Raw genomic sequence first — 52,848 nt, 5'->3', positions numbered from 1 at the left:
TTACGCTTTCACCGCTAAGGGATACGCTGGTGAAGAGTTAACTGATGGAGATGGCATAGTGGCGCGCTATAAATGTCGCGGAATGCGGATCAGGTGGGTGTAGACGAGCGTTGGCGATAAGGTTTGCCGACAACCTGGATGTCTTGAGTATTTAGATTAAGAGAGTATGATTGCATATCTATATTCCTTTCGATGTTCGAAGTCATTAAATTAGAAGTTAATTCATACGTTTTTTTAGAAATCTCCTTACGTAGTGGAGCCCACGGTCCATGCTCGATATTACCGACATAGACCGCGAGCTAATTTACGTTGCTTTGGAGTAGACTGTGTTCTCGGTGTTGCGCATGTTGGTGATACGGGTTATGCTTATGTTGTTAAGTGATAAAGTGATAGCACACTCTTGGTATGGGAGGCTATCGCTTTTTTGCGTTCAAATAGAAAATCAAGGATACGATGAAGGCTAATAATGCAAAAATGAAAATACCGAAGTTGAGCATCATATCAATTGCCTCATATGTAGTCATCCAATCACCTGCCTTTCATTTGGTATTTGTGTAGTTACACTTTCAAAAATTTAATTGGCGGCGGTAGCCGCGAGGTTTTAGTTTTAGTTTTTTACGCTTTCACCGCTAAGGGATACGCTGGTGAAGAGTTAACTGATGGAGATAGCATAGTGGCGCGCTATAAATGTCGCGGAATGCGGATCAGGTGGGTGGCGGACGAGCGTTGGCGATAAGGGTTTGCTATTTATGCGGTAGCAACGCTTGGGGAGGAGGCTATCGCTTTTTTTTGCTATAAAAAGAAAACATTGAAAAAAAGAGCCATCCGAAAGTTCGGATGGCTCCCTTTGTTTAGTTACTTCACGTGATGTAATAACCTTCCTCTGCCTGTGTGCGACTAATCTCTAATTTTTTTCCTTCATTAAAGATGTTTATAATCAACGCGTGCAAACCACTTTGTCACATGCCATTGATACTACTATGTATTTCTACCACTTTCTTTTTCCATTCGAATCCACACTCCCATATTCATTTATTATAATTGTCCGCCTTCAACTGATTTACTCGCGTCGATAAATCCACTGGTTTGGATCGGCGTCACTCGATTTAAGATTCTTCGTATAAATACGTATAATTCGTTGCACTTATGTTTAACAAACGATTATAAAAACCTTGTACGCATAGTGTTTTGAGGTATATACTTATACATATGACAACTGATTTATATGTAAATTTGTTGGTTTGTCGACAACGAGAGGTGAGGGCATGAGCGATTATCAGGGGAAGACCCAAACGGATATTACAGAGGGAAATATAACGGGAACCAAGCTAAATCAGAATAAAAGAGTCGTGAAAGAAACGAAATCGGAGAGGCATTCGATGCGTCTTCTCAAAGACGACAAGGCGTTTGTGGTCTATTGGGCGGAAATGTTTGATATGGATGTGACGGAGCTTATGATCACGTCGGTACGTCACTATGTCAGTTGGAAGAACAAGGATTTCGACCTACCAACGGCGGAAATGCAGCGTCTCAATCAATTGATCGATGCGATGGAAAGCATGGCATCAAGTAATGAGAAGTTGTCCAATACGGTAATAAACGGATTTGATGCGATGATGGGGATGATGCGTGGTGACAACTATCTGATTGAACCGGAGAATGGTGATCTCATTAATGAAAGGAGGTAGGTATCTCACATGTCACGTTTTAACTTTGATATAGGATCTGAGCTTGCATCGATGCGAGGCTCGGGTAATTCGACAGCAGCAAAAAAAACGGTAGAACAGCCAATTCATGTACCAACGTCAAACGAAGAACCCCAGATTAATACGATACAAGGAAACAGCGACATAGTAGTAACACCGCCATCAAGTCAACCTCCAGCGCAAGCAGACTCGGTTGCTAGTCAAATTGGTCTGTCTGAACGTGCGACAATGCCACTGGTTGTCGAACCTCAAGTAGAAGTGCAGAAGACTCACGATGAAATACTTAGTAGGGACTTGAGCTTAGCTCAGCAAACACAGGGTAATCCGATACAAGGGAACAGCAATGCTGTAGCAATACCACCGTCAAGTCAAGCTCTAGCGTCGGCAGACACACTTCATTCGATGGGTCTGTCTGAACGTGCGGCAACACCACTTGTAGTCGAACCTCAAGTAGAAGTGCAGAAGTCTCATGAAGAAATACATAGTAGGGACTGGAGCTCCACTCAGCAAATACAGGGTAATCCGATACAAGGGAACAGCGATGCTGTTGCAATACCGCTGTCGACTCGACCTCCAGCGCAGGCAGATACAGTTCAACCGATTAGTCTGTCTGAACGTGCGACAACGCCACTGGTTGTCGAACCTCAAGTAGAAGTACAGAAGTCTCAAGATGAAAAGCTCAGTGGAGCTGGTGTCTCAACTCATAAAACGCAGAGTAATCCGGTTAATTGGAAACAATTTAAAACGCTGCCTGGTGTATTTGAGCACGTTGGTGGAGATCGGCCCGTGGTGCTTAACCAACATATTAAAAGAGTGCAAATCTCGGGAGTACCGGAACCGCTACTTTCTATCATTCAAGAACGACTTAAAAAACGCCACTTGGGCGCAGTCATTGATTTTCCTTGGGGATCATATTCAATAGAAGCGACGAATAAGGTATTCACGACAAAAACATCACTAGTCCGTTATTTACTGTTTGACTCACTTCGTGATGAAGACGGAACCCATGTTCAGTATGCGAGACAATGGTTTTTGCTGCAATATCCGACTTCGCTATACGCGGACTTTAAACCAAAGAGAGATATGAATGCCAGCAGTGACGAACTGGATGTGTATGCGCTGTTGGCTGTTGCTCACACAGCGGATCCGGAGCATTCCGTCGTGAGCGATAGCCGGGTCGGTCTTGATCGGGAAGCGATGGAGCGACTTACGATGCTGAATGCGAACATCGATCGCGTACTAAGCAAAATGACAACGCAGGATCAAATGATACAGGAGTATGCAGAACACAATAATATGATACAAACCGTTATGCTGCTGGATCGGATGGGGTTGCTTAAGGGAGGAATACCGCGTGATATGGGCGAGTTTATTCGTTTGCTTGAACAAAACCGCGACTTGATTGGACAAACGAACGATGTCGTAGATAATCACATTGAAGCAGAACACGAACGCAAGAAAACGCTGATGCGGGATGAACGAATGCGTCAATATAACAAGAATCGTAGCTTTACTTGATATGAAGGGATGAAATATAGTGACGTATTTATTGCTAGCGGAAAAACCAAGTGCAGCTAAAAACTTTGCGAAGGCACTCGGCGGTATGAGTGGTACGTTTAACGGTAAGCCCTATAAAGTGCAAACACTGTACGGACACATGCTTGAATTCGTTGAGCCTCACGAAATGGTCAATGGGGATGATGCGAAAGAACGATTCAAACAATGGACACCCGAGACCATGCCTTGGGACGCTTCAGAGTTGACCTGGAAGAAACAGGCTCAGGTGACGACAAGTCCAACCGGCATACAGTCGTCAAAGGCGAAAGCAATCGCAGATGTAGCGATAGCGGCAAGAGGTGCAAGTGCGATCGTAATAGCAACAGATAAAGATCCTTCTGGCGAAGGTCAGCTTATCGGATGGGAAGTGATTCAGGCGATTGGCTGGAAAGGCCCCGTAAAAAGGCTTTATTTCATTGATGAATCCGAAAAAGAGCTTCAAAACGGCTTTATGAATATCCAAGACTTACCTTCGTACGATAAAGATGGTGAATACGTGAAGGCTGATGTACGGAGCAGGTGGGACTTTTTGAGCTTGCAGCTCACACGTCTTTCCACGCATGCAGCGAGAACTCAAGGTTACCGAGTAGTCGTCCGACAGGGTCGCTTGAAGTCCGTCATGACTAAACTTGTCGCTGATCAGCTTGACCTGGTGAAGGCATATAAGAAGAAGCCATTCTATGAAGTTAAATATAAAGATAACAAGGGAAATGTGTTTTCTCGATCATATGACGAAGATAGAGATCGATTCCGTTTCGAAAACAAAGCTGATGCGGAAGCTGACGCAAGGAAATACGGACAATCGAAGGTGGTGCAAGATAGCGTGACTCGAAAAGAAACCCCACCTGGCAAGTTACTTGACCTTGGGGGGCTGGCATCGATTCTCGGCGCACAGGGCTATAAACCGAAGGAAGTACTTGCGACGTACCAGAAGATGTACGAAGCGAAAATTGTCAGTTATCCGCGTACGGAAGATAAATTTATTTCCACAGAGCAATTTAAAGAAATGTTACCACTCGTCCCTAAGATTGCAGCCGTAGTTGGCGCGGACATGAAGCTTTTGACATACCGCGAACTGCGCAAAACACATGTCAAAGACGGTGGTGCGCACGGAGCCAACCGTCCCGGAAAGAATGTTCCTTCTTCACTTGATAGTGTTAAGGATTTCGGTCCTAGTGCCGCAGCAATTTATGAAACACTAGCAAAAAACTTCCTGGCTATGTTCGGTGAAAACTATGTCTACAATTCGATAAAGGGTCACATTGAAAAGTATCCATCATTCACAGCAACAGTTAGCGTTCCTATCTCTCTTGGATTCAAGGCGATCTTCGATGCAGACAAAGAAACGTCGGACGATGAGAAGAGTGACGATCCAATCAGCACCGGTCTGGGGCAGTCCGCAGATCGGTATGTCTTCGAAGGCGTGAATAAAAAGCCGGGGCAACCAACCCACAAATGGCTGGAAAAGCAACTCAGCCGTTACGAAGTAGGTACGGGGGCTACGCGCGTTAGCACGCTGTCGGAAGTGACGACGGGCAAGACGGCTCTTCTTACAGATACGCGAGGCAAACTTAACCTGACGACGATTGGCGAGATTGCGGCTGTTATGCTAGAAGGGTCACTGATTGGTAATCCTACGGTCACGGAAAAGTTATTCAACGCTATGAAGGATGCGGGCCAGTTCAAGATGAAGCCAGATGCTGTACTACATACTGCTACGGAACTAATCAAGCACGATAAAGAAGTCTTTTACCGGAATGCGGTGAAACTTCATAATAAAATCGGTGCGCCTGAGCCATTTGTCGAAAAAGAGAAAGTCGAGGGCGAATATGTTCCGACAGGCGAGAAATTGAGTTTCAATAGAGAATGGAACGGATACGCATTTTCTGATCAAGAAGTTCAAAAGCTCTTGCGGGGCGAAGTAATCACGATTGAAGGCAAGAACCCGACCTCGGGTAATCTTTATCGAGCCGAAGGTAAACTAGCAAAAGGAAAATTTAAAGGTATTACGTTTTGGGGATTCCAACGGCTTGAGGCAGATGCGTACACAGCACAAACAGCTCCGTTTCCGCCTGAATGGTCCGGGTATAAATTCACTGCAAACGATCAAGTTCGTTTGCGTGCTGGTGAGAAAATTAAAATCAAAGCGATCAGTAAATCGAAAACACCTTATGAAGTGGAGGTAACGTTTGAAATAGAAAAATTCAAAGGCGTAGCCTCCTGGAAAATCAAACCGCATTTTATGGAACGACCCAAAGCTGCGACGACTAAGAATACACGTAAATCACGACCTTAGCTCTTTCTATAGACTCATGTGTAGTAGGAACCAGTAGTATGATGAAATAATCAAGTCCTATGTGAGACTTTTGTCGAGCGCAGTCACTGTGTTCTAAGCAGATTACAGAAAACGACGTGCTCGATCATTCGGGTGATGTCGTTTTTTGTTTTGTATTTCATTTATGGGTCTCCTGGAAATGATCCATCATTCTGATGATAAGTCGAAATTTCTCCATACAAATAAGCAGACTGATGGCGTAATATCTTTGTTCGGTAGATGATAAACCGCTGTTGATAATTACATGAGCGTTCCAGCTTCATTTCTTGGTAGGCGTACCCTGTCGACATTTAGGCAAAGATATTTACGATGTTCAATTTTGGTTCGTGCAAGAATACTCACCATTTGATGAAGAACGAAGTTGCTATAATATCTCGACTCGGGCTCTGTTCTAACGCTTATGCAGTCAGAGGTCCCTCGATCATGATGGACTTCCTTCTATATAATGTGAAAGCGTGATGTTACACCGTTAGGTATTGACCATTTACGATAAGCGTAGATCGTTAGGATACTTGTCCGATTTTCATTAATTCAATTTCCGATCGTACCTTTAGGTCTTCATTGCTGAAGGTAGATTTAAACCAAGCGATCGGATTATCGATTTTGTTTTTTAATAAACGTTCCGTGAACTTCTCAAGTGCTCGATATATTGAATCAAAATGATATTTTTGTATACTGCTCTCAATGTAAGGATACAGTTCAGAGATCAAACGTGGTGGAAGATTAAATAATTTACAGCATGATAAAAATTCCTCTTGATGGAAACAGATCGTACCTGTTCCTTGAAACTTAATCATTTTCTCAACCACGTCTGCATATCGTGCATAATTTTTCAGTTCACTCATGCCTTCGCGCGTAGGTGGTGTATCTTCTTCTTCTTTTAGATCTGTTGAAGTATAAAGATCTAAAGAATCTTGATTAATAAAACCTGAATTATAGGGTGCATGTTGTGCATGGAGAAAATCGGTTTTAGCTGCATCTTGTGCATACCATGCATGTTGTGCATTTGTTGTTTCTAAGTTGGATTCATACGTTGCTGAAGATGATTGGACCTCTGTATATTGATTAGATGTTTGTTTAGCAGGACGGCCTGCGGTCGCTTTGAAACGAGCCTTTTTTTCAATGAGATTGCGATTAACCAAATCTTTAACCACATATTGGGCTTTTCGTTTAGACATTCCCCCAGCTGCAGCAATGGTGTCATAATCCGGAAAAACTTGTTCATGTTCGGCTTGATAGACTTTAATCACAATCATTATCATTTTTTCATAGGTTTTAAGATCCGTGTTATCAAGTACATCTTTTAGACCCTTGAGTAGTTGTTGTTCAGATGAAATAAAATTAGACATGAATAGTCCTCCTTAGAGTTCAATCATGCCAATCCCCTTGAATTTCAGGCTCTTTTTTCATATAATAAGGGAACCGGCAGGTTAATGTGCTTTTAAGCGACTTTAACACGCCCCCAGGATATCTGTTTTTTCCAGAAACAGTTACCTGCGGTTATTTTTTAATTGCTGTCTAGAGTTGCACCTCAAGATAGCGGATGGTTAACAGTTAATAGTTAACTGTGAATTGTTTTTTTCAACCGGCCGTAAGGCCTGCTCCCATAGGGGAGCTTTTTTTTTAGGCATATTGTAGAGACTTGTGGTATATCCTACTAATTTCGGTCATATTGTCATTGTATTTTTTGGTATTAAATGAGTCAAGCTATCGGGGTAGAAAGACATTTTCGATAATATCGGGGTTGAAAGGACGTTATATCGGGGTTGAAGGACCATTATATCGGGGTTGAAGGGACATAATATCGGGGTAGAAAGACAAGAGAGCCTTTCAAATATTTTTTTTGGTATCGGGGTAGAAAGACACCATTTCGAAAGAAAAAGTATCGGGGTAGAAAGACATCATATCGGGGTGGAAAGACATAGTATCGGGGTAGAAAGACATCGCAGTAGTCCTCAAAAGACATTTCGGTCAAACATATATTCAATATTCAAAGGTATGGTATTCTATATGCATACGAAAAAAAGAATATAAGAAAGGAGCTGTTATGCAATGCCTCCTCGGAGAATTAGTATAGAACAATGGGTTGGTAAAATAACAGCGCTAGATCTCCCTGCTGAAGATCCTAAAGTGCAGGATCTCATTACCAAGGCAGCGGACCAATTAAAGACGAAAACAAAAGAGGTTGCATTAAAACATATACAAAGTGAAGGAACCGGAGAACTTCAACTAGCCAAAAGACTAGTGCAGGAACAACTTACGGATGAAGAGAAAGACCAGATCAACAAGGAGATCTACAAACATCAAATAAAACAAAAGATTTGGGTAGAGTCCCAGGCAATCAGACGAGCTACCTACTATAATAAGCCTTCCCACCCCTACGGACATATTTTCTCGGAGAGTGCGATTAGTTCAATCTCAGCCTCAAGGAAGGTAGAACCTGGAACTCAACCGGTGGATACACTTGTTCGAGATAATAGGAGAACAAAGATTTATCATCCGGCTAAGAAAGAACTAACCCTCCAAGATGCAAAGGTGTTAATCGGGATTCATAAGCTATGGGAAGAAAGCGGGAAACAGAAAGAGTTTGAATTCACAATTTATTCGCTTGCTAAGGCTATGAATCGGGATACGGGTGGCAAAACGTATCAAGAGATCTGGCAGTCTCTTGAAGTACTCCAAGATAGTAAGTTCGAATTCACCTATTATCACGACAAAGGTTTAATTGATTCATTAGATCGGATCAATATATTACAGGCTATTGGTCGGCGTGATAAAAATGAAACACTAAGTATTATGTTCTCTGATGCAGTGTACCGTTCGCTACAGTCAGGTGCTATTGCTTACTTGAGTCTAGCCATATTAGAGGACTTAAAGACAGGTACAGCTCAGAATTTATATCTCTTTTTGCCAGCGCAAGTGGCTCAGGGGATCACACGATGGCCTTTAGATGAGATTGCACTCCTCATGGGATCAAAAGCAAACAGACGGGACAAGAAAAAACAGATCGTTGAGGAAGCATGTGAGAATATGATGGAGATCTCCCTTCTGGATGGTTATAAATTACATGAAGATGAGTCTGGATCAATTTTTCTAGAGATTCGACCTTCCAAACTATTACTCAGTTCAGGAAATAGTGTTAAAACTATAGAACAACTTACATTCTCGCTATAGAGAGTGTAAGTTGTTTTTTTTGTCTTTCAACTTCGATTAAATGAATCTTTGGATAAATTGAAGTTGAATTCAACATGAATTCCGAGTCTCGATATAAACATGTAGGATGCCGTACCGATTTCTAATCCAAAAGGGAGTTACTTTCGGCATTAAAATTGTTCAAAATCATTAATTAAAAGTAACTAATAATATTGATGACTCAACGTTTTTGGTATGATATAATAGATGTTATGATCGAGGATAATATTTGGTTTATGTCTTTGATACTTCCTTGATAATTACATAAAAAGGTGGGGTCTGCCTATGGCAAAAACTAGATTTAAGATTCCAACGACGTTAGACGCTACATACTTCGATATGGAGTTCAATCTCCAATCCAAAAATGGTGTGGGCATCAATAGGCCCGTTTCCGCAAAAATTATTCTATCGGTGTTGCTTTCGGGGTTCGGTTGGTTTTATCTGGTCGCTCAAACATTCGTAGGCAAAGGTGGCATCCCGGTGATCCTGGGCTTCACGATTACGTGGGCAATTTTGTCGGTTTTGTTGATCAAAGCGGATAAAACGAATCGAATGGGCATTGAATTGATTTTTTCTATGCTGAATTACTTGCCTAAAAGTGGCCGATATGTTCCAGTACGTATGAGTGATTCGGTGTATCGATTTCAAGCGTTACTTAACATCAAGGATGTTGATCCTGAAGATGGATTAATTCATTATTTGGACGGCCAAATTGGACACGCTTATCACATTGTCGGTTCTGCTTCTGCTTTGATGTTTGAACAGGACAAGCAAAGAGTTCTCAATAAAGTGGACAGTTTTTATCGGAAGCTGCCGGTTGGCGTCGAAGTGATTTACGACACCGTCAATGAAGGACATGTGGTTGATGAACAATTGGAAGCGGTAGCCGAGATGAAAGCAGAACTGAAGGTAAAATCAAAAGGCCTTCTTGCTTTGCTTGACGAACAGCATGACATTTTGAAATATGCGATTAACGACCAACAAGGTTTAACGTCGTTGCATCAGTATTTGATCGTTCGGGCTCCGAGCGAAGCAGCCTTATCGGAATTTGAGAATTTGTTAATTGGTGATGTAGAAAACGAGGGATTGATGTTTAGGCTCGCTAAGACCCTGAGTTACGAAGAAATGGAACGTTATATGGGTTCAGTCATTAAAGTTATACATTAATAGTTAGTGGAGTACCGGATGGAAGGGGAAAAAGCTCATATGAGCGATGCGCCAACACGAGGATTAAGTAGTGTCATGAGAAAAAAGAAAAGGCAGGAAGGCGAGCGTAAAAACAAAAATACAACTAAATCCATGATTCGTGATTTTCCGTTTTTCAAAGCAATTAAACCGAAAGCAAAATTTCTTTTTAAGTCGGATTACTTTCAAATCGATAACTCGTTTGCGTCGATATTGACGATTTTGCACCAGAATGGTGCAGATGAAGCTCTTAGCTATTTTTGGGGTGTTCATCTCATTCCACGTAATCTCGGATCAGACGTCAGCGTACGTCGATTTGAGCACGTAGGACGTATGAGTGAATCATGGATTGCTCAGCATCAAGGTCGAGCCGAAGGACTCCTCAATAACCAAGCCGGAGAGACCAAAAAGAACGGTTCAATGACGTCGAATCAGAAGCTCAATAAACGACAGCAGCAGCTTGTTGAAGTTGCAACTGATCTAATGAATGGGTCAAGTTACCTTCGAGTGGCATTTCGTCTTTTGGTCAAAGCTCCAACACTGGATAAGCTTGACGAAGCAATCAACAAAATCAATCGTCAATATAAAGACCGATTTGAGACGGTTTCTGCCGCTGCGTATACAGGTGAGCAAAAGCGAGAGTTATCGAACCTGTTTGGAAAAGTTGAAAATAAAATGGGTCGGAACTTTATGTTTACCTCAAGTGAGTTTGCCGGAAATTATAGTTTAGTCACACGGGGTATTGAAGACCCGAGGGGAGAATACGTCGGGCAGATGGAAGGAGACGTAAACAACTCAGCGGTCATTCTGGATGTTGATAAATATGATTCCCACGTGGTTATTGCTGGCAGGGGGGAAGCGAAGTCGCTTTCCGCTTGGGATTTTAAGGGGCAACGGGGCGTCGACGTCTGGGGAGCTAAACTTGGTATGAGCGCTCTTGTTCGAAATCGGCGTGTCGTCCATTTAGTGTTGAACGGTGCAAAGATTGCAGATATTGGAGTAGACCTTTCTGATATTACATCCAATGTAGATATGACTCGGGGGGATATCAACCCCTTTGAATTGTTCGGACAACCTGAAGATGAACTGAGTATATTTGCGGCACATCTTTTGAAATTGAATCTGATGGTGCAGATGCTTCAAAAAATGCCCGAAGGACAAGAGGCTCGGATTAAAGGTGAATTAAATGATGTTTTGAACCAATTTTACGTAGACAAGCGGATGTGGTCCAGAAATGCGACGGATAATCGAAAGAAGCTACGGTTAGTTGGAATTCCTCACGAAGAAGTGCCGAAGCTCCCTGAATTTGTGGCTTATTTGGAAACAGGTTATCAAGGCGAGGTCTACGCCGATAAATCTGATCCGGCTGTAAGAGAAGCCTATGGATTCCTTAGGACTGGATTTCGGGACATGCGCGAAACCAATGGCGATTTGTTCAATACAACGACTTCAACAATCATTGATCAGGCTGCAGTGTCTAACCGCGTGATTTACGATTTCAGTTCTCTGTTAAAGCGAGGACGTGGTGTGATGATGGCACAATTTGTAAATGCGCTAGGTTATGCGGTGGGAAATCTATCCTTGGGTGACGTTGTGGTTTTACATGGTGTCGATCACCTGGACAAAAATGTAAAGGAATACGTTAGTGAACAGTTCCGACAACTCAATGATAATGGTGTACGGGTTGTGTACATATATGGCTCAATCGATCGAATGATTGAAGATCGAGCATTTAACCAGTTTGATACCGCAGATTATACTCTTCTTGGAGGCATGACGAAATCCACGATCAATGATTATGAAGCTACATTGAAACACGAAGTACCGAGTGATCTTAAAGTACTGCTGGAGCACAAAGAGCGACATCGGTATTATTTGCGCCGGGGTTTCGATAACATTGTATTTGCGAATGACATCCAGATGGGATTCCAATAAAAAATCCTGATATATCGGATGTAATGCATGTTTATCTATTCAGGGTGAGATAGCTCCATACATAGATAATAGAAAAGGTGGCAAGGAGATTGGGGTATTTGCGATTGAGATTTTATGGGAGAAGGGCCGGACGCGTAGCCATTTTGGGCGTCATGGTCCTTTTGCTCGCTCTGTCGATTATCATACCGGTAAGCAATGTGTTTGCCGCAAATGATGGCGTATCAGATTTATCGTTGTATCAGCGAGGTAGTGAGTTAACACGCGAATTCGCAACGGCACTTGCACCGGGCTCTCAGGTCAAGCACATGTATATGCTTGAAGATAACAAGAACACCGACCTTTTACCAGCTGGGAATGCAGGTGGTTTACTCGGATACGCTGAGATTTTATCAGACGATACCGGGATAAAAGGCTGGCTAATGAGCGCGTTCACTACAGCATCGGCGACGATCACGTATGATCAGTTGATGAACGTCGTGGATAATGGCGGCGGTACGGTTTATCATGCAGGTCTGAACAATCCATTTTTTCAATATGCGGGTTATGGTGACGTACTGACAGAAATGGGTTTAATCACGACGGTTCGGCCAGGGATTGCTTCAATGGGTCGATTACTGGCATCAGGGATAATGCTTCTGGTATATCTACTAGCGAATGCCGCGCCGTTTTTGTTCCGCGCGGCACTCATGCTTTTGAGTGCACTGAATCCATTTAAGCTTTTCGAAACCGCAATCAATGGAACGGCGAGCGCGGATTTAGGCATTTTGTCAGGGGCTGCAGAATACGTCGGTTCGTTATACACCACGGTACAAGATTTTTCGATCTACGTATTGTTCCCTATAATTTTGGTTTGGACTACATTCAGCGTGTTGGTCTTTAACGTAAAAGGATCAGCTATGAAAAAGTTTAGCCGATATGGGCTCCGTGTATTTATGCTATTTGCTGGTTTACCGCTGATTGGAGCAAGTTATACGGGTGTGGTGGAAGATTTAAATAATAAAGTAGCTGTAGGTTCTGAATATGCGGATTATTTGGTTCTTTCCTCGTACGTAGATTTCGAAAACTGGGTTAAATATTCTAGGTTAGCCCCGCCGGAGGGGAGTGGAATTAAAAACCCGCGTTATGAGGAAGACGAACGGAGGACGTTGAGTAATAGGAAACTTATTTTGGATATCAACGGAACCCGAGCAGCAAATACAAGAGCCGAAGAGCTGAAAAATCGGTACTCGGGCACATCGAATATTAGTGAAATATTTAAAGAAGGTGGGGATCGTACGGATGTAGACGCACCTACATCAACTGTCCCTGGCCTGCCGCCCGGTGCTCCAGGTTCGCCCACTCCGGGCGAATTGAATCGGGGCTCATTTTCAAAAGTCTTCAGTATTCTGAGTCGACACATGACTTCCGCTCTCTATTCGGGTAGTGACTATGACGGTGAAGTTGCTGGACAGATTCAAAAAATGCGTGCATCGAATCCGTCAGAAGCGAATGATCAGGAAATTGCACATATGTATTCGCTCTCGGCCAGTGATAGTCGGACGTGGACTTCTAAGTATAACCCGTGGAGTGGCGATCCGGGTTGGGTTAAACCGATCCACTGGAATGGGGAAAATAACGAAGTCGGTAGCAGCGCGAAGGGGCTGTTCACGGAAGGTCCTGCTGAATACGAGCTGTACCAGTTTGGTATTTACAGTTCTAACATCTATAATGCGGGCAATTTGCGCTATAGTGCGGACAAAGGATATCACGTACCTGGGATGGATTCGATTGTGACACAAAAAGTAGCCCCGATTGGTAGAGAAAACGAAGGAGGCACGATTGGTGGTCTTTCGCCAATCGCGATGTATAATTTTTTGAATACGACATTTTCAAATACGGGATTGACCGTATATTCACCTGCTAAAACGTCGAGTGATTTGTCTCGTGACTCGTATGCAGCAGTTGCATTTGGCGGTTCAGGTATGTCGTCGTTTACGAGATGGATGGAAAACATTTCGGTGATGCTTAGCTTAGCGATTCTCTCAATTATGTACGGTATTGCTATGATCAGTGTCGCAATGAAAAGCATTCCACGTATTCTCTCCGGCGTATTCGGAACAGCGCTCGGATCGATAGCTTTTATCACAAAACTACTCATTTCTACCGCAGTGTTGATCGCTCAGATCATTGGTATGATTTTCTTCTATACGTTAAGCGAAAATCTAATTATGACGATCCTCCTCAATTTCAGCAGTCTAATTGATGCGGGAGGGGAATATTTCGGCAGTGGTCTGATTTTCGATTTTGTGGGTAGTTTCTTGACCATCGCGATTACGGTGGGTGTGACCATCTTTATGATCAAAAATAAAACAGTCTTTAACGAATTGATGGAAGAGGTTGTCTCCGGTGCAATCACTCGCATGATGGGCGCGCTTGATACAGGTACCGGCGGAAAAGGTCTCGATGTGGGAAATATGACGAACGGGCGTATCGGCAAGGATGGAGGTCTCACTAAGGGCGCCAAAGATGCGGATAGTGGCGGACTGTTAGGTGGAGCCGCTAGTCTATTGAGTGCAGCAAATGGAATCGGGTCCAGACGAGAACAGCTCGGCGAAGAGCTGGGCAAGGAGGCTGGTATCAACGGGCTACCATCCAGTGGGCTATTGCAAGATGAATTTGATGATGCTCGTAGTAAGCTTGATGATGATCAATTGCCGGATGCTACCGATAGTGGTCAAAAGATTGACGAGAACGGAGAGATTCTGCAGGATGCTCAAGGACATGCCCTTGACGGGGAAGGGAAGCCAATCAGTGGCATGTCTCCATTAGGCACGATTGGTGGCAGAGCGATGGTAGCTGATGACGGCACGCTTATGGATAGCCATGGCAACACGTACAGAGATGAAGCGGGCAATGCGTTCCATCAAAATGATCGAGGTCAACTTGTGGATCAAAACGGTGCCTTCGTTGCACTTGGTAAAGAGGGTGTTTTAGTTCCTATTGCTGATATCCCAGGTGGAAAAGGTAAGCCGGTATCAGCTGCCAAAGAAGCGAAAAAACTGGATAGTATGCGTTTCAACGCCGAGAAGTTCGCGGCTATGAAAGATCAGCAGGACGCCGCACATTTCGGGTTGGACAGAGCTGGGAATGTTGTGGGTTCAGATGGAAAATCTCTGAAACTTCGCACTGGTAAAGGTATGGTACCGGTTGCACTCAATGATAAAGGATTCGTAACGGATCGGAATGGAAAACGCGTAGATGCTGGCGCCATTGTTGGAGCTGTAGACAGCCGAGGGTTTGAAGAAGTTGTTGATCAGGAATCGGGACAAACACACCTACGGCATAAAGGTGATGAAGCGATTAAACCTACTGCTTCGGTGAGTGGAACGGCAACAAGCGGCGCTCAAAACCTGACGACACTTGCCAAACAATCCAATCGGGCAAATGAGATCGCTCAGCGAGCAAATGCTCGTGTGGAAGAACTCAAAACGAATGGGGCTTCACCGTATGCTGTAATGCAAGCGCAGCGTTTTGCCAATAAAGCAGGTAAGGACGCTAAAGTCGCACAAGGAGCATTTAATAAGGCGATGCAAAACAGTGGCAATATGTCGCCTGCAGCCGCTCAAGCGGCTTCACTTTCGCCTGTATCCCTTGTAACGAGTGATCATGTGACCAGCGCATCACGTCATTTGTCTGAACAGCAAGCCACGCTTCAAAAAGAAGCGGGTGTACTGAATGAACTACAAGCGCAAGGCGCTCCGGCGAAAGAAATCACACGTCAACGGAGGCGCATGGATGATCAGCGTCAAGTTGTTCAAAAGGCTTTGTCAGCGGAGCAAGATATGAAAACGGCTCATAGGGTTGGTCGTTCTTATGGTGAAGTAAGCGGAGCTAGAAACCGATTTGATAAAGCGTCGACATTCTTCATGAATGCCCAAGCGGCTCATGATCAAGCTGTTGCTATGAAGGCACCGCAAGAGTTGATCGCGAAGCATGAACAACGTGTTAACAAAGCTTCGAAGTACTTGTCGGATTCGCAGCGTAACCTTGATCGGGTCACTCAGGCGCCAAGTGGGTCTCCTGTACAGATCGACCAAGCAACAGCAAGATTCCAACAGTCCCAGTTGCAGTATAAGCAAGCGCAGGGCCAAGTGGACCAACTTGTGCAGGGCGGTGCACCAGTGAATACAGTTAAGGCGGCTCAGCGTCAAGCAGCACGAGAGAAGCGTAAAGCAGCGCAAGCTTACGCCGAAAAGTTAACAATGACAAGTCCATCCGGATGGAATAACGTTACACAAACGCCATCTGTTCAAGCCACGCCGAAAGTAACGGCAAACAAAAGCTTCACGGAGCTGGCAACAGCGGGGATCAATAACTATGGTGATTATAGCCGAGAGGTAACTAAGCATTCTGGGACAATCAAACAAAGTCAATCGAAGTTGAAACAAGCCGAGCAACGTTTGGCATCACTGCGTAGTGAGCATCGTTCACCGCTTCAAATTGAACATGCCAAGTCCGAGATACGTGGACTGCGGAGTCAGATAAAAGACTCACGCGAAAAGATGGGTCATTTGATGGGGCATGCACAGGGACTTCTGAAAACAGGAAATTTCCAACCAATGGTGGCAACTCGCCCGATTCGTAAGGATGGAGCATCCATCATTAATCAATTGGTTAATCTGAATCACACCCATGCTTTGCATGCTCGTCTAACTCACCAGGAAAAAACGGGTACGATTACACAAACTGGGCGTGAGCAGATTGAAGCCTTGGGTGAACGTATTTTGTATATGAGACGTGAATTGATTGGCTCGGGTATTCGTGAAGATGCACTACGAGATCGCACAAGCATCGTGGAGAGTACTAAGCAAATGCAGCAGTCGTGGGAAGCGTTTGTGCAAGGTAAAAGTATTGAATAATTTGGGTAACGAGTGTCGTTCTGAGTATGGAAGGCCGTGCGATTTGTTAACCTAAGTATGCACGTTGTTAACCAAATCGTATTGTCATCCAAAAAGGGCTATGTTATAATAATTTCGTTATTAAATAGCTGTGCGCTCAGTGATTTGTACATAATTACGCAAACTATTTATTCATATTTAATTAGTGAAAGAGGGGCAAATGAGTGATGCTTTTGAATGAGGTCGTTTTTTTGGCAGGTGATTGGGACCTGGGAAGTTTTCTAGGCAACTCCAAAACTACCCTAACAAAGTGGGCTGGTTTAGCGGCTGCTCTCATCGGTGTGGTGTGCGTTTTTATAGCAATTTGGCAAATTGCATCTGGGTTGATGTCTCATGGGAAAAAACAGACAAATTGGGCCATTTCTATTATTCTGTTGCTCGTAGGTGGCGTGTTGGGAGGGACTGAAGGTTTTAAATTTGTTACGGATATTGCCGGCGGTGGACAGAAAACGATCTCGGATTTGGGTGTTCCCGGTGGCGCCATTATGTTGTTTGAGTATTCGAAGTTTTACTTCTTCAAGTAATATTTCGATATTCGCGACCAAAAAGAAAGAGAGCGGATTATCTTCGCTCTCTTTTTTGGGTTAAACGAGCAAGAAATATGTTTTATATTATTCAATTTGCAAAATACTCAAATGGATATTTACATGATATATTAGTTAATAGTATTAACAAAATACTACACATGCAGCATTTTTAAAGTTATTTTTAATTTTTATTTCATCAGAAAGGGGCGACTACGGTTTGGCCAAAGTACGATTAAAAGGACTTAGAAACCGAGGGTCTGAGCAAGTTGAAGTGGAGAGTACAGATGAAGTCGGGTTCCTTGAACGTATAATCCGATTGCGTGACCGGCTTAAATTTGGGCCTCATCATCGGATGGAACGTTTTACGATTACACTTAGTGCAACGCTCGCATTTCTTCTGTTGTTCTCAGGCTTGTCATTAGCACAAGACCGATCAAATGTAGCGAAGCAGGCTTCGTCACAAGCGCGGTATACGGAAAGTTTCACATTCTCGTTATCTGGTCAAAGAATGTATGTAGATGGTGTGTTCGGTGATTCGAACCACACAGATGTCTTGGTGCTTCTGCGCTTAGAAGATCCAAAGGGAATGTCCGTAGATGCGAGCAATTATCAGCTTTTTATTACAGGGTATGACAAGAGTATGGAATCAGGACCCAAAACGACCTTCTCGTTGTTCGGGTCTACTGGTTATGGAGTGATTCGTTTCCAAAGTGAGGAGCCCATCCCGAAACAGATTTTGGATGTGACGATTCGGGCAAACGAACAATTAACGGCTCAAAGCGGAACAGGAACGAGTGGAAATAAGAACAACACTGATGAGTCATTCGCTAAATATGATCAGGGCCGTTTTTATGTAAATCCTGGTGCGGATAACACTACAACATTGGACTGGCTTGCTTCCGGGGAACAGAATCCGGCCAAGTTGTATACGGCTTTGGTAGCAGAATCTAAAGATGAGAAGATTCATGAAGAACTTAAAACGCAAATAAGCGAGATGGGAAATCTGTTGAATCGAGCAAAAGAGTATACGAACCGCTTAGTGTCAGCTGGTTATGAAGCTCCTAAGACACCGTGGTTTGTCGAAGGTGACTACATAGATGAAAATGGCGGATTGGTTGCCGCGAAGAATTTGACTGGGGCGCACCTTATTGACTATTCGACGAAGACGATTCGGGAGGGGTATATCAAACAGGTCATGGGTGGACTTTCCGAGTTCGATACGTATATGAAAAAGAAAACAGAGTCGACGAACATAGCAAGTAGCAGCAATAATGTGGTTCGTAAAGAGCAGGTCGAGCAAGTGAACAGCTTGAAAAACGAGGATGGATCGATACTTGATTTACGATTAGTATCGACGGGCAGCAGCCCTTCTGCTCAGGTAGCAGCGAAAGATTCAACGGAATCGCTTCTCCAAACGTGGCGTTCTTATCTCTCAATAAAACAAAAGGTTCAGCGAGATTTGATGCGTAGTTTATTAGTGCTCGATGCGGATGTGTTGTCCCAAGAACTCGGTTTCTCAGAGCAACAAAATAATAGAAGTGTAACTTATTACTAGACGTAACTATTGCTCAGATGCTTGCGAAATGATTGATTGTAAAACCTGTTGAGCGAAGTAGAATTATCGTCGCTTAGCAGGCTTTTATTTTTACAATGTTATAAAGTAATTAGTTTACTTTACCAAAGGTTAAATCCCAATATAAACGTTGGGGGTAGAGAGAGGAGTCATGCAGCATGGGAATGAGTGGGGGAACAGGGGGAATGAAACCACCAGGGGGAGGAGGCATGGGTAGCAATTCCCCATCTGGTGGCAGAGCAGCTCAGAAACCGCAACGAAACAAAGCTCAGGAACGGACGAACAGACCGGTTGAGAAGCCGAAGGCTGGCGGTGATGCAAGATCAAAACTTGCGAGTGGTGTTCGAAGCGGATCATCGTCACGAGGGACAGATGATATAGCTGATTCGAGAGCAGGTAATGCGAAGCCAAAAACAGAAGGTGGAGTTAGAAACGCATCGAGTAGATCTTCGGAGGCTTCGAATGCGGCTAATAGAAAAGAAAACGAAGGGAAATCCAATCCAGCATTTAAATCAGCAAACGGAGATCGTTCTGGGGCTGCCTCAGGCAAGCCAGGGGGGGATCGTAGCGCCAAGGAGCCCTCTCTATCGAATAAAGGTGGATCGGCTGGTGTCAATAGCGCGAACTTAGGCCGAGATAAAATGGATGAGACCGGAAACGGAAATAAAGGAAAACGGTCGAATTCGAATCCGAATTCTAAAGAGAAAGACCAGGGAGATGCTTCTAAAAACGGTAGTGGAGGGAATTCAAACAAGAAAGATGGTTTGATGGATAAAGCGAAAGGCCTGACTTCTAATGCCACTGGTGTTGATTATAGCGACAAGAGCATGAAAGATCAGCTCGAACACCAGGCGGCAGACGTAGCGATGGATTCGACACCTGGGCTCGCTCAAGCGAACAGTGCGCGAAAAAAATTAAAAGAGTTTAACAAACTTAAAAAACAGGCCGGTGGCGGAGACGACGGCATCACGGATAAAGCAGAGGAAGCGGCAGATAAAGCAGTAGATAAAGGGATCAAAGCAACGAAGATCATAGGCGCTACGGCGGCTGGTAGCAACGTTGCTGGTCAAGCTTTGATGGGCGTCATGATGATGAAAATGATGATGATGCTTAAAGGGTTCGCTATGGCTGCCATTAGTAAGGCAGTTGGAGTAATCGGTACGGTTTTTAATGCGATTAGTTCCTTTGTTTCAGGGGTTCTTGGCGTAGGTGCTGCCATTGGTAATGCTATCGCTGCCGGCGTGATGGCTGTTTCGATTAGCATAACGAGTGTACTCGGTTACGGGGTTATTGAAGAGTTGAACTTGAAAGACGATTCAATCGGAAGTTGCGTTCCGGCGAATACAAGTGTAAGAGACGGCTCCCAAAATTATATACTGGATGGGGAATTAGAAGTTGTTCGTGAGGCAAATGCTGTGAAGCTTTGGTCGGTATACGAGAGGCTTGGTGGTTCGAAAGAGCAGACAGCTGCGGTTCTTGGGAACTTACAGCACGAAAGTGGGCTCGATCCAACAGGAGTAGAGACGATTTATAATGAACCATTTCAGATCGGACCACGCAAACAGACAGCGATGGGTGTGGGGTTCCTCGTTAGCAAGATCGATGCTAAGTATGCATCCAAGTATCCAGCAATCAAATATGTGGGTATCGGACTTGCCCAGTGGACGAATGGACGGAATACACTACTGGTCAAATACGCACAGACAAACGGCGTGAACTGGTATGATTTCGATACGCAGATTAAGTTCATGCTCGAAGGTGATGATTCCCTTCGTCAGAAACAATTAATTAATTTCTTACATACAGCGCCAAGCAACGTTGAGAAAGAAACAGAGCGTTTTATGAACACGTGGATTGGCCTTAGCTCTCCAAACAAATCGCTATCGCAGCGCCTTAACAATTCGGCTAATTTCATGTATGTGCTTGATCGATCTACGACGGATACGGTGTATGCTGATAGTATTTTGAGTGACGTCAACGTAGGAAGGTCCGAAGGTAACAGCGCTGTAGCGGCCTATTACCAGGATGATGGTTGCGGTAATGCGATTAAGACACATTACGGTAACCAATCAATTGATGGTACGGGCGAGGTGCCAGCTGATCTGGTTTTGGTACCGTGGTCCCGACAAACGTTACCCGCATCGCTTCAACAGTATGCTAAAAATCCGGAAGATGCAGGACTCGCCTGGGGAAATGCCACAGGTTGGACGAACGGAATCATACCGGATCAGTGTGCTGCTCTTGCACACAGTTACTTTATTCGCTTGTATCCGGACTGGAATCAGAATGGAAAGCCCACAGTGCGGCCGTATGGTGACGGAAAGGACGTGGCGGATGGATGGGCTAAGCATTATGATCAAGCCGTATCAGGTATACCGGCTGCCGGGGCTGTGTTCAGTGATGCGACAACAAGCCAATACGGACACACAGGTATCGTCCAACACGTATTTGCCAATGGAGACATTCTTGTCAATGAACAAAACATTCGAGGTGTTAGTGGTCGAAACGCACCAGATCTAAGTTATTCCTGGAGTTGGCGTGTGATTAAAAAAGATCGATACGAAAAAGCACACTGGAAATTCTTCAAACCTGCAGATGCTGTACCACAATGGACTGAGCTTGAAATATACTGATTTCATTGATAAAACGTTGAGCACACAGTATAATAAAGGAATTGCTCAAGCGATATCTTCTTTTTTTATCATAGAGTATGAGAATTGTACACAAATGATGAAGCAATATTTTCGTATAACATAAAATGTGAGAAGTATAAGGCATAAAGTGTGTACATATTGCGTATAAAGTATGATTATCGTGTCGACAAAATTGAATATGATATAGGAAGGGGTTTGTGAATATGCAGAGTCGAGCCGGTAGCGTTTTAAAGACTTATGGGATACCGATCGTTTTGGGCTTGATTGCTTTGATTATTGTTCTCTTCATTTGGCAGCAAAACAAAAAAATCGATGTACTGGAATCTGACATTGCAGCTACAAAAGAGTTGTTACAAGGTGTCCAGTCTACAAAGGAAAAGGTAGAGGAGCCGTTTGATTCAAAAGAACATGAAGAAATTCTTCAATCACGAACAGTGTCCGCGAAAAAGATTGGAGCAGAAATTATTGCAGTGGAAGATGTCCTCACTTCGTTTTATAAATCTAATGAGGATTTACCCGAGGATCAAGCCGCATACGATAAAATGGTCAAAGAGCTTGATAAAGCGAAAGCTGATAATACACGTTTAACGAATGCATCTGAGAGTGATCACATTCAAACGTGGAAGTTGAATCCGGATTGGACTCTCAAGCTCGAAACAATTGTTACATACCAAGATACCGAGAACGTTCCCGTGTTATTTAGCATGACGACAAAAAGTGGAAAATCGGCGGGTCTAATCTTCGCCGTATATGATACGGTTAATTATAAATTGACTAATATCAGTCGGCACTATACGACAGATGGCTTGGACGATGAAGTCGATGTAGGGGGGGCATAAGGGATGTGGACAAAGTTTAAACCGCTCTTGCTTATATTGGCAGCAAGCTTGCTTTTAGTGCTATCGGGGATGACGTATGTAAAGAATAGTAATGAGATTAAAACACTTGATGCTGAGTATGAGTCACTAAATAGTAAGCTCAATCAAACCGAACAGGATATTGCCGAAAAGCAGGGCGAAGTAGCAACACAAAAAACGGAGTCTGTAAAAAAAGTAACAGGCCTTGATCCAGAACTGATTCAATCGGATTCGGCGGAGGCCGAAAAATACTTTGTAGCTGCCTTCAGTTGGAGTAACGGGACTGAATATGAAGGCGTACGAAATCAGTATATCGAATCGTTAGGCGAAGATAATTCGTTTACAAAAACCTACCTGCCGCCCGATACGAAGATTGAAATAAATAGCGGGATGTTATCCTATATTGATTTCAAAAAGTTAAGAACAACGATGGACAGTATTTATGTTGTTCCGACCACAGCTGAGGGGAACCGAGTGCGTTATGTCGCTTTTGTGCAATATATCATGCATAAAGATGGCAGTGATTTAGTGAATACGGATGCCCTGGAACGGAGTGAAGCCATTATTGAATTTACTGCAGCCGGTGACTCTGCTGATGGTAAGCGGAGGATCACAGAGGTGAGCGCGAGAACTGGATATAGTGCCGGGTTGCTCGACGATTAAAGCGAGGCACGTACAAAGGAGACTGCACTTCAATGAAAAATAACAAAGCTCAATCTCGTACCGACCGTGCTTTTAATGTCGTTGCATCTCAAGCAGCACAGCAGGACGGTATTGTGCCTGCAAGGGAGCCGAGCATGAGTAAAGTATCGCTGTTTATGACCCGGGCCGTGGGGATTTTTACGCTCGGCATGAGCCTTTCGCTTTTTGTACAACTTATGCCGTTTGTATATCTTTTCGTTGCGGGTTATATAGGAGTTCCGGCTGACAAGTCGTTAGACAATATGAATTCGATGGTTTGGATTCTTACATGCGTCACAATTATGCTCGTGACCGTATATGGGTTTATCGCTTGGATGAGGTTTGTATGGCGCTGTTTGATCAAACAGCCGAAGCCGATTTTATGGTATATGAAACGCGAAAAAAAGGACGCCGAGTAATCGGCTCTTTTTTTTTTGCTTTGTCGATGCATGAAGCGAAGGTAAGGTACGTACAACTACTAGCGGCTTCGCTACTGAAGAGCTGTAGTTATCGCACTAAGCCCGTTAAATGTGCTCGATCTTTATAGAGTACCTATGCAAATCAAGAGTAAACTCGATGTTTGAAGATTATAAACAATGTACTTGCTCGATTGTTTAACAAATGTGTTTTATTGTTCTGTTAAACGCCTTGCTGTTCAACGTTATTTACGTATAATTATTGTATAATTGAAGTTGAAAGATGAAAAAGAGGAGCGTATTTATTCATGGCAGGATTCAAAAAGGGACAGAGTTTTAAGAATCAGCGGGTACATATTGTAGGTGCATTTGATCAAACCGGAAAAGGCATGAATGGCAAAAATGTAGCATTCAGTATCTCAAATGACACTCGCGAAGGGGAAGACGTATTTCCAGACCCGATGCTTGTATACGATCCATATACAGACCGAAATGGGCAGCAAAAAAATTCGTTCACGGCTGAGTATTCGGCAAGTCAGTGGGAAGCAATTGAAGCTGCGGCTAATAAAGAAGGTGACGATCTGGTACTTGAAGCCGATCTCTTTATGAACAAAAATGGCCCTGGCCTTCTAGTGAATACGAACACATTAAAAACCCCGGAAATTCCTTTTAACCGAGAAAAACATAAAGAAAATACGATAGCCGCAAAAGAAGCTAAGAAAGCAGCGATGATCATAGAAGAAGAACAGCAACAGAACGAAGATGAAGCTTCCTTGTAAGTAGCCGATAGCTATAAGAATACTGATTACATAAGAAATGACCCTGATATTTTTTGCGTTAATTTTTTATATTGTAAATGGTGAATTATTCAAAGTAAATTAAATAAAAAACATTGAACATACAGTGTTTTTATGTTCGAATTATATTGTTAATCTTTTAAATGAGATATTATAATTAAGCCTAGAAGGAACCGCGTCAGACACCAGCGGTGTGCTGGCGAAAGAGAAGGGACGTAAGCAAAAATGGAAGTATTCTCGTATAATCGCGCGAGTCATGATGGGATGCGTATGCGCCGACTTTTCGATCTTAAATACAATGCAAGCCAGCTTGACGTGAACGGGTCGACACAAATGTTTGGGATGTATCAGGTGCCAGCAGTCATGCACAGCCGGGTGAATAACATAAAGTTTGTATTCGAAAGTAATCTGTCGGGGTTCAAACGTCCCCAGATTCACGTCGAAGCAGATGTTGAATTGGCCTGGGGAGATTTCGCTGACGACATTTCGGCATTGAACTTTAAGCATGATAAGCAAGAGCTGCCGCTCACGTATGTGCAGCCTCTCGAAGACGACACACTTAAAGTGTTGATCGAGGCTGGATTATATCGGGAAGAACGTTTCGAGCTCTTGATGGGTAAGCTCATGAACGGGGAGACGTTTGATGCCGAAGGGGACATGCACCTCGCATATTTGGACGTAGCGGAAGCAGCTGTTTCGGAAAGAACTGTTCCTGTAGTGCTAGTTGATCCAGTAAACATTGTGCATGAGAAGCATGATCCATCGGAACGAACGAATTTGGCCGATCTAGTTCAATTGGCGGCAAAGAATCTAATTGAGCTACAAACGAAGGGCGTAAAAACCGAAGATATGGTTCGGTCAGTACCAGAAGAGCCGAAGCAAATTATAATTGATTCACCGATTCAGGACGTGGTTGCCTCCCACAATGAACAGCGAATTATTAATGAAGTGGATGGTTCGTTTAAAATATCATCGTCTCTATTAGATAAGGAAGTTGACATCACGGATCAGATTAAAGGCACGTTGGGCTTGAGTAAAATAAGCGAGGATGATCGTATTCGTGATCTGAAAGAGCGTGATCGAAATGAAAAACTGCAAGAGCAGCAAGAAGCGGATGCGATGAGTCAGCAACATATAACGGTTGTCAAAACAATTGAATCGGAAAAACCACTTGATCCGAACTTATTTGAGGAAGGGATCGGTTCAAAACGACGACATGCGAATCAGAACGATGATCGCTTCCCAGATGTGGATGATCCAAGTCTATAGGAGCTCGCTCCTAATAAATAGAAAGCGATAAGGTTAACCCTTATCGCTTTTTTGCGGGAAAGGAGATTCCTTGATGGGGATGAAGCAAGACATCGTGATCAAGAGTGAATATACAAATAACGCTCGCAGTAGCACCGGAAAAGGATCGAGAGGATCGTCGCCGGGTCAGTATGTGATGAGTTATATGGCTCGTGAGGACGCTACAGAAGTGCTTGTACCGGTTCGGATGTCAGTAACGGCTGGAGCCGAAGCTTACGTTGCATATGACAGCGCGGCGTTTACCCGGTATATGGCTCGGGATCAGGCGACGGAGCGTCTAGTATCCAAAGATGATGAAGATCTACAAAACGCAGATGCTTATGGTTCTCCGCTGGTACTGAAACAAAAATTCCGGCAGATTGATAAGTTGTCCGGTCGAGCATTCGGTCGAGGCGGAATTAGCTTGACGCATAAGGAGTTAGAAAGGCACTCACAGAACATTCAAAATTCTTTCGATGAAGGACATTCCGTTCAAAAAATTGTTCTGAGTTTTACCGAGGACTACTTGAGAGAAACAGGTGTATTAGATCCTGAATTCAAGCATAAAGGTAGAGGCTCGTACCGAGGTCATATTGACCAGCTCAAGCTAAGGCATGCCGTCATGAACGGCGTGGAACGAATGACGACGGCTGGACGGTTTATCGATCCAGAATGGATCGGTACGATTCAACTTGATACAAGTCATGTGCATGTTCATATTGCCCTAGCGGATACCAAATTTTCGAAAACGAGAATGAAAAGCGACGGAGCAGATCGAGGAAAAATAAATGAGCGTGAAAAAGCAGTGCTACGTAAGGGTATTCATTTCGATTTAGAAGATATGAGTCAGCTAAAATCATTCAACGGCCAAGCGTCGATTGAACGGCGCAACGTTGTTGCATTCGTCAAGGATTACGCATACGCGGCACTTCATGAGAATTCATCAATTCAGCTTTTAGTCGCTGGGCTGCCTAAAAACAAGAAAGAATGGAGATATGGGTCCAATCGAAAATCGATGAATCATTCCAATAAGCTTGCTGTGCAGATCGTCGAGAAAGTATTCGCTGCTGACCCGGATAAAAGTGGGTATAACAAAGCATTGCAGGCTGTATTAGATTATGCGGAGGAATCCAGCGCAAAAAATAAATTGAGCGATGGCGAAAAAAAGAAGTTGATTAAGGAAGGACGCGAGCGGATTATTGAGCGTTCCGTTAATGGGCTTTACAAAACACTTAAAGGGATTGATCCTGCAGAACTTACGACTCGGACGACGATGACCGATATTCAATCGAGTTCGGACGAGGAACTGGCAGAGGCACTTAAACAATCGAATCGTTCTAGAGCGTTTGACCCGGCGACCTTCGCGTTACGAGTGAGAGGCTACAATACACGGGAAAACGTGCACTCGCAAAGCGTTGGTACGTACTATGCGCTAGCTACGGATTATGATATAGCCCAAGAAAAAGGATTTGTCGATGACACTGCTCACGTCATGCGACTTTTTTATGAAGAAGAACTGGAGTTCCATATGGGGCTTGCCGATAAATATCGAACCTTCATGTCGTTCCATCATAACCAAGATGTGGCTAACGTTCAGCGTATGACACCGAGATACGATTCGCTGGTGTCGCGGTTTAAACGGATCGCGAAAACAGTTAGCGAAACGCTTCGCTTTGATCAGAGGACCCTAAATGAGTATGCTCGTGATTTACGTGATTATACAATGGACTGTTTTAAACAAGGAGTTGCATCTCTGAAAGAGTGGCGGGCAATTACAGATTATGATCGGGAAGCAGGAACGGTAGAAACCCGGTTTGTTTTGCCGGTTCGGCCGAAGACGAGAGCTGAAAATTTAAGCCCAACGCACTTTGATACAGTGAAGGCTTGGGACGTGCATCATCTGGGGCTGGATTATTATAATAAGCCCGATGCTCGGATCGACACGAAGAACGCACTATCGTTCGCTGGCGTCTTTCAAGCGCGTAAACAGCAGGCTGAAGCGGCTGAAATCTACGTAAAGGGGACGGGGCAGGAACTACAGGCACTAAGTTTTGCTAAACATGATATAGAAGATATGGAACAGGTTGTTCAAAAAGCGATGGATGAAGGTCTGATTCAAACAGTGAAGCTTGCAGACTTGAATCCGCAGGATGAACGCCAACTCTATACGCTCTCACTTGATCGATCAGTCAACGTGGCACGTCAGGTGCGCCAAAGCCTTGAGCACGTGGAAATGATTGAACAGGAAGAAGAAGAATTGGAGTAAATGAACGACTGAATTTATTCGGATAAGTTGTAAAATCAGGGATATGATTATTACTTGATTATGATATAATAAATCATAGATATTATTGTGCCATGAGTGTTTTGTGTGAAGTTTTATGTTTATATTCCTTCAACAATTAGAGAGGGTGACGCAAAATGACGAAAGAATTTGCGATGCTGACTGCCGCGCAGCGGCTGACTAAGTATTTTTCACGAGAATTTAATAGATTAGACGATACGAATGAATATCCAAACAATGCAGCGATACAGGCGGAACGATTAATTCGTATCCGCGAGGTCAACGAGTTGTCAGATACGTTGAATGAGTTGTTTGGTACACTCTCAGGCAGTCCGGAATCGAAGTTGTTTTCATCTTACGAGGAACAGAAGAACGAAATGGATGATACAGATCGGTTTCAATCTGATGTGATCGACGTTCTGGAAGAAGCCCATCTTGAGTATGAGGAGCAGAATCGAGTGTTGATGCCTTTGGGAACCACTGCTACGTTGTCGCCTGCGCAACAGCGGGCTGATCAAATGCTTAGAGAGTATTCGGAAACAGCTACGCGGGATGTAGCGCTGCATTTACCCGAGAATGATCGGCCGTTTGAAATACTTTCAGAGATGAAATTAGAAACGTCAAGGTTTGTTGATTCTGGAGAGAAGAACTATTTAAGACCTACGGTAGAGGATATACCACTAGATAGTAATGTAGCACAAATTGAGGACGTTCAGAATGCTGTAGAAAAAGGAATCGAAGAAGTACGCCAAGGAACTGATATACATATTAATGAGTATTTGACCAGAAAAAGTCGGCTTGTTACGGGATTAATTGAGGCGGATATTCGCAATTTGCTACCAGAAAATAGCGAACACGGACGTGCTGTTGTCGTGGAATAGCAACGGATGTTTTTCTGAATTTGCCGATGTAGGCTATATGGCGCCACACGGTGTAGACATCTTATTGTCTTGCCATGTGGCTCTTCTCATGGCTCATTACTGAATCACTCCCAATGCGAGTTCCTATCAAGAGCAGATGTCATATAAATAAAGGAGATAAACCTATGGGTATGGCACTCGAATTACAAGAGGTACTCAAAACAGAAGAAGGATTTGACACAAAGAAATACCCATACCTTGCGAAATACGCAACATTCATGAAATCTCCAAGTCGGCCGGTTCTTGGTCGTGAACACGAAATGCGACGGCTTCTCGCCTCGCTTAACCGGGCCGAGTTGTCCAATGCATTCTTACTGGGGGATGCGGGATCTGGTAAAACGATGTTGGTACAAGGAACGCTAGCGAGAGATACTGACCGAATTTACGTAGAAGTGGATTTAGCGAAGATGGCAGCAAGTGACAACGGTGAGGATGGAGCCACGCAAATGGCATCTCGGGTCAAAGGACTGTTCGATGATGCTGAAAAATTCAAGCGCGAAGTGGAACGTACGGATGAAAACAGTCAAGCGAACACTTTTTCTGGAGAACAATCCTCAGAACTTGTTTTGTTTATGGATGAATTCCATTTGCTTGTACAGCTCTCTCCAGCTGCAGCTCAGGCAATCAAACCAGCGCTTGCCGAAAGCGGACGTCGCGGAATCAAAGTGATTGCCGCTACGACGTTTGCTGAGTTTCACGAATATATCGAAAAAGACCAAGCACTCATGCAGCGCTTGCAGCGGATCAATATTCGTGAGCCGAACAAAGAAACAGTTGTTTCCATCTTAAAGTCTGTCGCAAAAACACATAAGGTCGCGGGTTTAATTTATGATGACTATTTATATGACCTTATTTATGAACTAAGTAATCGTTATGTACCGGCGGATTCTCAGCCGCGTAAAAGCATTCTGATGCTCGATAGTATGATTGGCTGGATGCGAACGTATCCCGGCGAATATAAAATGGATCGAAAACTTCTCTGCGAGGTGATTTATGACAGTACGGGAGTGCAGGTTTCGTTCCAGGTCGATGGCCGGACAATTGAGTCGCAGCTTAATGAGCGGGTCTTTTCCCAACAGTATGCGATGAAGACGCTCGAAAATCGATTACAAATTGCAGTTGCTGATTTGCACGATAAAACGCGCCCCATTTCTAGCTTTTTGTTTACGGGTCCCACAGGTGTCGGTAAAACAGAAACGGCTAAAGCTCTTTCTGCGCTTTTGTTTGGGGATGACCGTGCTATGATCCGGTTTGATATGTCGGAATACGCATTGGAGTCTTCTCTCAATCAATTCCGGGAGGAACTGACTGATCGCGTCTGGAATCGGTCGCATAGCATTGTCCTCTTAGATGAAATTGAAAAGGCGGACCGGTCTATTACACGATTATTGCTTCAAGTGTTGGACGATGGGCGTCTTTCCAACACGCAAGGGAGAGAAGTGAGTTTCCTCAATACGTACATCATTTTAACGACGAACGCAGGTAACGAGGTCTATCAGGACATTGCTCATTACGCAACAAGTAATGATGGCTCTGATGGGATGCAAGCGTATCAGAAAGTCATTCGTCAAGCTTTGATAAAAAACCCATCGTTTGCACCAGAAATTATCAACCGATTGAATGCCATTATTCCGTTTCAGCCACTTTCACCGCAGACTTATGAAAATATTCTTATTAAAAAACTTGAAGCACTGCAAGCGGTTGTGTATCAAACACACGGTGTTGACCTTTTAATCGATAAAAAAGTGGTTACTTTTTTGGTTCATGATCTTTTCGACATTGATACCAATTCCGGGGGAGCGAGGGGATTAGTTTCATTGCTGGAAGCACACGTTGTTGCGCCGCTTTCTCGATATATCAATAATCATCCTGATACCAAACATATGGGAGTACGTGTCATAGGGGAAATGTCATATGAAAATAAAAGCAAGCTGAAATCATCTGCCAATATCGAAATCGGGTCCATCGACATGAAGAAATTGAGACGAATGTAAACTAGATTTATAGGATTAATTATACTCATGATAATTGGGTAAAATGGCCCATAACGATAGAAGTTATTTCATTACATATTTATCATAAACGAAATACAAAACGTTGTGTGTTCAGTAAAACCTGTATTGAATGGATATTTTTTTTATGATAGAATGTATATAGGCATTATGACGTATTTTTTTGTTTGAACTGAGGGGGAATGAGTAAGATTTTTCGTTTTAATCGATGAAGAGGGTCAGAAGTTGAGCGAATAGGTTCAATTATTGACACATTCGAAGACGATTAAGGACGGACGGATAGTTCATAGAACTGGATATACGGGAAAACATGAACGGTTGACGCAGGTGACACTTGCGAGATCACCTGAGTGGTGTAGTTAGATAAAGGAAAAGAGGTTTCGTTTAATGGGATTTTTCAAACGAAGAAAAAAAGATCAAGCGAATGATTCGGAAGAAAGCGCAGTTGCGGTCGCGAGTAAAGACGACGAATTGGGAGACGAAACGGGTTCGAAACTCTTCGGTCGTGGGGGAAAGAGCAACCGAAAAGACAAGAGTAAAGGAAAACTCTTCGGTGGAAGCAAACAAGATATGACACTTGTTGAACGCATGCAACTCGTTGAATCAGTTGCAGCAGCATCGCTGCAAGTTATTAATGAACTCGTAAGCATTGGCGATTCTGCAGTTCGTGAAGTGGATGATGGCCTATTGATCGTCGTTATCACAAATGACATGCTTGTCGCATCCGGCGTTGACCCATCTGATGAAGAATTCGGTTCGTTCGCGGAAGCTCTCATTTCAGAATCGATTGAGTCTATGACTTTAGAGGACGACTTGGCGAATGGCATTATCGGTATCATTCCTTCGATGGATACGCTGATTTCGCTTGATGAGTTTGACTTCATTCATGATATGCCACTTCAATGGGCTATCGTACCCTTTGATTTGACAGATGATTCCCGATTGGTTCTTCTTGATTCAACGGTTCATCTGGATCGCTTAATAGAAATTGCTAAATCGCCATCTATCGAGCTTTACGTTGAAGGTAACGAAGTTGTAGATAGTGGAGATAGCGAGCGAACATGGCAGAACGAAAGTTCCGACCACAGCCATGACGATGAAGACAGCGAGGATTACGAGGTTGAGTTGGATGATGAAAGCGAAGCGTTGGACGACACATACACGTCTTCAGAGCAAACCGATTACGGAGTATACGACGTGTTCTCGGCTGAAAATAACAACGCTTCGGATATCTCAGAAGTTGGGTTTGGTTCAGAGTTTTTCGGAGGCGATACCTTCAGTGAAGGAAGTTTCAATGAATTTTCTAGTGAAGAAGATGATTTGGACCCCGATCAAGAAGACGAAATGTTGTATGGGATGAATGATGAAGAAGAAGAAGCGTTGGACGTTGGCGATGGATATTCTCTAAATTCAAGTGTTGTACAATCCGATATGACGGTCGAGGAATCGAAATCAATTGTCACGAAGGCGCTTGAGCATTCGTTCAACAATACGGAACTGAATTTGACCATCGATCTTACGAAATTTGATGATTACTTCGGCACGTTATCCGTTGTTAAGTTCGATGAAAAAGCTACTGATGATAGCGAACTTCAACGTGTTGTTTCCAATTTCCGAAAAGATGCGAACGTTGAGATTGAGAAGTATCATGAAATTGAAATCGCGGGGTTGCGCAATACTTTCATTACAAGCCTTCGTAGTCTTCATTCTCAATTATTAACCACTCTTGATCATAATGATCGAGGCACCCTATATGGAGGACGATTCTCCGAGATTGATGCAGTGTTTGATGATGCGATGTCTGATATGGACAGGTTATCTGCTAATGAAGTTAAAAACATTCATGAGACATATAACATGGATCGGGAAACTTACGGGGAAAATGCGAAGCGCGAAGCGATGACAATCTACGATACTCGTTATCGTGATGAACGAAACCGCAAGATCGAGGGCGTCAAAGACTCGCTGAAAACGGAGATGAAATTAAATCGTGACGTGTCTCGTGGTGAGCTGTACAACGATCGCCGCATTGTCGCGGCTAGCTTATTTGATAAGGCAATAACAGCCCTTCTACAAAGTTTGCAAGAAGAGTATCAAACGATTATGGAAAAAGAGCTACATATGTACGACACATTCCGTAAAAACATCGATATGTACTTGCGTGAGCATTTCGCCGATGAAGTGCTGCGGGCAAAAGCGGAAGCAGAAAGACTCAAGCAGAACGAGGAAGCGGATCACATACGTCGTGGATACGAGCAGATGCTTGCAACAAAATCGCAGATGCTCGAAGAAGCGGATCAGCAAGCTAAAATTGCGATTCAGCAGCTTGAAAGAAAGCATAAAGATCAGCTCAATGAGTTGAGAGTTGACTATGAACGTAACATAGATCGAGAAAAGCAAGAGAATGAGAAGTTACAGGGTCTGCTGGAAAAGGTGACGGAAAGTAATACTCAAATAGGAGACAAGAAAGAATTGGAGATTAAGCACCGGATCAAGGTATATGAGAACCAAATCGAATCTCAAAAACAAGAGTTGGCATACGCGAATGATCGGTCAGGCAAAGAACAAAAGCAATTGACGTTGGTCTACATAGCGATCGGAGCTGCGGCTCTTGCGATTGGAGTACTCTTTGGTTTCGTGTTTGGCGCTAATTCAGCACAACAGCAAGCGCCTGCTGCTCCAGCGGCACAAACACAGCCGGTTAGCACAATTGAACGTGCTGTTGTTCCATCGATAGGCATGGAGCCTATAAACGGCAGCGCAGCATAACGCTTACGTTTTGATCAGAACCGCTCCAAGTAGGAGCGGTTTTATTTTGTTGGTACGATCCGTTTTGCGGTGACGTTTTAACAAATAAAGGAGTGGTTCGGTGGGGAAGAAGAAAGGATCGAAAAATTGGAATCAGCTTAAAAATCAGAAATATAAAGAGCGGGTGAAAAACCGAGAAGTCCACGAGACGCAAAATATGATGCGCGGCGAACGGGGCGAGGTCGATAAACCGATTAAAGAGCGGATTTTGGCCATTTTTCTTGCATTGATGATTGCTGGAATTGGTTATGTAGTAGGTGTTTTTGTTGTTATTGGGAGGCACTTCTATGAACATTTTAAGATATCGGGCGGGACTTCTTTTTTAGATTTTGATGTAAGTGAGGTCAACGTTTTCACGAGTGGGTTGTTCTTGTGGACAGGATTCGTTCTTTTGATAGCCTGGCTCATTGTGAACTATCGAATGATGGTATTGTGGCGGTCTAAAAATAGCATGAACGATTCAACGGACATCAATACGCACGAGAATGATCAGCATATTGCGCTTCCGGAAGAAATGCGGAGAATGTATGACTGGTTTCCGGATGCAGGAGCTGAGTCAAGCGTCCAAGTTTCGAGTATGCTCAGTCACGTTATGTTGAGCAACAAAGGTCTAAAAAGTATTGATGTAATTCAGCGCTACAAGGAAGACGTTGTAATAGATGGTGTAATTGTCGAGCATAAAGGCGACATCATGTACGACGCGAGTGGTCAGATAATCACAAAAAAAATGCCAATCATTGATGAGGAATTCGGACGTGATCTTTTCACGGCCAGCGGAATACCGCTATCGGAGAAAGAGATTCGAACACCGGTAGATGTTCGCAAAATTGAATACAACGAACTGGACGATTCAGGTAACCGAAGCGACCGGGATAAGCTCTCGTACGATACGGTAGCGGATCTGATCAATAACGATTGGACGTTCCTAGACCATGAAGTACAGCGGCCAGCCGGAGCTTATCTGGTCGATACCGCGCCGGTGAATACAATGGTTCTCGCGATCACGCGAGCGGGTAAAGGTCAGACGGTTATTGAACCAACGATTGATATGTGGACTCGTGAAAAACGCAAAAACAACATTGTTGTAAATGATCCAAAGGGTGAATTGCTTGTTAAGAACTACATCCCCGCTACGATTCGGGGTTACGAGATTGTTCAGTTTAATCTCATCAATCCGCTAAACACCGACATATACAATCCACTTGGATTTGCGGCCGAAAGTGCGCGTGAAGGTAATTTCACGAAAGCGGCATCGTACATCGAAAATATCGGTGATATTTTCTTTCCTAGGGAAGGTGCAGACGACCCAATGTGGCGTGCGAGATGTTGTTCTCAAAAGGCTGCCTAATAAGCAGCCGGGGAGAGAACGGGCGAGTAATCGCCTAACTTCACCAACGAGGGAATGGAATGATAGGGTAACGCCTTGAAACTTCCCCAGTAATCTGCCCTAACCTGATGTTCACCCAATGAGCATCGGAGACTATAGCCGGGTGACACATGCTGAAATCGTCCCTAACGTAAAGTCGAGGAAAGCCTTGCGGAGAAAGACCGCCAAGGAACTGACGAAACTAGGTATGCTGTGAATACCGTATGGTGAGAATGTGCGAATGCACTGACGAACTTGCGAATGTACGCTTCGATAAGGGTGGGTTCAGAAATGAATCCGGGTCTGTCAAATGACCTTCGGCTAGGAGAACGGGATTAATGCCACATACGTACCCGACCTTCCTTGTGTTATAGGCACATGTGTTAGCCACGGAGTAGAGCAAGCACCTAACCGGTATTAATCATAGTTGGTGAGGAACGTCGAAAGCTGCGAACGTTGCCGGAAACGGCCGTGTGGGAGCGAAGTTGCGTGGGAAACGGGTTATCCGAGGGAACCACGCTTAATCGTAGTGAGAGTAGTGGCACGAGCGATGATGCTCTTGTAATGAGAGCGAAGCAACAGCCACGAGTCCATGATATACACAACTAAAATGACTATCACTATAATTTATGGGTTCCGGTATGACAAAAAAGTCACCGACACCTCAGTAAAGGACTGGTGATAGACCATGAAAAACTTTGAGTCCCAACAAGAGACGAATCGTAAATACTACGATCGAGTTGAGTTCTATGAGCGCATGTTCAAGAAATCAGAAGATGGTGCAAAATTCAAACGATTGATGGATCGGATCAAACATCCAGACAACATCATGCTGGCATACCGAAGTATCAAAAGTAATTCCGGTGCAAACACCGCATCCGTAGATAAGATGACAATGCGGGATATTAAAAAGCTATCAACGAATGAAGTTATTCGAGAAGTTCACAGACGGTTGGAATGGTACGAACCTGATATAACCCGAAGGGTTTTTATCCCTAAAGCGAATGGAGATTTGCGGCCGTTAGGTATCCCGTCCATATGGGACCGGTTGATCCAACAAGCGATTTTACAAGTGCTGGAACCAATATGCGAAGCTAAATTCAATCCGCACAGTTACGGTTTCAGACCGCACAGGAGCGCTGAACATGCAATAGCCGACGTAGCGTTTAAAATTAATATCCAACATTATCATTACGTGATTGATGTAGATATTAAAAGTTTCTTCGACGAAATCGACCATGATATTTTGCTTCGGCTGATGTGGAATATGGGCATTCAAGATAAGAAGCTGCTCTCGATCGTCAAGAAAATGCTGGAAGGCGTTGTAGAACAACCGGATGGTACACGAGTAAAAGCTACGAAGGGTTCCCCGCAAGGCGGGGTGTTAAGTCCTCTGTTAGCCAATATTTATCTCAATGCGCTGGATTGGTGGATAAGCGATCAGTGGGAAACGTTCAAAACGCGGAACAACTATACGCGGATACGAGCAAATAATACTGTTGATCAATCAGGTAAATACCGCGCTTTACGTACAAGTTCAAACCTGAAAGAACTCATGATTGTGCGTTATGCCGATGACTTTAAGATTTTCACAAATTCTAAAGCATCAGCAGACAAAATCTTAATTGCCGTCAGTAAATGGCTGCATGAAAGATTGAAACTCAACGTCTCCCCGTTAAAATCAGGGGTCACATGTTTGAGGAAGCAGTCAACAGAATTCTTAGGATTCACCTTAAAGCTTATGCGAAAAGGGCGAATGCGAACAGGGATGCAACGATATGTAATGGCGAGCGATGTATGTCCAAAAGCACTGAGCCGCATCCAGCAAAATCTATCGGCTCAAGTCAAATCCATTCAGCGAGCATCAAGTTCTAAACGCGGGATAGATGAAGTGCTTAAATACAATTCCATGGTGGTTGGTATTCATAATTACTATGGCATCGCAACGAATGTGAACGATAGTTTCCAGCGAATATCGCTAGGTCTGTTACGGAAAATGTATAACAGATTTAATCGAAATAACCAAAATGATAACTTCTCTAGGTCCGGCCGGTATGAGGGTAAAGATGTGAGAATCACAAAGTATATGTCGTCGAAAAGCATGCGATATTACATGGGCTACCCGGTTATCCCTCTTTCATACATACAGCATAAAAGTCCAATGATGCTCAAAAAAGATTATCGTCAAACGGACAGCATCGATGATGCGCATGTACGTACAGAATTGGTCAAGTTGCGCAGTAATGCGCATTATAATAACCGACGCAGCATTGAATACATGGATAATCGTATTGCGAAATATCTGGTGCAGAAAGGGAAATGTGCGGTAACGGGAGTTCTGCTTTTTGCAGATGAAGTGACCTGTCACCATATCGAATCCTATGCGGCAACCCAAGACGACAGCTACAAAAACCTTGTGATTATCCAAGAACTTATTCATCGTTTGATACATGCAACGCAAACATCAACCATCAAGCGTTATCTGAGTGCTCTAAAATTAAGCAAGTCTGAACTGACTCATGTCAATAAATATCGAACGGTACTCGGACACGATATCCTTTGATACTTGACTCAAACCGATAGTTATTTTAGTTGTCACATGGATGGAACGCCGTATGCGGTGAAAGTCGCACGTACGGTGTGGAGCAGGGGTAAATCGAAAAGAGAATTCGTCTTGGCGAACACTTAGTAGATGAACCTATTGCTATCAAATGCTGCGAACAACGCCTTCAAGCGTTCTGCTTTCGGTTTGATCGATTTCTACCTGGAAGAAGAAAAACGAATTCGCAAGCAGGCCGAACTTGAAGGATTGTCTGAAAAAATATTAATGCAGAAATTGGATGATATGTGGGGGGTTGTAACGCTCTATAATGCATATCAACTTTTCGTGGTGTTATCGGCAAAAAAATCGAATGATGTAGAAAAGATTCGAATCGATGAGGATGACGTTTCAAAGGAGAAGGACTTATTAACGCTCTTTTTCGACGCAACTGCAAAACTGCCACAAAATGAAATGCGGAAACTTGTTCAGAATACAGACAACGCGCTACGTGCGATGGCAGGATCGGATAAAACGATCGCTTCGGTATACGGGATTGCACTGACAGCTATGTCATTCTTTACAGACCCTACGATCTCGACGCTCACAAGCGGTAAACCTTCCCAGAATTTCGATGCGAAAGGTCTATCGTTTCCGCGCCGCATTGGCGTTCGATTCGCTTCGGAGTATTTGGAGAAGTATCGTTTAATTGGTTTGCAGTCTATATGGTTTGCTTATGAAGATCCGAAGTTCGAAAAGCAGTTGGATCAGAAATTATTTGGTCACACTCAAATTATTGACCGTGAAGGCTGGGCTCGTTACTTCTTTGATGGCAAGTTCGCTAACCGGAAAAGTTATATTAAACTTGAAATTCGTAATCCGAAAACTCAGTTGCTCGTCCGCACGTTTTACTTTGAAGTGGAACTGACGTATAAGACTGATCTTTCAGGGCGCAGGTATGTTAAAGATCCGGTACTGAACACAAAAATTATTAAAGATGGCGCACTTCGAGAAATGCGAATGAATCGAAGAAAAGGTGAGTACGAATACAAAGACACACTGGTCAAGCGTAGGTATCACGATTTGCTGAACCCGGAGCTTGGTGAACAGGTCGTCGAAATCCCTGCGTTCAGTCAGAAGACGGTGAAATATACGGAGCGTCCCAAAGCGATCTTCTTTATTACGCCGCCTCACTTGATGAGTTATGCCAAATTGATTTTGATTTTGATGAAGCAGATGGTCGATGTGAATTTCGAAAGTTCGTACATGACCAAAGATAATCAAAAGCCGCTCTATAAGACCCGCTATATGCTCGACGAGGTCGGGAACTTACAATCCGAGGGTAATGGTATCCCAGCACTTCAAACGATGCTATCGATCGGCCTGGGCCAAGATCAACAGTTCACCCTGATTCTTCAAACATTACAACAGTTACGTGATGTTTACGGGGATTCCGTGGATAAAATCATACAAGGTAATACGGAAAATATCGTTTTTCTAAAATCGACGGATGATTCCATGATCGATACGCTTGTGAAAATGAGCGGCACGACACACGAAGCCCGAGTAGACCAAAAAACAATCACGCGAGATAATGATCGGATTTTGTACCAAAACGAAGGCAAGATTAGTTACACAATGCAGACCAAAGAGCGGCCGGTTCTCCAGTTTAATGATTTTATGTTTATCGAAGCGCGAAATTCGATCATCATTAAGGCAGGCACGAGCCCGATCTGGAACCGTAATGAATCAGCGTACCCCATGTCGTTCCGCCTTTTCCAAAATCAAATCAGTCTGCCGGGGAAGAAATTCAGCCTGCAGACGATTCCAACGAATTCGTCAGCCAAAGATTTTGACGTGAGAAAAAATCAGCCGGATTTCTTCGACATGTTGGAGCAGCGTCTGAAACAAGCGAGGATGGCCGATTCGATGAAGCAGGCATATTTGGATGCGTATGACCTGAGCGAAACGGATTTGATTCGCCAGGACCAAAATGTCGTAGCAGATGACATCATGCATGCGATAAATAGTAGGCTCTTTAACATCTCGCATCGATCTGCAGCTCAGACTGATTTCCTCGAAGATATAGACGACATCCTTGATATGGATGAGTTCGGTACCATTTTAGATTCAGCATTTGATAACGTAGAAGTAGCCCAAGAAGCGGCAAAAGCACAGAACACGCAAAGTGGTCACCAGCAAAAACGATATGCTGGCGGCCAAATTAGTCGTGAAGATTTGATCTCCATTGGCGGTCAAGTTAACCGACAACTCGACAGTGTATTGGCGACGGCTTACTCGGAATCCAGTGTGTATTTCGAAGATGCGCCTGGATTCCGTACAAAGGAGAACGGGGAGTTGGAAAGCGACAGCGGCGTGCTGTATGTACGAAGCTCAACGGGGTCCGATAAAGCCGATATTGATGCTCTGCATGAAGCAGAGCGTAACGAGGAATCCAGGGTATTCGGTGAAGAAAATACCGGAAACGAGACTTTCTATGAAGTCACGGATGCGTTTATCAAGTATCTATCGACTCTCGAATCATGGCGGGATCTGGCGCAAGGTCGATTCGATCAAGAAGCGAGTCGTGCGTATCAACGTCGTATGCAATAAGTCAAGAAACAAACCAACGTATCATTTTTTAAGATGTTATTTTGTTACTTGAGACGACCGAATGTTTAACAAAAGCAACGGAATGAGGAGCGAAAGCTCCTTTTTTCTATGGTATAATATAACTATAAAGGTTATTCAAAAACGCTGACCTCAGAGTGATACTCGTGCAATATTAGATTTGGAAGAGGGTTGCAAAATGATTGGAAATTATGAAGAAAACACAAACGATAGACGGTATCGCGATCTTGCCGAATACATAACGATGCGAATGCTTTCTCAGGTTATAGCCGATCTGAATAAGAAGGGCATTACTGTCACTGCAAGAATGATGCAAGGTTTTCGAGATAGATGGGAACAGAACGGTAAGCAGGTTGATTTCACTACAATGCTGGCGAAACCGAGTGATATTATTCGACTGCTACGTAGCACAGGTGCTACCTCTTTTGGTGAGATCGGAGGAAATGAAACACTCGTAGCTGGGGTGACTGAATTTTGGAAGAAATGTGTGGTCGAATATGATAATGCTGCCGCAAAGGGTAACTTTCTTCACGTCGTAACTGACCCAGAAATTCGTCAGCAAGTACTTAGTAATGGCGATGTGCCTATGAGTAAGGCTTTCTTTGTTCATCGCGGGAAATCGATTCGTGAGTTGAATCCCGGAGATTCAGTTACGTTGTACGATCGTTTCGACCCGTCGTATCAATATAAGAGCCGCGTTTCAACAGGAGTGGCACCAAATCGAGAAGGATTTAATCAGGCAGCTGTCGCTCAGCCTGGTCAACGAACGGCAAATCGCCCAGTATCGAGAGTAACAACGCCGGTTCCAGCACCAGATCGTAACACGGAAAGGAATAGCGAGTATACGAGCGGAGAACAACTTCTCGGCTGGCATGGCGGGTATATTGAAGACCGAGAGTATCGTGGGCTTCGCCATGTGATGGGGGCTTATCTTACAAAAGCTGATGCTGAGGAAGTAGCAAAGAATATCGACAGCCAGATGCTGTTTGATGCTGAATTGGCTCACAATGGAGCAGAGCTTTTGAAGCATATGCGTTCGAACGGTTACGATTTTAATGTCCGGGATAATGGTAATCGGAATCAAATCGAGGTACGAATGACGGTCGGCGATAGGACGAATGTTAGGGTGTTTGATGCAGAGGCGAATGGCAGTTTTATCGGCCGCATCTATGATGCATCAAACTTATACTATTTCAATGTAAAAGGTTCGAGAGACGTTAAAGAAGCCACGAAGTTCACAGCTGATGATTCGATTGCGTTGCTAGACTATGTGACTGGTAACAAAACGGGTCGAGTGACGAAATCTTTGAGTACTGATTCCAGTAGCGTACATATCTCAGGGTTAGATTCCAAAAAATCACTGCAAGTTAAGCCAGTCGAAGGTCGATACCGCTCACTTGTATTCACTGGCGAAGCCGAAGCTCAAGCCTATATTGAAACGGCGATTTCGGAAGCTCAGCGTTCGATCAACAATCAATTTAAAGCGGACGAGCTCCAAGCTTTGATTGACAAAGGGTTAGATAATGATGACATGCTGATCACAGGTCCGGAATTCCAAGGATATCTCGAAACGTTGTTCTCGGCGGACGATGTGATTAAGGAAGCACAGGAGCGTGCAGCGATGCGTGCCATCCATTCGATAGATGGAGGTCGTGATTACCTGGAGCGGGTTCAAAATGAAATCGTTGGTAGTTTCGATGAGGGCTTCAATCCAGAAGTTGTAATGAATCACATGTTGCAAACCGGGCGGGGCAATGAGCGAGACGCAATGATGTCTGCGCTAAAAACGGTGAAGTACGATATAGCAAAAATTAAGGGTAATGATTTTGCGGTGGGCGCGGCTCGTGATCGATTGATTACATTCAATGCCGAAACGGCCAAAACCATTGATGAGATCGACGATCGAATGCTAAAACAAGCGTTGCAAACCGTACAGGATACGTTGAAAGCGGGCGGTGTGATCGGTGATCAATCGATGTATTATGCTCCGTCAGTGAAAATTGACGATAACGGCATTATACAGTGGGAAGGAAGACGACGAACTGGTTCCGCTAAAGAGGAGCAGAGATGGCAAAGAATCAGCGGTGAAGTTGGCCAGGTTTTGGTTCCAAACGAATTTGGCATCATCGAAACAAAATTCCAAGGCGGTAATAATTACGGCATTGTGCCGGGTTATACAGGGTATTTCTCTTTTGAAGGAGACTCCGAAAACCGGATGGATCGCTTCCGAGTAAAAGGCTTTAATCGGCATTTAACAGAGCAAATTCGCGCGCAGGTCACGCATCAATTAACGCGTCCTTTTGATCGAACGATTGGTAACATTCCGACAACGCTTGATGCCACCAGTATTAACGGATTGTATCACGGTGATGTATACGGAAAGCGCGTTGAACTAGACTTTATGGAAGTAAACCAGCTCAGTATAGAAACCAAAGTAGCGATTTTGAAAACTCTCTCGAATCGGGTTCGTTTCGATAATCAGTTTTCGGAGCATGCGACAACGAGCGCAGAGACGCAAGCTAACCGTGATCAAGGCGCTGGCGATGATTCTGCATCGTTCAGTTATTGGAAAGCGGCCGGTGAAACGAATATGCGGGTGCTGAGTAAAGACCTTGAGAATTATGCCGACATGACGATGACGGGTACTGGAAAAACGCAGGGGCTGATCTGGTATTTGGCCGACGGCGTGGAACTGAATGCCGATGGCAGTGTGATCCCATCTAAAGGAATTAAGACGGAAAGCGGAGACGTGATCCCTGATAAAACAGCCTTACAAAAGCTTTCTTACTTCGATAATAAAGTACATAATGCGTGGGACCGTAACCAAATGTCCTCCAATCAGCTTATGACTGCGCTGAAAGTTGATGAAGGCGTGGGCACGGCATTAATGAGTTTTGGCGGCTGGACGTTTGACGATAGCTATGCGGTTTCAAACGAATTCGCGGAGCGCAACAAGGTTTTTGGCAATACAGCAAACGATGCAAGTATTGAAGTCTTGAAAGAAACGTTAGCTCACATAGCTGACGGAGGCGATAAGAGCGAGATTTTGAATGGTACGGGAATGATGTGGTCAGATGAAGTGCTGGCCGAAGGTGTGCGTGCATGGAGTGCAGGTCTGGACGAAGACGTTTCAATCGACGAGTTCCTGGAAATGCACGGTAGATTCCGTCCGTTACAACGTGGAGACAAGTTGTCTGATTTCGGCGGTAACAAAGGTACGATTGGCATCGTAATCGATAGGCATATGTCCGATGACGAAGCGAAAGCGAAGAAACTCGACAAAGAAGTCCGTTTCATGCGAGCGAACCCAGATCTAGACGTTGTGAGCGCGCCCTATTCCATGCTCTCACGTCATAACGCAGGTGTCGTGAAGGAATTGATGAATGGTGAAGTGAAGGACCTTGTAGACCCAGATACGGGCGAAGTATTCAAGGCGGCGATGGGTCGACTTAACATCATTGTCACAGATATGAAAGTAGACGATAAGACGCATGCATACAGTCGTGAAGACGTATTAAACGGTAAGGGCCGTAAAGCGAGCGGACAGCTTGCCTGGGCGCTTCAATCTAAAAATGCGACGGGTATCCTGAATGAAATTTACGGACGCAATGACGCCGCGTGGAGCACGTACCGAGAGTATCTCATCGCAACGGGTCTAGACATGAAGGCGGACGGTACGATCCTTAATGGCTATCAGCCACATGCAGCCGAGGAACGGAATCATTTCAAATATGATGTCAATACAGATGCATCCGGATTCCTTGATCAAATTAAGGCTCAAGGCGGATTCCTGGATATACCATTTGAGGTCTCGTTCCAAACTGGCCAATCTACAACAGAAATTCCGGTGTTGTCGGCCAGCCTGCGACAGAATGTTGAATTGATTGACGGTTCGATGCGGCGTTCTGATTTTACAAACTATTATGCGAATATCTATATGGCGGTTGGAGAATTCAAAGAATCAGTAGACGATGATGGTCGTCAAAAAGCTCAGCTGAAGGCCCAAGAGCAGTTCAATAAGATTCAATCGACGATCATTGACCGGCAGTTCAACGGTGGGCACAACGGCAAGCATAGTTTCATTCGGGATAAGATTATGAGCAAACGCCAACATAAATCTGCAACAGGTGTCATGATTGCTGATCCCCGTCTTAAAATTGGTGAAGGTGCTATGAATCAAGAAATGATGGACTCCCTGGGGGCAAAAGAAGGAGATACCGTCATGATGTGGCGTGACCCGGTTTGGCGTGACGGTGCGATCCGTGCACTCACCGTCGTAAAAGATGACAGTGTTCACGGCTTGGCCATTAATCCGATCGCAGACAAGTCGCATGATGCGGACTTTGATGGAGACACTGCGGGTATAGTCAAATTTGACACGCCGGCTGCAAATCAAGATCTCGTCGAGAAATTCTCCCATTGGGCCAATATGATCGATAAAGGGAACGATAAAAACCAATTGTACTACCAGACAGGTATGGATTTAGCCTCGGCCGAAGCGAAAGCGGCCAAACTCGGTGATGAATCACCAAAAGAATTGTACGACCGAGCGAAGAAAAACGCATCTTCGAATAATCCGAAAGTGTTGCAACAATCACTTCGAGATTTGACATCGTATAGCCATAAATGCTTCCGTGAGCATGGCTTTGGTGGCGATTTTGTATCGCTGGCAGATGACAAGTCAGTTCACCGTTCGTTTAAGCAAATGTTCGATAACGGAGCAAAAGGAAAAGATCCGAAAAAGCTTGAAGATTACATGCGATATCACATGGGAGTAAAAACAGGACATGATGCTCGCGAGATTCAGTACGCGACTGGTGTTAAATCTGACGATACAGGTCTTGCTGGTGCGTTCAGTCAAAAACTTGTGGCCGTTATGCGTAACGAAAACATCACGGCTGCACTCGAGTCCATGTATCCGTTGACGCAGGGAACGTTGCAAATCAAACACGATGCAGAGCAAGCGCGAACGGTCAATGAAATTCTGACCGATGACATGAACAAAACGTTCCGTGGTAAGGATGCGGCGAAGCCAAAGCGCTCACTTACGCCCAACATGTTTAAAGCACAGCTCACGAACATCATGGAGAACAAAATGAAGGTAGACGTTGGAGAGAATCACATCCAAGCTGTAACGGATACGCTGACCTACCAAGGCCAGATCATTCCTCTCAAGGATGCAATGGCTCTCAAGGGTTCTCCAATGGACCGTGTAGCGTATGGCGGCGGTTATGAGGAACTGAAACGACTCGCGGTTAATGGTGAGTCGCTCCTGGAAGGGGAGCAAAATAAGTTATTCGCCCCGTTCTCAATGCGAAATGCGAACGAACAGACGAAGCTTGCCAAGAAGGATACGCAGCGTGTCATTAAGCCTTCGATCACGATGCTTGCTTCCCAGTTGGATTCGCAGGTTGCGGATGTAGAAGAAATAGAAATGAGCCTGTAGTTTTTCAATAAAAGGGAGCTGATGTATACTCCATCTGCTCGCTTTTGTTGCTCTGTATTGTATTTGAAAAATCAATAAAAACATTGAATTTGTAGTGTTTTTTGAAGATTTGTGTGTAATATATCGAACCAAAGTAACTTCCAATCCAAGGAAGGATATATGGTGAGTGCCACTGGATAAATAGAAATAGAAATCAGAAGAGTAATAAAATTACATTAACTATTTGGGACAAAGATGTACTCCCGCGTTTTCATTAAAGGAAGGAGCATGAAATGAGATTTTTAAGTAAATATAGTCTGTTTTTATTTTCTTTCGCCTTTTTTTCTATTATTGCTCTGCAACCGCAAGCAAGTGCAGCATCCAATGTTGATTTCATCATCTCGCCTATTAAAGAAGTTGAGCAATCAAGTGGATATTACAGGGATGAGGTAATTGGAGGGGAAACCAAAAAGTACACCTTCTATGTGGAAAATCTCATCAAAGAGCCAATTGATCTTTGGATCTATCCCGCGGATGCTACTCCTATGGTCAATGGAGGAAAGAGCTTCACGTTAAAAGGTGAGAAAAATACCTCAGTAGGTTCCTGGATATCCCCCTCGAAAGAAGAAATGGTCCATTTAAAACCTCTTGAAAAGAAAAAATTCGTATACACCGTCAAAGTACCCAAGGACTTGAAACCAGGGGAGTACGTAGGTGGTATCGTAGCGGAACAGATTCCGAAAGAAGATACAAAAGCATTGGAAGCCAGTCAAAATCAAGCAGTGTTGTTAATTGAACGGATTCCGCGTATTGGTGTCCAAATTGTCATGGAAAAGAAGAAAGAGCTGGCTATTCAAGATATGAGTATTGATGATTTTAAACACAGCTACATAAGTAATGGTTACTCGCAGCTAACCGTGAAGCTGGCGAACACCGGCACGATCTTGCAACGGCCCAATGGTGTGATTGTCATTCGTGACGCCAAAGGTAATGGCATCTACAGCAAGGCTTATGATGCTGGAGCTAGTGAAAAGTCGATGTATGCGGGGAAAACGGCAGATATGGTCTATTACGTAGAAGATCAGATCTTATGGCCAGGTGAGTACAGCGCTTATTTTGAAGCTAACTTTAACGATAAAAAAGTATCTCGAACCTTTAATTTTACGATTACTGAGGCAGATGCACAGAAAGCACAGGAAAGCTTGAGTAATGCTGGTCTATTACAAGGACGTGGCTTTATGGATTGGCTAAGAAATCATCCATGGATGATCTATGCTGGATCTGGTTTACTCTTACTAATTTTTGGATCGTTCATCTTCCTTCTGATCCTTCTCCTCAAGAGAAAAAAGAGAGAACAAGAAGAAGAGAAGGCTCGTCAGCGAGTTGCTCGTCAAGCTGCACGCCGTTCTACTCGTCACCCTCAACAGTAATGTGTTTCCCGGGATGGGGGGGTGAGTTCGATGTGATGCACGCACGTATGGTTAAAAGAAAAGGACAAAAAAAGGGGATGTGAACGCATGAAAAAAATAGCGTTTTCCGCATTGTTAGCTCTTGCTCTGGCGCTACCATCAGTTGCCTCGGCAGAGGACATCGAAAAAGAAGTACAGGTGACTGGTGGTAATCTATTGGTTACTCAGTCCAGTCTAAACTTTTCTGATATTACGCTTGCTGTTCGTCAGCAACAAAAATCTCAGGCAACCGTGACATCGCGAGTTATTGACGATCGGGGCAATGGTAATGGTTGGACTGTAAGCCAGTCTGCTACCGATTTTGTAACCACTATTGATGGAGTAGACTTTTATATTCCTATTGATGCGGTAAAAGTGTCGGCATCATTAAAAAACACGATATCAGGAATACCACTTGATTTCGCACAGGGTGGCCATTTAGCCAAAGATCAAGTGTTATCAAATCAGGCTACACCAATATTCTCGGCTGACGTCAGCACGGGACAAGGTGCTTACGATTTTGAGCTCCAATACACACTTTCCCTTCCTCAGATCATTAAAGCTACGGGCGGAAAAGAGATCGGTGTGGTTTCAGGAACGTATCGATCAACAATTATAACTACCGCAACATCCGGGATCTAGGAGGAGGCATAACTTTGGAAAAACAGAAGAAAGAGAAATGGAAGTCCATCAGAATAGGATGGAAGCGTAGCTTTATTGTTACGCTTGTAGTAGCTCTACTAATGAGTGGTTTGTCTATTGGATATTTAGGGAAAAAAGCTCAAGCAGCAGAGTATACGAGAATTGTAGGGATAGAAACCTACCATAATGGCGGTGACCTAGTCAATGGTAGCAGCACATCGGTAATTAAATTAGAGGATGGCGGACGTATATCACTTCGCGGGCCAGTACCTCTATCGGGAGACTTTATTCAAACTAGAGCTTATACTGCAGGATCTACTACTTCTATAACTAAATACCTGTACATTACCAAAGAAAAAGATCTTTATTATCAAGAAGGTACAGGTACTGCAACGAAGATGGCATCAAATGCAGTAGATTTTACCGGATTGAAAACTAACAGTAGTGCTGGGTTTACGAGCTTCTTTGTTGTGAAAACTGACACTACTGCAGAAGCTTGGGGTAAAGGAAATGGTGGGCAGTTAGGGATTGGCTATAACCAAGACAAAACTGTAGCAACGAAATTGGTTGACCCAGCTGACACTACAGAGGATCTCAAAGGGATCAAGAAGATTATACCTGTAGCGCAGGAGACTGCAAGAAATGCGATCTTGTTTGTAGGGGACGGAAAAGTATACCTGATCGGTACAGCTTTTGGCTATAACTCATTTACATCAGGTGTTCCTTTGGATGTTACTTCTTTTTTCCCAGCATTTGATAGTGCAGATCAATTTGATATGTTCCTGTTGAACAATGAGTCCAAAGATTCAGCACCAACAACAGTTAGGGTTTTTGAGATAAAAGGGAAACAGTACACACTGGTAGATCTAATGAAGTACTATAAAGAATTAGATAACTTTACAGACATTTCTTCGACTACGTTGTACCCTGTACCTGACGGTATAAATGCGAGAAATATAATTAAAATCTCTGGAAGTGTAAATAATCCTAATGTCGGCAGACAGAATAGAATCGGTTATCTTCACCTATCCGATGATGGAACTGGTACTCTTACTTACTGGGGAACATCACTGGAATATTTCAATGACGTTTTTTCACTAGAAGGATATTCTAAACCACCGTTCTCAAGCGATATCCTTCAAATTGCAAAAGGGGTTTCAAAGGTATATGGAGCTTATGACGGACACATTGTCTTCTCTAAAAACAACAATATTTACTACGCAGGAACAAATTTTAATAACCGTAGTGGTCTTACCGGAGGAGCTTTCCTGACCCCAGTTAAGCTTGTCGGGCCAGCAAATGAGTTAGATGATCTTAAAGATTTTGCTATAACTGGAGGTGGGATATTCTACTTAAAAAATGATAATACCTTATTAAGTTGGGAAGCGAGAGGAAACATTTACAAACATCCACGTAAGTACATTGCTATATTCCCTTACCGAGAATTTAATAATAACTACTCTCTTATAGGCATTGGCGAAGATTATAAAATGTACAGTTTATATGCGACATCCAATAGCACATATGCTTTGGGTTCAGGAGTTAAAGTAGTACCAAATGATTATGTTGCTCCTATTCTGAAACCAGATACACCAGTATTATCGATTTCTTCGTTAGACAAATTTAATCAGTCGGTTTTAGCTGTGAATTATGGAGTAACTGGTGATATTGCAACTAAGCAATATCAAATCAATGGTGGAGGATGGATAGATTACACCGGCGAGGTAGTAATTACTCAATCTGGTAGTGTGACGGTCCAAGCACGGTCTGCCGATAGCAAAGGTAACATTAGTGATGTTGGCGAGTTAATACTCACCAACGTTCCGATCGTCATTACAGCAGGACATCCATCGATTGATAAGATTTCGGGGGATGAGTTTAAAATCAACGCAGTTGCAACAGGAAACACAAAGGTTCAGGTAAAAGTAGATGGAGGTACCTGGCAAGACTTTAACGTAGCAAATAATCTATTGCTGACTCCTGGTGCACATACTGTCGAAGTGAGATTGCTCAATGATCGGGATCAAGAACTCATCAATAGGACGTTTAATGTTACAGCAGATAATCCGGCACCGGTTTTTGTGTCCAAACCAGTAGTCACTCAAAAAGGACTTAACAACCAATACGGTCTGGATATTGAAGTAACGTACAATGTTGCAGATGGTTACGCGGAGTATTCGGTTGATGGCGGACCTTGGACTACAACTACAGGATCGTTCAGCGTATCTAACGCTGCTCATACGATTCGATCAAAAGTGGTTGCTGCAGGCGGCAAAGAAAGCGAAATAACGGAGTTTGTAACAACGACATCACAGCCGAAAATCACAGTTAACGATGATCAAATCTCTATTGATCTTGGTATTAATACGAATGATGTAACGGTGTATTACAAAGATAGCAACAGGAATCAGTGGGTAGAGTATACAGGTCCGGTTACCTACGTACCGGGTACACACAACATCGAAATTGAGGTTAGAGACCGGACTACAGGTGCTCCTGTATTTACAGGCGGGCCATATACGGTGACCGTAACTGGAACGATACCAGGCGACGGTGGAACGACACCAACACCTAACCCGGGTGACGGGACGCCAGTTGGACAAGAAGATGTTGAATTTACAGTGAATAGTGGTGGACTTAGTGCTCGTTTCGAAGGAACGGATCTTTCTACGATCGTCATCGATAGCACTAGGCCCTACCAATCTATAAATTCAGTTAGTCAAGCGCTAATTGAAGACAGCCGTGGAACTGGAAAAGGATATCAATATAGTATGGACGTGACGGATTTTCATTCGGAATCCATGCAGGATAACTCGACAAATTCACAAAGCCTTGTGGTGAGCATACCGGCCAATGCGTTGTCAGTCGATGTGTTAAATACGAAGACGATAAACGGACCGGCAGCGGAGTTATCTAACGTTGGTAAACATGTCTTCACGGGTAATGGTCCAGAACTGTTGGCCACAGCGAAAGCGTTTGAGGGAATGGGATACAATATCATTCCACTGAACTTTACGTTGAGTGTTCCCGATCGTGTGAAGATTATTTCTTCCGGATCTGGAAGTAAGTTCGTTCCAGGAGAGTCTACGGGTCTGATGGCGGGAATCTATAAAGCGAAGCTTACGATTACACTTTCCTCAGGAATTTAGGACTTAAAAGAAGGAGCTTCGCGTTGTGATGCTCCTTCTTTTAAATATTGATTCGACAACAGTATATAGTCTTCATATATGATCTCCGTTCTCCATGCGAAAGGCGAACGAATTGCGCCGCTACAGCACAATCAAACATTGATTTTAGTTTAGGAAGTTAACGGTATATGACAAAATAAAGGGGATGTGAATACATGAAACGAGTATTTTTTACTGCATTGTTGATACTTGCTCTTGCTCTGCCAACCGTGGCCTCGGCTGAGGAGATAGAGAAAGAAATACAGGTGACAGGTGGTAATCTATTGGTCACGCAATCGAAACTGACGTTTACAGATATTACACTTGCTGTTCGTCAGCAACAAAAATCTCAAGCTGTCGTTACCTCGCGAGTTATTGATGACCGGGGGAATGGTAATGGTTGGACGGTGAGCCAATCCGCTACGGATTTCGTCACGACATTAGATGGTAAGGACTTTTATATTCCTATCGATGCAGTACAAGTAACAGCTACACTGAAGAACACAATCTCAGGAATACCACTCGATTTCGCTCATGGCGGCCATTTAGCCAAAAATCAGGTATTGTCGCATCAGGCTACACCGATATTCTCAGCGGACGTTAGCACGGGACAAGGTGCTTATGACTTCGAGCTTCAATACATACTTTCCTTGCCACAAATCATTAAGGCAGCAGATGGAAAAGAAATCGGTGTTGTTGCAGGAACGTATCGATCTACAATTACGACTACCGCGACATCAGGGATCTAGGAGGGTAAAGACTTGGACAAAAATCAGAAAAAAAAGAATTTCACAATTCGTTTAGGATGGAAACGAAGTCTAATCGTGACATTGGTTGTAGCACTCATTGTGGGGACATATTCGTTTGCCGACTTTGGACCAAAAGCTCAGGCGGCTGAGTATGTTAGAGTGAACAGCGTAACTCCTTACACAAACACAAGTGATGTTGCGGGTTATTCCTTTAACATGGACGATGGGAGTTCTTTCCATGTTAGCTCGGCAGATTTTTATAGGGGTAGAACCTTTCCTGCCGGAATAAAAAAAGCTAAGGCTCTTAGTGGTTCTCGGGATATGTATCTAACAAATACAGGAGAACTATGGTTAGGTTTTCCTGCTGTTAAAGTGCTTGATAACGTAGAAGATTTCGAAGTGATGGCGGAAAGTGCGCAGAAGGATTTTACAAGTTACTTCGCTCGCATGAAAGATGGTACCGTGCTCGCGTGGGGTAAAGGAACGCAAGGACAGCTAGGCATCGGGTATAAGCAAGATAAAACTGTTCCAACAGAAGTTATTGACCCTGAAACCGGTGACCCTATGGAAGGTGTAAAGAAGATCATTTCTAGTTCATCCGACAGCCTTCTCTTGGTTAAAGATGGAAGTGTATATATGACAGGCAATATCTTCTTGAACACTTCCAGTTCTTCGACAGCAGCCCCTGTAAAAATGAACTCAAAGTTCCCTGTATTTTCAACCGCAGATCAGTTCGAAATGAAAACTGTTGAAGGGATGACTGTCCTAAAGGAAGGAAATCATTTTTATGGTAACTCTTTTGGAGGATCTGCAGAGTCAGCTAGAAGAGTGTTTATTATCAGCGGAAAGTCTTATTCCTTAACAAACCTCTTTGCTTACGACAAAAGGGAAGTCTATTATGGTTGGGGGGAAACTTACCACAGCCAGGGACCTGTGGAACTTCCTGCAGATGTAAAGGTGGAGAATCTCACCAAAATGGGAACATACGTCTTTCAAAACTTTTCTAAAAATGATTTGAATGTAAGTTCCGGCTATCTGAATCTTGATCAAGGTAAACTTGAATATTGGGGAACAACTTTTGCTAGCTGGAGTAAGTTACCCGCTAATTTCTCTCCTACAAGGGTGCAGATTGCTACAGGTGTTGAGCAAGTGCAGGGCACTGGATCAGGATCAATAATGTTCCGGAAAAGTAATGGGTATCTTTATGTTTCGGGGACA

The 52,848-nt window shown here is 43.8% G+C and carries 30 protein-coding genes (1 of these 30 only partly in view); 28 read left to right on the top strand and 2 right to left on the bottom strand.

Annotated elements, in window-relative coordinates; genetic code table 11:
- Window positions 1-413 precede the first annotated feature (413 nt).
- On the bottom strand, window positions 414-524 hold the full coding sequence (locus MKY44_RS31630; protein WP_434060097.1) for a putative holin-like toxin: 111 nt from the start codon (window positions 522-524) through the stop codon (window positions 414-416).
- 741 nt (window positions 525-1,265) lie between these two features.
- Here MKY44_RS31630 and MKY44_RS31485 point away from each other — a divergent pair.
- The 3 genes from MKY44_RS31485 to MKY44_RS31475 are packed head-to-tail and all read left to right on the top strand — an operon-like array spanning window position 1,266 to window position 5,559.
- Window positions 1,266-1,688 (top strand): hypothetical protein, encoded by a 423-nt coding sequence (locus MKY44_RS31485; RefSeq protein WP_341010532.1) that lies wholly within the window; start codon window positions 1,266-1,268, stop codon window positions 1,686-1,688.
- Between the two features lie 9 nt (window positions 1,689-1,697).
- Complete coding sequence (locus tag MKY44_RS31480) at window positions 1,698-3,224, top strand: hypothetical protein (RefSeq protein ID WP_341010530.1); 1,527 nt, start codon at window positions 1,698-1,700, stop codon at window positions 3,222-3,224.
- Window positions 3,225-3,243: 19 nt separating this feature from the next.
- Window positions 3,244-5,559 (top strand): DNA topoisomerase, encoded by a 2,316-nt coding sequence (locus MKY44_RS31475; RefSeq protein ID WP_341010529.1) that lies wholly within the window; start codon window positions 3,244-3,246, stop codon window positions 5,557-5,559.
- Window positions 5,560-6,101: 542 nt separating this feature from the next.
- On the opposite strand, the gene MKY44_RS31470 is transcribed toward MKY44_RS31475, so the two are convergent.
- Window positions 6,102-6,947, bottom strand: a complete 846-nt coding sequence (locus MKY44_RS31470; protein ID WP_341010527.1) for a helix-turn-helix domain-containing protein — start codon at window positions 6,945-6,947, stop codon at window positions 6,102-6,104.
- A gap of 703 nt (window positions 6,948-7,650) precedes the next feature.
- Between MKY44_RS31470 and MKY44_RS31465 the strand changes: the two genes are divergently transcribed.
- The 25 genes from MKY44_RS31465 to MKY44_RS31345 all read left to right on the top strand — a co-directional run.
- Complete coding sequence (locus MKY44_RS31465) at window positions 7,651-8,772, top strand: replication initiator protein A (RefSeq protein ID WP_341010526.1); 1,122 nt, start codon at window positions 7,651-7,653, stop codon at window positions 8,770-8,772.
- A gap of 303 nt (window positions 8,773-9,075) precedes the next feature.
- A complete protein-coding gene (locus MKY44_RS31460) occupies window positions 9,076-9,957 on the top strand; it encodes a hypothetical protein (RefSeq protein ID WP_341010524.1) in 882 nt (293 codons plus the stop codon).
- 39 nt (window positions 9,958-9,996) lie between these two features.
- A complete protein-coding gene (locus tag MKY44_RS31455; protein WP_341010523.1) occupies window positions 9,997-11,910 on the top strand; it encodes a hypothetical protein in 1,914 nt (637 codons plus the stop codon).
- A gap of 98 nt (window positions 11,911-12,008) precedes the next feature.
- Window positions 12,009-16,808 (top strand): hypothetical protein, encoded by a 4,800-nt coding sequence (locus MKY44_RS31450; RefSeq protein ID WP_341010521.1) that lies wholly within the window; start codon window positions 12,009-12,011, stop codon window positions 16,806-16,808.
- Window positions 16,809-17,011: 203 nt separating this feature from the next.
- Window positions 17,012-17,371 carry a hypothetical protein gene (locus tag MKY44_RS31445; RefSeq protein ID WP_341010520.1) on the top strand — a complete coding sequence of 120 codons (360 nt, stop codon included), beginning with the start codon at window positions 17,012-17,014 and terminating at the stop codon, window positions 17,369-17,371.
- 220 nt (window positions 17,372-17,591) lie between these two features.
- Window positions 17,592-18,929, top strand: a complete 1,338-nt coding sequence (locus MKY44_RS31440) for a hypothetical protein (RefSeq protein WP_341010519.1) — start codon at window positions 17,592-17,594, stop codon at window positions 18,927-18,929.
- 176 nt (window positions 18,930-19,105) lie between these two features.
- Entirely contained in the window at window positions 19,106-21,580 is a 2,475-nt protein-coding gene (locus MKY44_RS31435; protein WP_341010518.1) for a phage tail tip lysozyme, read from the top strand.
- Between the two features lie 224 nt (window positions 21,581-21,804).
- The gene (locus MKY44_RS31430) at window positions 21,805-22,440 is read left to right on the top strand and encodes a hypothetical protein (protein WP_341010517.1); all 636 of its coding nucleotides are present in this window, start codon (window positions 21,805-21,807) and stop codon (window positions 22,438-22,440) included.
- Window positions 22,441-22,443: 3 nt separating this feature from the next.
- On the top strand, window positions 22,444-23,121 hold the full coding sequence (locus MKY44_RS31425; protein WP_341010516.1) for a hypothetical protein: 678 nt from the start codon (window positions 22,444-22,446) through the stop codon (window positions 23,119-23,121).
- 32 nt (window positions 23,122-23,153) lie between these two features.
- Complete coding sequence (locus MKY44_RS31420; RefSeq protein ID WP_341010514.1) at window positions 23,154-23,558, top strand: hypothetical protein; 405 nt, start codon at window positions 23,154-23,156, stop codon at window positions 23,556-23,558.
- Between the two features lie 305 nt (window positions 23,559-23,863).
- Window positions 23,864-24,334, top strand: coding sequence for a hypothetical protein (locus MKY44_RS31415; RefSeq protein WP_341010512.1), 471 nt, complete (start codon window positions 23,864-23,866; stop codon window positions 24,332-24,334).
- A 243-nt stretch (window positions 24,335-24,577) separates the two neighbouring features.
- Complete coding sequence (locus MKY44_RS31410; protein ID WP_341010510.1) at window positions 24,578-25,621, top strand: hypothetical protein; 1,044 nt, start codon at window positions 24,578-24,580, stop codon at window positions 25,619-25,621.
- A 73-nt stretch (window positions 25,622-25,694) separates the two neighbouring features.
- The gene (gene mobL / locus MKY44_RS31405; protein ID WP_341010508.1) at window positions 25,695-27,905 is read left to right on the top strand and encodes a relaxase MobL; all 2,211 of its coding nucleotides are present in this window, start codon (window positions 25,695-25,697) and stop codon (window positions 27,903-27,905) included.
- Between the two features lie 155 nt (window positions 27,906-28,060).
- Window positions 28,061-28,804, top strand: a complete 744-nt coding sequence (locus MKY44_RS31400) for a hypothetical protein (RefSeq protein WP_341010507.1) — start codon at window positions 28,061-28,063, stop codon at window positions 28,802-28,804.
- Between the two features lie 164 nt (window positions 28,805-28,968).
- A complete protein-coding gene (locus tag MKY44_RS31395; RefSeq protein WP_341010506.1) occupies window positions 28,969-30,837 on the top strand; it encodes an AAA family ATPase in 1,869 nt (622 codons plus the stop codon).
- 405 nt (window positions 30,838-31,242) lie between these two features.
- Window positions 31,243-33,624, top strand: coding sequence for a hypothetical protein (locus MKY44_RS31390; protein WP_341010505.1), 2,382 nt, complete (start codon window positions 31,243-31,245; stop codon window positions 33,622-33,624).
- Between the two features lie 100 nt (window positions 33,625-33,724).
- Window positions 33,725-35,011: a type IV secretory system conjugative DNA transfer family protein gene (locus MKY44_RS31385; RefSeq protein WP_341010503.1), complete on the top strand. Its 1,287-nt coding sequence runs from the start codon at window positions 33,725-33,727 to the stop codon at window positions 35,009-35,011.
- A 706-nt stretch (window positions 35,012-35,717) separates the two neighbouring features.
- Window positions 35,718-37,592: a group II intron reverse transcriptase/maturase gene (ltrA, locus tag MKY44_RS31380; protein ID WP_341010501.1), complete on the top strand. Its 1,875-nt coding sequence runs from the start codon at window positions 35,718-35,720 to the stop codon at window positions 37,590-37,592.
- A 129-nt stretch (window positions 37,593-37,721) separates the two neighbouring features.
- The gene (locus MKY44_RS31375; RefSeq protein WP_341010499.1) at window positions 37,722-40,181 is read left to right on the top strand and encodes a type IV secretory system conjugative DNA transfer family protein; all 2,460 of its coding nucleotides are present in this window, start codon (window positions 37,722-37,724) and stop codon (window positions 40,179-40,181) included.
- Between the two features lie 196 nt (window positions 40,182-40,377).
- A complete protein-coding gene (locus tag MKY44_RS31370) occupies window positions 40,378-45,645 on the top strand; it encodes a hypothetical protein (protein WP_341010498.1) in 5,268 nt (1,755 codons plus the stop codon).
- A gap of 272 nt (window positions 45,646-45,917) precedes the next feature.
- Window positions 45,918-47,054 carry a WxL protein peptidoglycan domain-containing protein gene (locus MKY44_RS31365; RefSeq protein ID WP_341010496.1) on the top strand — a complete coding sequence of 379 codons (1,137 nt, stop codon included), beginning with the start codon at window positions 45,918-45,920 and terminating at the stop codon, window positions 47,052-47,054.
- An 87-nt stretch (window positions 47,055-47,141) separates the two neighbouring features.
- Window positions 47,142-47,714: a hypothetical protein gene (locus MKY44_RS31360; RefSeq protein WP_341010494.1), complete on the top strand. Its 573-nt coding sequence runs from the start codon at window positions 47,142-47,144 to the stop codon at window positions 47,712-47,714.
- Between the two features lie 14 nt (window positions 47,715-47,728).
- Complete coding sequence (locus tag MKY44_RS31355) at window positions 47,729-50,863, top strand: hypothetical protein (RefSeq protein ID WP_341010492.1); 3,135 nt, start codon at window positions 47,729-47,731, stop codon at window positions 50,861-50,863.
- Window positions 50,864-51,057: 194 nt separating this feature from the next.
- Complete coding sequence (locus MKY44_RS31350; protein WP_341010490.1) at window positions 51,058-51,630, top strand: hypothetical protein; 573 nt, start codon at window positions 51,058-51,060, stop codon at window positions 51,628-51,630.
- A gap of 12 nt (window positions 51,631-51,642) precedes the next feature.
- A protein-coding gene (locus tag MKY44_RS31345; protein ID WP_341010489.1) for a hypothetical protein crosses the window boundary here: on the top strand, window positions 51,643-52,848 show its 5' portion. The gene runs 1,944 nt beyond the window's last position; only the first 1,206 of its 3,150 coding nucleotides appear in the window; its start codon is at window positions 51,643-51,645; its stop codon lies off the right edge, out of view.

Source organism: Paenibacillus sp. FSL R7-0026 (assembly GCF_038004485.1).
GTDB lineage: Bacteria > Bacillota > Bacilli > Paenibacillales > Paenibacillaceae > Paenibacillus > Paenibacillus xylanexedens_A.
Note: the sequence above shows the minus strand (reverse complement) of the source record. Positions and strands in the feature narration are given on the sequence as shown.

Coding starts and splice junctions, on each gene's coding strand:
- MKY44_RS31420 (WP_341010514.1), top strand. CDS start 23,154: ATGAAAAATAACAAAGCTCAATCTCGTACCGACCGTGCTTTTAATGTC.
- MKY44_RS31430 (WP_341010517.1), top strand. CDS start 21,805: ATGCAGAGTCGAGCCGGTAGCGTTTTAAAGACTTATGGGATACCGATC.
- MKY44_RS31415 (WP_341010512.1), top strand. CDS start 23,864: ATGGCAGGATTCAAAAAGGGACAGAGTTTTAAGAATCAGCGGGTACAT.
- MKY44_RS31395 (WP_341010506.1), top strand. CDS start 28,969: ATGGGTATGGCACTCGAATTACAAGAGGTACTCAAAACAGAAGAAGGA.
- MKY44_RS31390 (WP_341010505.1), top strand. CDS start 31,243: ATGGGATTTTTCAAACGAAGAAAAAAAGATCAAGCGAATGATTCGGAA.
- MKY44_RS31435 (WP_341010518.1), top strand. CDS start 19,106: ATGGGAATGAGTGGGGGAACAGGGGGAATGAAACCACCAGGGGGAGGA.
- MKY44_RS31410 (WP_341010510.1), top strand. CDS start 24,578: ATGGAAGTATTCTCGTATAATCGCGCGAGTCATGATGGGATGCGTATG.
- MKY44_RS31350 (WP_341010490.1), top strand. CDS start 51,058: ATGAAACGAGTATTTTTTACTGCATTGTTGATACTTGCTCTTGCTCTG.
- MKY44_RS31465 (WP_341010526.1), top strand. CDS start 7,651: ATGCCTCCTCGGAGAATTAGTATAGAACAATGGGTTGGTAAAATAACA.
- MKY44_RS31365 (WP_341010496.1), top strand. CDS start 45,918: ATGAGATTTTTAAGTAAATATAGTCTGTTTTTATTTTCTTTCGCCTTT.
- MKY44_RS31360 (WP_341010494.1), top strand. CDS start 47,142: ATGAAAAAAATAGCGTTTTCCGCATTGTTAGCTCTTGCTCTGGCGCTA.
- MKY44_RS31455 (WP_341010523.1), top strand. CDS start 9,997: ATGAGCGATGCGCCAACACGAGGATTAAGTAGTGTCATGAGAAAAAAG.
- MKY44_RS31370 (WP_341010498.1), top strand. CDS start 40,378: ATGATTGGAAATTATGAAGAAAACACAAACGATAGACGGTATCGCGAT.
- MKY44_RS31630 (WP_434060097.1), bottom strand. CDS start 524: ATGACTACATATGAGGCAATTGATATGATGCTCAACTTCGGTATTTTC.
- MKY44_RS31480 (WP_341010530.1), top strand. CDS start 1,698: ATGTCACGTTTTAACTTTGATATAGGATCTGAGCTTGCATCGATGCGA.
- MKY44_RS31375 (WP_341010499.1), top strand. CDS start 37,722: ATGAACCTATTGCTATCAAATGCTGCGAACAACGCCTTCAAGCGTTCT.
- ltrA (WP_341010501.1), top strand. CDS start 35,718: ATGAAAAACTTTGAGTCCCAACAAGAGACGAATCGTAAATACTACGAT.
- MKY44_RS31470 (WP_341010527.1), bottom strand. CDS start 6,947: ATGTCTAATTTTATTTCATCTGAACAACAACTACTCAAGGGTCTAAAA.
- MKY44_RS31460 (WP_341010524.1), top strand. CDS start 9,076: ATGGCAAAAACTAGATTTAAGATTCCAACGACGTTAGACGCTACATAC.
- mobL (WP_341010508.1), top strand. CDS start 25,695: ATGGGGATGAAGCAAGACATCGTGATCAAGAGTGAATATACAAATAAC.
- MKY44_RS31400 (WP_341010507.1), top strand. CDS start 28,061: ATGACGAAAGAATTTGCGATGCTGACTGCCGCGCAGCGGCTGACTAAG.
- MKY44_RS31485 (WP_341010532.1), top strand. CDS start 1,266: ATGAGCGATTATCAGGGGAAGACCCAAACGGATATTACAGAGGGAAAT.
- MKY44_RS31425 (WP_341010516.1), top strand. CDS start 22,444: ATGTGGACAAAGTTTAAACCGCTCTTGCTTATATTGGCAGCAAGCTTG.